At 71.9% G+C, this 57,671-nt stretch carries 46 protein-coding genes, 2 tRNA genes and 3 pseudogenes (2 of these 51 cut by a window edge); 19 read left to right on the forward strand and 32 right to left on the reverse strand.

The annotated features are described in order from the left end of the window. From AB0I41_RS12910 to AB0I41_RS12925, 4 genes are all read right to left on the reverse strand, one after another. Nucleotides 1-183, reverse strand: partial view of a hypothetical protein gene (locus AB0I41_RS12910; protein WP_357105806.1) — the 5' portion only. The gene continues 168 nt to the left of window position 1, outside the view; only the first 183 of its 351 coding nucleotides appear in the window; its start codon is at nucleotides 181-183; the stop codon falls past the left edge of the window. Beyond that, a complete protein-coding gene (locus AB0I41_RS12915; RefSeq protein WP_357105808.1) occupies nucleotides 143-364 on the reverse strand; it encodes a hypothetical protein in 222 nt (73 codons plus the stop codon). The genes AB0I41_RS12910 and AB0I41_RS12915 overlap by 41 nt, the downstream gene beginning before the upstream one ends. Beyond that, entirely contained in the window at nucleotides 361-753 is a 393-nt protein-coding gene (locus AB0I41_RS12920; RefSeq protein WP_357105811.1) for a hypothetical protein, read from the reverse strand. The genes AB0I41_RS12915 and AB0I41_RS12920 overlap by 4 nt, the downstream gene beginning before the upstream one ends. Nucleotides 754-1,184: 431 nt before the next feature. Further along, a complete protein-coding gene (locus tag AB0I41_RS12925) occupies nucleotides 1,185-1,643 on the reverse strand; it encodes an Lrp/AsnC family transcriptional regulator (RefSeq protein ID WP_357105814.1) in 459 nt (152 codons plus the stop codon). A 100-nt stretch (nucleotides 1,644-1,743) separates the two neighbouring features. On the opposite strand from AB0I41_RS12925, the gene AB0I41_RS12930 reads away from it, so the two are divergent. The 3 genes and pseudogenes from AB0I41_RS12930 to AB0I41_RS12940 all read left to right on the forward strand — a co-directional run bounded on the left by AB0I41_RS12930 (nucleotide 1,744) and on the right by AB0I41_RS12940 (nucleotide 3,376). Further along, complete coding sequence (locus AB0I41_RS12930; protein ID WP_357105816.1) at nucleotides 1,744-2,676, forward strand: SMP-30/gluconolactonase/LRE family protein; 933 nt, start codon at nucleotides 1,744-1,746, stop codon at nucleotides 2,674-2,676. A 56-nt stretch (nucleotides 2,677-2,732) separates the two neighbouring features. Beyond that, a pseudogene (locus AB0I41_RS12935) lies at nucleotides 2,733-2,894 on the forward strand (NAD(+) synthase); the annotation flags it as partial. A 266-nt stretch (nucleotides 2,895-3,160) separates the two neighbouring features. After that, nucleotides 3,161-3,376 (forward strand): hypothetical protein, encoded by a 216-nt coding sequence (locus tag AB0I41_RS12940; protein ID WP_357105956.1) that lies wholly within the window; start codon nucleotides 3,161-3,163, stop codon nucleotides 3,374-3,376. 55 nt (nucleotides 3,377-3,431) lie between these two features. On the opposite strand, the gene AB0I41_RS12945 is transcribed toward AB0I41_RS12940, so the two are convergent. Both AB0I41_RS12945 and AB0I41_RS12950 read right to left on the reverse strand, forming a co-directional pair. Further along, nucleotides 3,432-4,649 (reverse strand): ATP-binding protein, encoded by a 1,218-nt coding sequence (locus tag AB0I41_RS12945; RefSeq protein ID WP_357105819.1) that lies wholly within the window; start codon nucleotides 4,647-4,649, stop codon nucleotides 3,432-3,434. Between the two features lie 14 nt (nucleotides 4,650-4,663). Then, complete coding sequence (locus AB0I41_RS12950) at nucleotides 4,664-5,320, reverse strand: response regulator transcription factor (protein WP_357105822.1); 657 nt, start codon at nucleotides 5,318-5,320, stop codon at nucleotides 4,664-4,666. Between the two features lie 129 nt (nucleotides 5,321-5,449). Between AB0I41_RS12950 and AB0I41_RS12955 the strand changes: the two genes are divergently transcribed. The 9 genes from AB0I41_RS12955 to AB0I41_RS12995 all read left to right on the forward strand — a co-directional run bounded on the left by AB0I41_RS12955 (nucleotide 5,450) and on the right by AB0I41_RS12995 (nucleotide 15,587). Next, nucleotides 5,450-6,016, forward strand: a complete 567-nt coding sequence (locus tag AB0I41_RS12955; RefSeq protein ID WP_357105825.1) for a hypothetical protein — start codon at nucleotides 5,450-5,452, stop codon at nucleotides 6,014-6,016. A gap of 41 nt (nucleotides 6,017-6,057) precedes the next feature. Then, nucleotides 6,058-7,089: a peptidoglycan-binding protein gene (locus AB0I41_RS12960; protein WP_357105828.1), complete on the forward strand. Its 1,032-nt coding sequence runs from the start codon at nucleotides 6,058-6,060 to the stop codon at nucleotides 7,087-7,089. Between the two features lie 59 nt (nucleotides 7,090-7,148). Then, nucleotides 7,149-7,799, forward strand: coding sequence for an ABC transporter ATP-binding protein (locus AB0I41_RS12965; protein WP_357105945.1), 651 nt, complete (start codon nucleotides 7,149-7,151; stop codon nucleotides 7,797-7,799). Between the two features lie 9 nt (nucleotides 7,800-7,808). Then, nucleotides 7,809-9,002 (forward strand): ABC transporter permease, encoded by a 1,194-nt coding sequence (locus tag AB0I41_RS12970; RefSeq protein ID WP_357105948.1) that lies wholly within the window; start codon nucleotides 7,809-7,811, stop codon nucleotides 9,000-9,002. Nucleotides 9,003-9,172: 170 nt separating this feature from the next. Next, nucleotides 9,173-10,525: a hydrolase gene (locus tag AB0I41_RS12975; protein WP_357105831.1), complete on the forward strand. Its 1,353-nt coding sequence runs from the start codon at nucleotides 9,173-9,175 to the stop codon at nucleotides 10,523-10,525. 633 nt (nucleotides 10,526-11,158) lie between these two features. Beyond that, the gene (locus tag AB0I41_RS12980; RefSeq protein ID WP_357105834.1) at nucleotides 11,159-11,593 is read left to right on the forward strand and encodes a hypothetical protein; all 435 of its coding nucleotides are present in this window, start codon (nucleotides 11,159-11,161) and stop codon (nucleotides 11,591-11,593) included. 170 nt (nucleotides 11,594-11,763) lie between these two features. Next, nucleotides 11,764-12,093, forward strand: coding sequence for a hypothetical protein (locus AB0I41_RS12985; protein ID WP_357105837.1), 330 nt, complete (start codon nucleotides 11,764-11,766; stop codon nucleotides 12,091-12,093). A 780-nt stretch (nucleotides 12,094-12,873) separates the two neighbouring features. Continuing rightward, entirely contained in the window at nucleotides 12,874-14,331 is a 1,458-nt protein-coding gene (gene ltrA, locus AB0I41_RS12990) for a group II intron reverse transcriptase/maturase (RefSeq protein ID WP_357105840.1), read from the forward strand. Nucleotides 14,332-14,570: 239 nt separating this feature from the next. After that, nucleotides 14,571-15,587: a tyrosine-type recombinase/integrase gene (locus tag AB0I41_RS12995; protein ID WP_357105842.1), complete on the forward strand. Its 1,017-nt coding sequence runs from the start codon at nucleotides 14,571-14,573 to the stop codon at nucleotides 15,585-15,587. Between the two features lie 14 nt (nucleotides 15,588-15,601). On the opposite strand, the gene AB0I41_RS13000 is transcribed toward AB0I41_RS12995, so the two are convergent. From AB0I41_RS13000 to AB0I41_RS13015, 4 genes and pseudogenes are all read right to left on the reverse strand, one after another. After that, nucleotides 15,602-15,678, reverse strand: a tRNA-Ile gene (locus AB0I41_RS13000). Nucleotides 15,679-15,818: 140 nt separating this feature from the next. Beyond that, nucleotides 15,819-16,188, reverse strand: a pseudogene (locus AB0I41_RS13005) (amine oxidase); the annotation flags it as partial. A gap of 7 nt (nucleotides 16,189-16,195) precedes the next feature. Further along, nucleotides 16,196-18,319 carry an MMPL family transporter gene (locus tag AB0I41_RS13010; RefSeq protein WP_357105845.1) on the reverse strand — a complete coding sequence of 708 codons (2,124 nt, stop codon included), beginning with the start codon at nucleotides 18,317-18,319 and terminating at the stop codon, nucleotides 16,196-16,198. Between the two features lie 393 nt (nucleotides 18,320-18,712). Beyond that, nucleotides 18,713-18,785 (reverse strand) — tRNA-Asn (locus AB0I41_RS13015). Between the two features lie 285 nt (nucleotides 18,786-19,070). Here AB0I41_RS13015 and AB0I41_RS13020 point away from each other — a divergent pair. The 4 genes from AB0I41_RS13020 (at nucleotide 19,071) to AB0I41_RS13035 (ending at nucleotide 25,557) form a co-directional block, all read left to right on the forward strand. Further along, on the forward strand, nucleotides 19,071-19,454 hold the full coding sequence (locus tag AB0I41_RS13020) for a hypothetical protein (protein ID WP_357105848.1): 384 nt from the start codon (nucleotides 19,071-19,073) through the stop codon (nucleotides 19,452-19,454). A 330-nt stretch (nucleotides 19,455-19,784) separates the two neighbouring features. After that, on the forward strand, nucleotides 19,785-23,114 hold the full coding sequence (locus AB0I41_RS13025; protein ID WP_357105851.1) for a ThuA domain-containing protein: 3,330 nt from the start codon (nucleotides 19,785-19,787) through the stop codon (nucleotides 23,112-23,114). A 79-nt stretch (nucleotides 23,115-23,193) separates the two neighbouring features. After that, complete coding sequence (locus tag AB0I41_RS13030; protein WP_357105854.1) at nucleotides 23,194-24,267, forward strand: sugar phosphate isomerase/epimerase family protein; 1,074 nt, start codon at nucleotides 23,194-23,196, stop codon at nucleotides 24,265-24,267. Nucleotides 24,268-24,375: 108 nt separating this feature from the next. Further along, on the forward strand, nucleotides 24,376-25,557 hold the full coding sequence (locus AB0I41_RS13035) for an ROK family transcriptional regulator (protein WP_357105856.1): 1,182 nt from the start codon (nucleotides 24,376-24,378) through the stop codon (nucleotides 25,555-25,557). Nucleotides 25,558-25,625: 68 nt separating this feature from the next. Here the strand turns inward: AB0I41_RS13035 and AB0I41_RS13040 are convergent, their stop codons facing one another. From AB0I41_RS13040 to AB0I41_RS13145, 22 genes and pseudogenes are all read right to left on the reverse strand, one after another. Further along, nucleotides 25,626-26,633, reverse strand: coding sequence for a sugar phosphate isomerase/epimerase family protein (locus tag AB0I41_RS13040; RefSeq protein ID WP_357105859.1), 1,008 nt, complete (start codon nucleotides 26,631-26,633; stop codon nucleotides 25,626-25,628). 316 nt (nucleotides 26,634-26,949) lie between these two features. After that, nucleotides 26,950-27,930: an ATP-binding protein gene (locus AB0I41_RS13045; protein ID WP_357105862.1), complete on the reverse strand. Its 981-nt coding sequence runs from the start codon at nucleotides 27,928-27,930 to the stop codon at nucleotides 26,950-26,952. A gap of 208 nt (nucleotides 27,931-28,138) precedes the next feature. Continuing rightward, the gene (locus AB0I41_RS13050; RefSeq protein WP_357105864.1) at nucleotides 28,139-30,247 is read right to left on the reverse strand and encodes a ThuA domain-containing protein; all 2,109 of its coding nucleotides are present in this window, start codon (nucleotides 30,245-30,247) and stop codon (nucleotides 28,139-28,141) included. Between the two features lie 74 nt (nucleotides 30,248-30,321). After that, nucleotides 30,322-33,189: an RICIN domain-containing protein gene (locus AB0I41_RS13055; protein ID WP_357105866.1), complete on the reverse strand. Its 2,868-nt coding sequence runs from the start codon at nucleotides 33,187-33,189 to the stop codon at nucleotides 30,322-30,324. Between the two features lie 359 nt (nucleotides 33,190-33,548). Continuing rightward, on the reverse strand, nucleotides 33,549-34,616 hold the full coding sequence (locus AB0I41_RS13060) for a polyprenyl synthetase family protein (protein WP_357105869.1): 1,068 nt from the start codon (nucleotides 34,614-34,616) through the stop codon (nucleotides 33,549-33,551). Continuing rightward, a complete protein-coding gene (locus tag AB0I41_RS13065) occupies nucleotides 34,613-36,040 on the reverse strand; it encodes a nucleotide pyrophosphatase/phosphodiesterase family protein (protein WP_357105872.1) in 1,428 nt (475 codons plus the stop codon). The genes AB0I41_RS13060 and AB0I41_RS13065 overlap by 4 nt, the downstream gene beginning before the upstream one ends. Before the next feature lie 76 nt (nucleotides 36,041-36,116). Beyond that, nucleotides 36,117-37,325, reverse strand: coding sequence for a metabolite traffic protein EboE (gene eboE, locus AB0I41_RS13070; protein WP_357105875.1), 1,209 nt, complete (start codon nucleotides 37,323-37,325; stop codon nucleotides 36,117-36,119). Next, nucleotides 37,325-38,179, reverse strand: coding sequence for a TatD family hydrolase (locus tag AB0I41_RS13075; RefSeq protein ID WP_357105877.1), 855 nt, complete (start codon nucleotides 38,177-38,179; stop codon nucleotides 37,325-37,327). Before AB0I41_RS13075 ends, eboE begins: the two co-directional genes overlap by 1 nt. Beyond that, nucleotides 38,180-38,779, reverse strand: coding sequence for an EboA domain-containing protein (locus AB0I41_RS13080; RefSeq protein ID WP_357105880.1), 600 nt, complete (start codon nucleotides 38,777-38,779; stop codon nucleotides 38,180-38,182). Between the two features lie 35 nt (nucleotides 38,780-38,814). Beyond that, a complete protein-coding gene (locus tag AB0I41_RS13085; RefSeq protein ID WP_357105950.1) occupies nucleotides 38,815-39,657 on the reverse strand; it encodes a sugar phosphate isomerase/epimerase family protein in 843 nt (280 codons plus the stop codon). A gap of 166 nt (nucleotides 39,658-39,823) precedes the next feature. Next, a pseudogene (locus AB0I41_RS13090) lies at nucleotides 39,824-40,516 on the reverse strand (SCO3242 family prenyltransferase); the annotation flags it as partial. A gap of 21 nt (nucleotides 40,517-40,537) precedes the next feature. Next, nucleotides 40,538-41,686 (reverse strand): inositol-3-phosphate synthase, encoded by a 1,149-nt coding sequence (locus AB0I41_RS13095; protein WP_357105883.1) that lies wholly within the window; start codon nucleotides 41,684-41,686, stop codon nucleotides 40,538-40,540. 508 nt (nucleotides 41,687-42,194) lie between these two features. Then, complete coding sequence (locus AB0I41_RS13100; RefSeq protein WP_357105885.1) at nucleotides 42,195-43,403, reverse strand: Gfo/Idh/MocA family oxidoreductase; 1,209 nt, start codon at nucleotides 43,401-43,403, stop codon at nucleotides 42,195-42,197. Between the two features lie 20 nt (nucleotides 43,404-43,423). Then, a complete protein-coding gene (locus AB0I41_RS13105; RefSeq protein WP_357105887.1) occupies nucleotides 43,424-44,476 on the reverse strand; it encodes a substrate-binding domain-containing protein in 1,053 nt (350 codons plus the stop codon). A 122-nt stretch (nucleotides 44,477-44,598) separates the two neighbouring features. Continuing rightward, nucleotides 44,599-45,714 carry an ABC transporter permease gene (locus AB0I41_RS13110; RefSeq protein WP_357105890.1) on the reverse strand — a complete coding sequence of 372 codons (1,116 nt, stop codon included), beginning with the start codon at nucleotides 45,712-45,714 and terminating at the stop codon, nucleotides 44,599-44,601. Between the two features lie 112 nt (nucleotides 45,715-45,826). Next, nucleotides 45,827-47,407 carry a sugar ABC transporter ATP-binding protein gene (locus tag AB0I41_RS13115; RefSeq protein ID WP_357105892.1) on the reverse strand — a complete coding sequence of 527 codons (1,581 nt, stop codon included), beginning with the start codon at nucleotides 47,405-47,407 and terminating at the stop codon, nucleotides 45,827-45,829. After that, nucleotides 47,404-48,582 (reverse strand): ROK family protein, encoded by a 1,179-nt coding sequence (locus AB0I41_RS13120; RefSeq protein WP_357105895.1) that lies wholly within the window; start codon nucleotides 48,580-48,582, stop codon nucleotides 47,404-47,406. Before AB0I41_RS13120 ends, AB0I41_RS13115 begins: the two co-directional genes overlap by 4 nt. 207 nt (nucleotides 48,583-48,789) lie before the next feature. Continuing rightward, nucleotides 48,790-49,869, reverse strand: coding sequence for a YihY/virulence factor BrkB family protein (locus AB0I41_RS13125; protein WP_357105897.1), 1,080 nt, complete (start codon nucleotides 49,867-49,869; stop codon nucleotides 48,790-48,792). A gap of 64 nt (nucleotides 49,870-49,933) precedes the next feature. Next, on the reverse strand, nucleotides 49,934-50,743 hold the full coding sequence (locus AB0I41_RS13130) for an ABC transporter permease (RefSeq protein ID WP_357105899.1): 810 nt from the start codon (nucleotides 50,741-50,743) through the stop codon (nucleotides 49,934-49,936). Nucleotides 50,744-50,752: 9 nt separating this feature from the next. Then, nucleotides 50,753-51,547 (reverse strand): ABC transporter permease, encoded by a 795-nt coding sequence (locus tag AB0I41_RS13135; RefSeq protein ID WP_357105901.1) that lies wholly within the window; start codon nucleotides 51,545-51,547, stop codon nucleotides 50,753-50,755. Nucleotides 51,548-51,675: 128 nt separating this feature from the next. Next, on the reverse strand, nucleotides 51,676-52,212 hold the full coding sequence (locus tag AB0I41_RS13140; RefSeq protein WP_357105903.1) for a hypothetical protein: 537 nt from the start codon (nucleotides 52,210-52,212) through the stop codon (nucleotides 51,676-51,678). Nucleotides 52,213-52,277: 65 nt separating this feature from the next. Then, nucleotides 52,278-53,210 carry an ABC transporter ATP-binding protein gene (locus AB0I41_RS13145; RefSeq protein WP_357105906.1) on the reverse strand — a complete coding sequence of 311 codons (933 nt, stop codon included), beginning with the start codon at nucleotides 53,208-53,210 and terminating at the stop codon, nucleotides 52,278-52,280. Between the two features lie 438 nt (nucleotides 53,211-53,648). On the opposite strand from AB0I41_RS13145, the gene AB0I41_RS13150 reads away from it, so the two are divergent. The 3 genes from AB0I41_RS13150 to AB0I41_RS13160 form a co-directional block, all read left to right on the forward strand. Continuing rightward, nucleotides 53,649-55,796 (forward strand): TRAP transporter fused permease subunit, encoded by a 2,148-nt coding sequence (locus tag AB0I41_RS13150; RefSeq protein WP_357105952.1) that lies wholly within the window; start codon nucleotides 53,649-53,651, stop codon nucleotides 55,794-55,796. After that, on the forward strand, nucleotides 55,793-56,812 hold the full coding sequence (locus AB0I41_RS13155) for a TAXI family TRAP transporter solute-binding subunit (RefSeq protein WP_357105909.1): 1,020 nt from the start codon (nucleotides 55,793-55,795) through the stop codon (nucleotides 56,810-56,812). The genes AB0I41_RS13150 and AB0I41_RS13155 overlap by 4 nt, the downstream gene beginning before the upstream one ends. Before the next feature lie 63 nt (nucleotides 56,813-56,875). After that, nucleotides 56,876-57,671 carry the 5' portion of a nitrate- and nitrite sensing domain-containing protein gene (locus AB0I41_RS13160; protein WP_357105911.1) on the forward strand. It continues 1,649 nt past the right edge of the window, so 796 of the gene's 2,445 nt are visible here — the first part of the coding sequence; the start codon lies at nucleotides 56,876-56,878; its stop codon lies off the right edge, out of view.

Consider the following 57,671-nt stretch of genomic DNA (forward strand, 5'->3'; position numbering starts at 1 on the left):
CTTCATGGCCAACAGATGTTCCGGAGACGCCGCCGCCACCCGCAGGCCGGGGTGGTCGAAGACGCGAGGAGCTGCCTTGTCGCCACCCGGGGCCACGTAGGCGCTCGCCTGCTCGTTGAGCCACCAGTGCGGCAGGCCGAGTTCAGCCGCGACCGCACGGGCCTCGTCGAGCACGGATGCCATGGGGCTGGAACACCGCGTCGATGTCACGAGTCGCCCGTCGTGCATCGTAGGCCAGAGCCATGGCCGCCCCGCCGAAGATGTAGAGGTCCGCGACCACACCTCGCCTCGCCAACCGGTCCCCGAGCCGGCGGAAGGCGTCTTCGATCGCGGCACGGTCCAACAGCGGATCATCGAGGCTCACGCGACGTTCAACTCCTGCGCCGACACGTACACGCCACGACGCCGGAACGCCGCCGGCGCGTGCACCACCGCGTCGACCCGGGCAGCGCGGGTGTTGAAGGGGAACCAGAACCGCCGCAGCGACCGCGTCTCGACCCATGACGGCGCGCCACGCCCGTCCTTGGCAGCCAGGTGCTCGGCCAATGCCGCGAGGAATACGTCCCAGTGCTCGTCCCCGGTAGAAGTTGGTTCCTGGTCCAGCAGATCAGCGCGCTCCTCGGGCGGTTCCCAGCGGTACTCCTCCAGGAACTCCGCCACCAGCCGCCACCGTCGCGTCTCGTCGGCTCCGACGAGCAGGGCACCCAGGCGCGCCACCGTCAGTGGCTCGTACCTCGCCGCACGCTTCCTCACACCCCTGACGCTAGTACACCGGGAGGCGGGTCCATGGTCAGCCACAGCCCGCAATGAACGGCCACCCCGATCGTCGCGACACTTCGCGTCTGACTGGTTCGCACGGAAGATCAACAGGGTGGGCCGGAGGCGTCACCATGCGAACCAACCGGCGGCCCTCACCGGCGACCCGCTCCCGCTACGTCTGCCCAGGTCACAACCGTGAAGCGGGATCTGTCGCCGCAGTCGATCGGCCGGCTGCGGGGCATCATCCCGGCCGAGAGCTCCTCTATGAGGTGCTGCGCGCGGGTGGACCTGCGGAACGCCCCGCTTCGACGGAGCAGCCGATCACTCGTGTGCGACCGCTTGCCGCCCGTGTAGCGAAGCCTGGTCGGCTGCAGCCCCGCCTGGCGCCCAGCCCTCCCAGTTGTTGACAACCGTCGCATGCTGTGTCAGCTGGAACCGTTGCCGCCGAGAAACATAGGCCGTTCGAAGAAGGTCTCCAGTACGACGATGGCCTGGGTGCCGGTGACTCCGTCGACGGCAAAGACTCGTCGCAGCACGGCCTGCAGCTCCTCGGTGGTCGAGGTGCGGATCTTCACCAGCAACGACGCCGACCCGGCGATGATGTGCGCCTCCTGTATCTCGGGGATATCCGCCAGCGCGTCGCGGGTCGGCGGGTCGCCCATCCAGGCGCTTGCCTGCAGCATGACGTAGGACAGTACGCCGCGGCCGGCCGCGGCTGGATCGACGTCGACGGTAGTACGCCGGATGACACCACGCTCGCGCAGCTTGCGCACCCGCTCATGGGCCGACCCCGCCGACAGCCCGACCGCCTGGCCCAAGGACGCGTACGACTGCGTGGCGTCGACCTGCAGCTGCGCCAGCAAAGCCCGGTCGATATTGTCCATGCACGCTCCAAATGTGAAACGGATAACTCTGTGATTGACCATATCAGATTTGGCGGGAAAGATTTCTTGCCGAACGTCATCCTAACGCGAGGAGAGTTCGGTGGCTGAGACCATCCCTGCCCAGTTCCAGGTGCTCGACAAGCGCTTCCGCTCTTGCGACGGCGACTACGTCATCGAACGCCTGCACACCGGCTCACGCAAAGCGGAGGGCCCGGTGTACTTCCCAGCCGGGCGCTACCTGGTCTGGAGCGACATCCCCAACGACCAGCTCATGCGCTGGGACGAAACCACCGGCGCCGTCGGCGTCTTCCGGCACTGCTCCGGGTACGCCAACGGCAACACGATCGACCGCCAGGGCCGGCTCATCACCTGCGAACAGGGCAACCGGCGGGTCACCCGCACCGAACACGACGGCACCATCACCGTGCTCGCCGACCGCTACCAGGGCAAGCGGCTCAACAGCCCCAACGACGTCGTCGTACGTGCCGACGGCACGATCTGGTTCACCGATCCGAGCTACGGCATCGACGGCGACTACGAGGGCAACAAGGGCCACAGCGAGTTCGGTGACGCCTGCTACGTGTTCCGCCTCGACCCGGCCACCGGCGACCTGCGCGTCGTCGCCGACGACTTCTGCCGGCCCAACGGTCTCGCCTTCTCCGCCGACGAGCAGCGGCTCTACATCGCCGACACCCGCCAGGAACCCAGTCACATCCGCATCTTCGACGTCACCGCCGAAGGCGCCCTGACCGGCGGGAAGATCTTCGCCGAGTGCGACTTCGGACGCTTCGACGGCCTGCGTCTCGACGCCGACGGCCGGGTCTGGGCCGCGGCCTGGGACGGCGTGCACTGCTTCGACCCCGACGGCACCCTCATCGGCAAGCTGCTGCTGCCCGAGTCCGTCGCCAACCTCACCTTCGGCGGCCCCAAACGCAACCACCTGTTCATCACCGCCGCCACGAGCCTGTACGCGCTGCGCGTCACCGTCAACGGCGCCCGTTATCCTGAGCCGATCCAGCAGGTACGCCGGTGAGCCACGCACACCCCGCGTCGGCTGGATGGCAGCGACACATCGCCGAGGACCTGGCGGTGACAGCCGGGTTCGACCCTGCAGTAGCGGCCGACCGGCGAGCACAGATCCTCGTCGACCAGCTGATCACGACCGGCCGTCGGGCCCTGGTCCTCGGCATCAGCGGGGGCATCGATTCGGCTAGTGCCGGGCGGCTGTGCCAACTCGCCGTCGAACAAGCCCGCCACACCGGGCACCACACCACATCTGTTGCGATGCGCCTGCCGTACGGCACCCAGCCGGATGCTGGGCCGACGGCACCACCCGCGAGGCGTGGCGGCTGGTCGCCAGCCTGCTCGACCACCGTCGCTACCCCGCCAACCAGGTCATTGCCGCCGTCGGGATCATCATCCCAGTTGGGGGACGGCCTGGTCGGCGCGATCGGCGAAGCTCGGTCGGCTACGGCACGGCCCGACGCCCAGCCCTCCCGGTTGTTGACGGTCGTCGCGTGCTGCGTCAGCTCGGGGAACTGCTTCTCGAAGGCATCGCGCACCGCGTCGTCGCGTGCGGCGAGCACAGGCAGCAGTCGGGCGGTGCCCGCCACACCGCCCAACAGCTGTTGGCCTCCGCGACGACCTGCAGCAGCAGCGCCTTCGGCGCCTCGTATGGAACGGCGCGGTCCTCGACCTCGGCGGGGCGTTGGCTGATCATGACCTCGGGCTGACGAACTTCCTGCCGCGCCCGGGGTACGGGCCCTCTACCGTTCACCAGTCTGGCGGTTACGGCTGTCTGTCCGGCCACGTTGGTGTCCGCGTAGTCGGGAGGGTCACCGTGACTCTCAGTCCGCCGCCGTCACGTGGTTCGGCGTGCACGTTGCCGCCGTGGGCGCGGGCGATCGCCTGGACGATCGATAGTCCCAGGCCCGCACCGGGCGAGGTGGAGGAGAGCCGGTCGGTGTCGAGGCGGCGGAAGGGCTCGAACAGGTGCGGGACCTCGTACCGGGGTACAACCGGCCCGGTGTTGCTGACGACCAGTACCGCCGAGCCGTCCGGTCGGGTATCGCTGGCGACCTCCACCCAGCCGTCCTCGGGGATGTTGTGTCGTACTCCGTTCTCCACCAGGTTCTGCACAAGGCGTTCGAGGAGGACCGCGTTGCCGGTGGTCTCTGCCTCGCCGGGCCTCGTGTGCACGGTGACCGTGCCCGGCGGCACCTGTGCCGCCACGTGGTCCACGATGTCTGCAAGGTCCACAAGAGACCGCTCGGCCACATCGCGTTCCGAGCGGGCCAGCAGCAGCAGCCCGTCGATCAGCCGCCCGTGGCGAGTGTTGATCTCCAGTAGGGTCTCGCCGAGCTGGCGTACGTCCGGCGACGCGGCCGGGCGGTGTACGGCGACTTCGAGCAGTGCCCGGTTGAGGGTGAGCGGAGTGCGCAACTCGTGTGAGGCGTTGGCGATGAATCGCCGCTGGCCGTCGAACGCGTGGTCGAGGCGTTCAAGCATGACGTCGAAGGTGTCGGCCAGTTGTTTGATCTCGTCGTTCGGGCCGTCCAGAGCGATGCGTTCGTGCAGGCTCCGGTCGGCGGCCGGGGCGTCGGAGATTCGCCGGGCGGTCTCGGTCACCCGGTGCAGCGGCTGGAGCAGCCGACCGGCGATCAGCCAGCCGAAGGCGACGGCGGCGGTACCGACCACGGCCAGCCCGATCCCACCCTGGGTGAGCAGAGTCTGGAGCGCGTCGTCCGTGACCTGGCCGACAATCGTCTGGTTTACGGACAGCCCAGAGTCGATGTGGTCCGCGGGGGGCAGTGGCACCGTGGGTTGGCCCGTGCCGGAGATCTCCGGGTGGGCTGTGTCGAACGTTGCTCCGCCGCTGCGGAGCTGATGGGAGACGAGCACGTAGGTCACACCGAGGAGCAGCAGGCCGGCAAGCAGGAATAGCCCGCCGTAGACCAACGTGAGCCTGGCCCGGATGGTCAACCTGGCGGGCCGGAGTCGTTTCACCGAATGGAGTCGCTTCACGGGATTCGGTACCCGACTCCTGTCTCGGTCAGCACCACGGGCGGGTCGCCGAGTTTGCGCCGCAGCTTGAGGATTGTGATCCGTACCGCGTTGGTGAACGGGTCGGCGTGTTCGTCCCACGCTTTCTCCAGGAGTTGTTCAGCGGAGACCGCAGTGCCGTCGGCGCGCAGTAGCTCGGCGAGGACGGCGAACTCCTTGCGGGATAGCGGGACGTACCGGCCGTTTCGGTAGACCTCGCGGCGGTGCGGGTCGAGGCGGACACCGGCGCGTTGCAGGATCGGCGGAGCGGCCGGCCGGGTTCGTCTTCCCAGTGCCACCACGCGCGCGGCCAACTCCCGGAATGCGAACGGTTTGGGCAGGTAGTCGTCCGCGCCCAACGCCAGTCCGGCGACCCGGTCGTCGATCTCCGCGGCAGCGGTCAGCATCAACACCCGCACCGAGTTGCCGCTCTCGGCGATTGCTCGGCACACGTCGTCGCCGTGCACGACGGGTAGGTCGCGGTCGAGTACCACCACGTCGTAGTCGTGTACGTCGATCCGATCCAGGGCGGCGCGGCCATCGTGCACGACGTCCACCGCGTGCGCGTCGCCGCGCAGCCACTCGGCTGTCGCGTCGGCGAGCAGTATCTCGTCCTCGACTACCAGGATGCGCATCGCTCCATGGTTTCACCGGGTGACATTTCTACGGCGTTAACGCTTTCGTCAACGGCCGGGAAATGTCGCACCGGCTCTACTTCTGCGGTGGCGGCCGGCGACCGACCCGCGGCCGAAGAAGGAGAGATCATGCGTATCGGGAGAGGGCTGGTGCTCGGCCTGCTGCTGACACTGAGTGTGGCCGGCTGCGGCGGCGGCAACGGAGATGACGGGGTGGCGACCGCTGGTGGTCCGGGAACCAAGGCCACCAGCAGCGCCGCCGGAGCCGACGGTTCGAGCGAACAGGATCGCGCGCTGAAGTTCGGGCAGTGCATGCGGGACAACGGGGTGGCGAACTTCCCGGACCCGGAGTTCAGCGACGGCGGAGGGATGAGCATTGACGTCCCCGAGGGGACCGATCCGCAGAAGGTCGATGCGGCGATGCAGAAGTGCAAGCAGTACCTGCCCAACGGCGGTGAGCCAGCCAAGGTGGACCCGGAGCGGGCGGAGCAGAACCGGAAGCTCGCCAAGTGCATGCGGGACAACGGGGTGACGAGCTTCCCGGACCCGGGCGCGGACGGCGGCATCCAGATCAACGGCAATGACCCCGGCATGAACATGGACGACCCCAAGTTCCAGGCGGCTCAGAAGGCGTGCGCGCAGTACCAGCCCTCGGGCGGAGCACCGGGCAGCAACCAGACCGGGGGCAACGGGTGACCGGGGGCACGCGACGGCGGCGGCGAACCGCCTGGGTGGCGGTGGCGGGGGCGCTGGCCGTCGGCGCCGCAGGCGCGGCCGCTACCGGGTTCGGCTTGCCGAACGGCGAAAGCGGTGGTCAGGCTCACAGCGACTTGCCCCCGCAGACCGGGCAGGTGACCCGACAGACGCTCGCCGACACGCAGAGCGAGGACGGCGAGCTGGGCTACGGATCGGCGACGACAGTGGCCGGCCGGCTCGCCGGGACGGTGACGGGATTGCCCGCCGCAGGATCGACCCTCAAGCAGGGACAGGTGCTCTACCGAATCGACAACACACCGGTCGTGCTGCTCTACGGCAAGTTGCCGGCCTACCGGGTGCTGTCGCCGGGGACGAAGGGCGTTGACGTCAAGCAGTTCGAGCAGAGCCTGCACGCGTTGGGATACCGAGGGTTCACCGTCGATGAGACCTATTCCGCTACGACCGCGACCGCAGTGAAGAAGTGGCAGGGCGATCTCGGGCTGCCGAAGACCGGCACGGTGGAGTTGGGCCGCGTCATCTATGCGGCTGGGGCGGTGCGGGTGGACACCCTGAAGGTGGCCGTCGGTGATGCCGCTCAGCCGGGTCAGGCATTGCTCACCCACACCGGTACGTCCCGGGTGATCAGCATCGAACTGAACGTGTCTGACCAGCGACTGGCCGTCAAGGAAGCTGCGGTGAGCGTCAAGCTGCCGGACGGCAAGACCATACCCGGAAAGATCACAAAAACAGCGACCGTGATCAAGCCCGCAGAGGGACAGAACCCGGCGGCGACGAAGATCCAAGTCACCGTCACGGTCGACGACGAGAAGGCAGTCGCCGGCCTCGACCAGGCCTCGATGGTGGTTGGCTTCACCGCCTCGGAGCGTAAGGACGTGCTGACCGTGCCGGTGGCCGCGCTGCTCGCCCTGGCCGAGGGCGGGTACGGCGTGCAGGTGGTGGACGGCACGACGACCCGGATCGCGGCGGTGCAGACGGGCCTGTTCGCCAACGGCCGGGTCGAGGTGTCCGGCGACGGCCTGACCGAGGGTATGACAGTGGGGATGCCGGCATGAGCGTCAGGGCGAGCGCGGGGAGGGAGCTTGCGAACCTCGCAGTCGCGAGCGAAGCCGCCGTGGTCGAGTTGGACGAGGTGAGCAAGTCCTACCCCGGTGGGGTCACCGCGGTGCGCGGTGTCACCCTGTCCATCGAGTACGGCGAACTGGTGGCCATCGTGGGCCCGTCGGGTTCGGGAAAATCCACGATGCTGCACCTGATCGGCACCCTGGATCGACCCTCGGCCGGCGCGGTACGCATCGACGGGCACGACGTGGCGCGGCTGTCGGACCGCCAACTCTCGGCGTTGCGGGCGCGCCGGATCGGGTTCGTGTTCCAGCAGTTCCACCTCGCGCCGGGCCTGTCCGCGCTGGACAACGTCGCGGACGGGTTGCTGTACGCGGGCGTACCGATGAGAGAACGCCAGCGCCGGGCGGAAACCGCGTTGGTCCGCGTCGGCCTGGGTGACCGGCTCGACCATCGGCCGCACGAACTGTCCGGAGGTGAGCGGCAGCGGGTCGCCGTCGCCCGTGCGGTGTCCGGCGACCCGGCGCTGCTGCTGGCGGACGAACCGACCGGCAACCTGGACTCGGCTTCCGGGGAAGGAGTGATGGAACTGCTGTGGGAGTTGCACGCCGCCGGCACCACCGTCCTGGTCATCACCCATGACCGGGACATCGCGGCCAGCCTGCCCCGGCAGGTGGCCATGCGCGACGGGACGGTGGTCTGAGTGAGCACGCTGCTCTCCCCGGCCCGGTTGCGTCCCAGCGATGTGATTCGCGTCGGCGGCGCTGGTCTGCGTACCCGGCCAATGCGAGTGTTCCTGTCGGCGCTGGGCATCGCGATCGGCATCGCCGCGATGGTCGCGGTGGTGGGCATCTCCTCCTCCAGCAGGGCGGAACTCGATCGCACCCTCGCCGCGCTCGGCACCAACCTGCTCACCGTCGCGCCCGGCAACACCATGTTCGGCGAGGACGCCACGCTGCCCACCGAGTCCGTGGCGATGATCTCCCGGATCGGACCGGTCAACCAGGTCGCCGCGACCGGCAAGGTTCCCGACGCCAAGGTCTACCGCAGCGACCGGATCCCCGCTGCCGAGACCGGCGGCATCGCTGTGCGAGCCGCCCACCTCGACCTGCCCAAGACGGTCGGTGCCACTGTGGCAGAGGGCACCTGGTTCAACGCGGCCACCGAAAAGTATCCGGCCGTGGTGCTGGGGTCCTCGGCCGCCCGGCGACTGGGTATCGGGGCGGCGGGTGCGGACGTGCAGGTGTACCTGGGCAGCAAGTGGTTCACCGTCATCGGCGTCCTCGACCCGGTGCCGCTCGCGCCCGAGTTGGACTCCACGGCGCTGATCGGCTGGCCGGCTGCAGAGTCCTACCTGGGCTTCGACGGGCACCCGACGACTGTCTACACGCGAACCGCGGACGCCTCCGTAGAGGCGGTCCAAGCCGTACTCGCGGCTACCGCCAACCCACCGGCGCCCAACGAGGTACAAGTGTCCCGGCCATCCGACGCGCTGGCTGCCCGCCAGGCTACCAACCGCGCCTTCACCGGCCTACTGCTCGGCCTGGGCGCGGTGGCCCTGCTCGTCGGCGGTGTCGGGGTGGCCAACACCATGGTCATCTCCGTCCTCGAACGCCGCGCCGAGATCGGACTGCGTCGTTCCTTCGGCGCCACCCGGGGCCAGATCCGACTCCAGTTCCTGGCCGAATCTCTGCTGCTGTCAGCACTCGGCGGCGTCGGCGGAGCGGTGCTCGGCATCGCGGTGACGATCCTTTACGCCGCCACCCAGTCGTGGCCGCCCGTCGTACCCGCCTGGGCGACCGCCGCTGGTGTGGCGGCCACGCTTGTCATCGGCGCGATCGCCGGCCTGTACCCGGCCATCCGCGCCGCCCGCCTCGCTCCCACCGAAGCCCTCGCCACACCCTGACAATCCGCATCAACAGCGGGCCGCAGGACCAGTCATCAGCAAGACAAGAGCCGAGGCCGCAGTTCGCCTCGTGCGAATTCCCGTCGGCCGCACGAACCGCGCCTGACTTGCCAGCCGTACGCCGACGGCAGCGTTGCAATCACCCACATTTCACGTGACAGAAGGCAAACATGGACGATCCTCGAAATTCGGTACACCCCGTGTACGGAGCCGCCATCAATCGGCGCCGGCTGCTCGGTGGAGCGATCGCCGTCGCCGGCGGCCTGGCTGTGTCGACCCCGACCGGCTCGGTTTTCGCCGCCGGCCGGCCGAGCCGAGTGCGGCTCATTTTGCCCGCGCCGACCGGCCCAAACGACATCGGGACCGTCTCGCTCCATCTGATCGACCACGCCCGGCAGGATCCCTTCCTGCCGGCTCCGCACCCTCGAGAACTGATGGTCTCCGTGTGGTATCCGGCCCGAAAGGCCGGTCGCCGTCTGGCGCCGTGGATGCCGGCGGCCGCTCTCGCCTACTACCGGCAGGAGCTGGAGACGGTCCTCGGGTCCCCGCCGGGCCCCTCGCCCGACGTGCCTCCGCCTCCGCCTCCAGCCGTTATGACCTCGGAGGTCTCGCTCGACGGCGTCGACTTCCCGATCACGCACGCCGCCGAGGGCGCGCCGGTCGACCGGTCGGCTGGCCCGTATCCGGTGGTGTTCTTCTCCCCAGGAGCGGACCAGAACCGCGAACAGGGAACCACGCTGGTGGAGGAGCTCGCCAGCCACGGGTACGTGGTGGTCACGATCAGCCATACGTATCAGGCTGGCGAGGTGGAGTTCCCCGGGGGACGGGTGGAACGAGGCCGGCCCCAGCAGGCGCCCTACGTCGCCTTGTCGATACGCATCGCCGACACCAGGTTCGTCATCGACTCGCTCGCCACGCTCAAAGCAAGCCAAAACCCCGACGCCGAACACAGCCCGCTCCCCGGCGGTCTGGGTGCCTGCATGGATATGGCCAGGATCGGCATGTTCGGGCATTCGCTGGGAGGCGCGACCACAGCCCAGATCATGGCCCAGGACCCCAGGGTCCGCGCCGGAGTCAACCTCGACGGCAGCTTCTTCCCCGACGACATCCCCCTCGAGTCGAGCCCCGAGGAGATCGACAGGGCGCTGAAACTTCTGGCGAGCCGGATTGGCGATCGACCATTCATGATCATGGCCAGCGGCGGGTTCGGGCCGGACTACTTCGGCGATCTGACCAGCACCGTCTGGCACCACCTGCGCGGATGGCGGCGGTTCATCTCGCTCATCGACACGACCCACTTCAGCTACACCGACGACGAGCCCTTGCTCAGCCAGTTGGCGAAGGCCGGAATCATCCCAACGGCCGCCCCCTGGATCGGTGAGACCGACCCGGAGCGGACGGTCGCCGCTGAACGCGCCTACATCCGTGCGTTCTTCGACCTGTGGTTGCGCAACCGCGAGACCCATCTGCTGGACGGCCCCTCTGCCCAGTATCCAGAGGCCAGGTTCTATCCCCCAGCGTAGCCGCCGCGTCGGCGATGACCCGCAAACGAGCAGGGTCACCGCTGTGACCCACTCGCACCGCACGATCTTTGGTTGTCCTCACCATCGCTGTGGCCGTGCCCCGTAGATCACACGTCGATCACACAGCTATCCACCGACGACACGAGGAAGGCTCTGATTCGGCACGAAAGGCCGGGTCAGAGCCATGATCAACGGTGGGGCGGGCGGGACTCGAACCCGCGACCGAGGGATTATGAGATCAAGATGAGCGACCCGGCGAGCTGCGCGCTTGGGCTTCTAGCAGCGGAAACGGCTCTCGACACCTCTCACCACTCCCCCGCCGTCGGTCGACCTCTTGCGGACTAGATGCGGACTGCGCGGGTCGGCTGCGCGGAGCGACAGTTGGCACGTGGATGGCACGGGCAGCGCCATGCACATGCGCGTTGTAGCGTGCGCTGTCATGACGTTGACGCCGCTGCACGTCTTCACCCGGAGGCCCCTGTGATGCGCCGTCGACGGCTCCTGGCCGCCACGCTAGCTGTCGCACTGTGTGCCGGGTATCTAGCGGCCACCCTCGGTCATCGCCTCGATCACGGCAGCTCGTGGTGGCACGGAGCCGATGCGGAGTCCCGCACGGAAGGACCGACGACGGAGGTGCGGTTCGCATTCAATCCCGGAGGGCAGATCACGTTCGGCGCGTCCATCCGCAATCCCGGTCCGTGGCCGGTCACGATCAGCGGCATCGCGGTCGATGACGGTCCTGCCGATCAGCACGTGTTCAAGATCGCCCGCTTAGCGGCAAACCATGCCGTCGATGAGTCCACTGCCCTATTGTTCGACCCGGCTACGGCGGCACCGTTCCGGTCGATCAGGGTGGGAGCCGGCATGGAGCTACCGGTCTTCGTAACAATCACGATCCCGGACGTAGAGCAGGCTCCCGGAGCAGGACTCTTCTTCGATGACCTCGCGGTCGACTACGAAGTGCTCGGCCTGCCTCGCCACCAGCGGGTGCCGATGGGCTTCCGCTTGTTCGTCCACTCTCCAAGCGGCTACGTTCCCGCCGAAGGCCGGAAGCGGCCTGGGGATTAGAAGAAGATCGCGGGTGCCTGGTTGGCCGGGTGCACGCCTGGTCAGCCCGTCTGCCGGTGTCGGGTGATGTCGGCGTCAGCGGGCGGGCTTGGCTGTATGGATAGCTGTACACAAGCCTTCCTCCCCTCGCCGCTGGCGGGATCACTTGACGGCTGTGGGAGTCTGGCCGAGTGCTGGTTAGAGCGATTCTCGGGGCCGCCATCACCGCCGTGGGATGCGCGGGGGCGGTCGTCTTCGCCTATGCCGTGATCCTGGTCGGCATGAAAGGCCAGCGCGCCAGCGAACGGGCATGGGGGCGGGCCGCCAACCTGCCCCGAGCTGTCTTTGCTGGCTACTTCGGGGCTGCCGGTCTTGCTTTGCTGTCGACGGCGCACCTGGTCCTGTTCTTTCGCGACGAAGAGTGGTTTTGGCTGATCGCGCCTCAACAGGGAGCGGTGTTGCTGTCTCTTGCGGCGGGATGGCTCGCGATGCACAGGATGGGCAGGTCCGCGTACCAGTAGCGGCGGATCTCCTCGTCGGGCAGTCGCCAGACCGTCCAGCCTCCCCGGACGGGGACAAGGTGGAGCGCCCTACCGGACGAACGACCTTGGCCCCGTCCGGGGAGGCTGGTAGCCCTTGTGGTGGCCGTCGAGGTGATCCGCTCCCGGCAGATCTCTGAGGAGGGCCGGGGTTCGGGGCGGAGCCCCGGTGCGCCGTGAGGCGCTGCGTGACCGAGTGCGGGAGGAAGACCTGCACCGCTGGTCCCGTCGTAGCGGGGTCGGCGTAGCTGAGGACAGCCTGATCCGGGAGGTGCCGGGGAGGGTGGGAGCAGTCCTGACAACGCCGGGACGTGCCAGCACTGCCAGATGGTGCGGGTCCGGCAAGCGAGATGCAGAGGCATACGAGAGGAACCGGTGTTGACGCCCCTTAATGCCCCACCGGCTCGAACCTGGTGGATGTGGGCCGGGCGCGGCGCGTATCCGCCCTTCGTGTGAAGGGTTGGAGAACTCCCTGGCAGCCCTTGGGGGCGTCTGTCGGGAGGTCACGGGGAAGGACTACGGCGTACTCGTGGCGAGGCCGCAGGGGAATAGCCGGGTGCCTACTGATCGAACGGTCACCAGTGAACACGGGAACCGCCCGGTGACGGCTCCCGCCTGCAGCGCAATCCAGCGCTGGGGCGGGATAGGTGCACCGTCTGCTGAACGCGCCGGGTGGGGCGGAGCCGTCGTAGTAGTCCGAGTCCGGGAGAGCCGGACACATGGCGAAGGACGGCAGCGGATTCGCGAAGGGAGGAGGCTGCAATGACGGGAGACGCGCTGGTGAACATCGGCGCCACGGAAGACGACGCCGGCCGGCGGGGTCCCTGGGTACCGCGGATGCAGGCCAAGCTTCACTGTTGGGCGGTGGCCGATCCCGGCCGCCGGTTCGACGACCTGTTCAACCTCGTGCACGACCCGCGGACGTTGCATGCGGCGTTCGTGCGGGTCGCGAGCAACGCCGGGGCCAATACTGCCGGTTCCGACGGCCTGACGGCCGGGCGGATCGAGCAGGACATTGGTGTCCCGACGTTTCTGGACGACCTGCGGATGCAGCTGAAGGCGGGCACGTTCCGTCCTCAGCCGGTGCGGGAGAGGAAGATCCCGAAGCCTGGTGGCAGCGGCAAGCTGCGCAGGCTCGGGATTCCCACTATCGCTGACCGGGTCGTGCAGGCGGCGCTGAAGCTTGTCCTGGAACCGATCTTCGAGGCCGATTTCGTGCCGGTCTCGTATGGGTTCCGGCCGATGCGCCGGGCGCACGACGCTGTCGCCGAGATCCACTACTACGGTTCGCGGGGCTACCAGTGGGTCGTGGATGCGGATATCGAGGCGTGCTTTGACTCCATCTCACACACCGCGCTGATGGCGAGGGTGCGGGCACGGGTCAAAGACAAGCGTGTGCTGCGGCTGGTCACCTCGTTCCTCAAAGCCGGGGTACTCACCGAACTCGGCGAGTTCGAGGACAGCCACACCGGCACCCCGCAGGGCGGCATCCTGTCCCCGTTGCTGGCGAACATCGCCCTGAGCGTGCTCGATGAGCACCTTCACGGGCAGTGGGAGTCGGTGATGGGCACCGAGGATCGCCGGTATCGGCGGCGGCGCAAGGGGCTGGGGACCTGGCGGCTGATCCGCTACGCGGACGACTTCGTCGTCATGGTCAACGGCACCCGCGAGCACGCTGAAGCGCTGCGCGAGGAGATCGCCCAGGTGATCGCCCCGATGGGTCTACGGCTGTCGCCGGCCAAGACCCGGGTGGCGCACCTGAGCGAGGGTGTGGACTTCCTTGGGTTCCACCTCCAGTGGCGCCGCAAGCGAGGCACACACGATCGGTGGTACGTCTACACGTTCATCGCTGACCGGCCCGTCCGGCAGCTGAAGGACAAGATCCGTGCCCTGACCCCCAGGACGTCACAGCTCACGCCCAGCGTCGCGTTGATCAGGCTCAACCAGATCCTGCGCGGCTGGTCCAACTACTTCAAGCACGCGGTCGCCAAGGCAGTCTTCCGCAAACTGGAAGACTTCACCTGGCACCGGGTCATCCGGTGGCTGAAAACCCTGCACCGGTGGAGCTGGAAGGACATCCGCCGACGGCTGGCCAGACCCGACGGGACCTGGCGGCCGATCACAGCGGACGGGACAACCCTGTTCGACCTCGGCAAGGTCGCGGTCACCCGCTACCACTACCGAGGCAACAAGATCCCCAAACCCTGGGCAGCGACCTGACAACCCCGCCCGACGGCAGAATTCGTGGAGAGCCCGTTGCGGCGAGAGCCGCACGGCGGGTTCGGCGAGCGGCCTGGGGAAACGGACCAGTGGCAACACCGGCACCGCGCCCCAGGCCGACTCAACAGGTCTTCTGATCGTGTCGTACCCAAGCGTGGCCGGCCGGCCCGGCCGATGCCGGCCGGAGGTCGCCAGCAGGCCGGGGCCGGGCCGGCGCGGCCCGCTTGCGGGCCGCCTTGATGAAGACGGCACTCGCCCGCGGTGAGTGGGTCGATCCGGCTCTCGCGCGGGTCACCGTTGGCGACTGGGCCGCCCGGTGGTTCGCCAATCAGGTGCAGCTCAAGCCATCGACTCGCCAGCGGTACGCCAGCCTCCTGCGGATGCAGGTGCTCCCGGTGTGGGAACGCGTCCCGCTTTCGGCAATCACGCACGCCGACGTGGGTGAGTGGGTGCGCCGCATGACGCAGGCCGGTCTTGCGCCGTCCACCGTTCGGCAGGCCCATCGGGTGTTCTCGCTGCTGCTGGCGCTGGCGGTTAGGGATGGCCGGTTGACTCGCAACGTCGCGGCCGGTGTGCGGCTGCCACGGGTCGGACGCTCGGAGAAGGTGTTCCTGACGCACGGCCAGGTGGGCGAGCTGGCGGCGGCGGCAGAGCCGCACGGGCTGATCATCCGGGTGCTGGCCTACACCGGGCTGCGCTGGGGCGAGCTGGCCGCGCTTCGGGTGCGACGGGTGGACCTGGTGAAGCGTCGGCTGCTGGTGGCGGAGTCGGTGACGGAGGTCAACGGGCGGGCGGTGTTCGGTACGCCGAAGACGCACCAACGGCGGTCGGTGCCGCTCCCCCGGTTCCTGGTCGAGCCGATCGCCGCGCAGATCGCCGGCCGTTCCGGCGACGAGCTGGTGTTCACCTCCCCGGCCGGCGAGGTGTTGCGCAACAACAACTTCCGTCGCCGCGTCTTCGACCGGGCTGCGGAGTCGATCGGGCTCGCCGGCTTGACGCCGCACGAGCTGCGGCACACGGCGGCCAGTCTGGCGGTGGCCGAGGGCGCCAACGTCAAGGCGGTGCAGCGGATGCTCGGGCACGCCTCGGCGGCGATGACGCTGGACGTGTACGCGGACCTGTTCGAGGACGACCTGGACCAGGTGGCGGACCGCCTCGACCGGGCGGCGGGCCGTGCTGCTGCGGACTCAGTGCGGACTGAGGGCGTCGGTCCGGACCTCGACGCGGTCCGTCCGGGTCGTCGGCAGCATGGCTGACCAGGGAAAACGGCTGGTGGGGCGGGCGGGACTCGAACCCGCGACCGAGGGATTATGAGTCCCCTGCTCTAACCGGCTGAGCTACCGCCCCGATACCGCGCCGGATCGTAACCCGCTCGACGGATCACCGGCCACCACCGAACCGGCCGACACAGCCATCTGACCGGCACGATGGGCTACGCGAGGATAACAGCCAGCAGCGGCCCGGTAGGTCCCCGTACCGTGCCGGGATCAGCCCACCGCGCGCAGCTCCGCCAGCACCGCCCCCGGCGTACGCCAGCCGCTGGCCAGCGCTCCCTGGATGACGGGCTGTCCCGGTGGTCGCCGGCCACGAACAGTCCGTCGCCGAGCGCGACCGGCTTGCGCAGTCGCCCCTGCGGCGGCGGCGCGGCGGGCAGCGCGTCGGGGATCGCGACGGTGGTCAGGTGGGTCCAGTCCGCCGTGGACCGGCCGTGGAGCCGGGCCAGCTCACGCCGGACGGCCGGCTCGGGCGGGGCGGTCGGGCCGACCACCGAGGTTGGGTCGCGTAACTGTGCATGCATACCCGGGCAAGGGTGGGCAGCAGCGTGGCCGCCGCGGGCGGGTCGACGGCGACCACGACGTCCGTCTCAGCCGGCATGCCCGGCCTCCGTCGGAGTCCGGGCCGTCCGGGACAGCCGGCCGGGCCACCAGATCTTCGGCCCGATGTCGTACGACAGCGCGGGCACCAGCAGCGAGCGGACCACGATGGTGTCCAGCAGTACGCCCACCGCCACCGCCACGCCGAGTTCCACCAGCACCACCAGGGGCAGTACGGCCAGCGCGGAGAAGGTCGCGGCGAGCACGATGCCGGCGGAGGTGATCACGCCGCCGGTGACGGCGAGGCCGGCCAGCACGCCGCCCCGGGTGCCCCGCTTGACCGACTCCTCGCGGACCCGGCTCATCAGGAAGATGTTGTAGTCGATGCCGAGGGCGACCAGGAAGACGAACGCGAAGAGCGGGAAGGACGCGTCGACCCCGGGGAAGTCGAAGACGTACCTGAAGATCAGCGCGCAGAGGCCGAGGGTGGCCAGGAACGACAGCACCACGGTCGCGATGAGCAGCACCGGGGCGAGCAGGGCCCGCAGTAGCAGGGCCAGGACCACCGCGATGACCACCAGCACCACCGGGATGATCACGTTGCGGTCCCGGGTGGAGGCGTCGGAGGTGTCCACGTTGATCGCGGTGAACCCGCCGACCACGGAGTTCGAGCCGGGGACCTGGTGCACGGCCACGCGCAGGTCGCGGATGGTCCGTTCCGCGCCGTCGCTGTCCGGCGGGTCGGCGAGCGTCGCCTCCAGCTGGACCTTCCCGTCGACCACCTTGGGCGGCGCGTTCGGCTCCGGCGGGCCGGCCTGGTCGGCGGTGACCGGGCGTACGGCGGCGACGCCGGGTACGCCCTGCGCCACCCGGGCGACCTCCTGGGCGGTCTGCTGGTTGGTGAAGATGGTCGCCGGGCTGCCGGCGCCGGCCGGGTAGTGCCGGGCGATGACCTCCTGGCCGGCGACCGAGTCGGTGCGGTTGGTGAACAGGTCGGACTGGCCGAGGCTGGTGGCGCCGAGTTGGGTCAGGCCGAGGGTGAGCAGGGCCAGCACCGCGGCGGTGACCAGCCAGATCGGTCGGGCACGCCGGGCGACGAAGCCGGCGATCCGGCTCCAGATGCCGTGCTCGGCCTGCGGGTCGAACTGGCCGGCCCGGGGCCGGCGGGGCCAGAACGCCCACCGGCCGCCGAGCAGCAGCAGCGCGGGCAGGAAGGTGAGCATCACGACCAGCGTGGCGGCGATGCCCACGGCGGCGACCGGGCCGAGCGCCCGGTTGGAGTTCAGGCTGGACAGCAGCAGGCAGAGCAGGCTGACGATCACCGTGGCGCCGGAGGCGACGATCGCCGGGGCGGCGCCCCGCCAGGCGGTCTTCATCGCGTCCCAGGGATGCTCGTGCCGGTGCAGCTCCTCCCGGTAGCGGGCAATCAGCAGCAGCGCGTAGTCGGTGCCGGCACCGAAGACCAGCACGGTGAGGATGCCCTGCGCCTGCCCGTTCAGCTTGATCACATCGTGCTTCGCCAGGTGGTAGACGAACACCGACGCCACCGAGTACGACATCCCCGCCGCGAGCAGCGGAAAGAGCCAGAGCACCGGACTGCGGTAGACGATCAGCAGGATGACCAGCACCACGACCAGGGTGACCAGCAGCAACGGCCCGTCGATCGCGCTGAACACCTCGATCAGGTCGGCGAGCAGCCCGGCCGGTCCGGCGACGTCGACGGTGAGCCCGTCCCGATCGGTGCCGGCGATCCGGCGCAGTTCCTCGACCACCTGGCCGATCTCCTCGCCCGCCGAGGCCGTGATCGGTACGACCACCTGGAGCGCCTGGCCGTCCCGGCTGGGCATCGGCGGCCGCAGCGGCCCGACCACGCCCCGAACCTGAGCGAACCGGGCGGCGTCGGCGGCCGCCCGCTGCTGGTCCGCGTCGGTGATGCCGGAGCTGCGCTCGTAGAGCACCAGCGCGGGGGTGGTCGCCTGCCCCACGAAGCCGGCGGCCAGGTCCTGCGCCCGGGTCGCCTCGGCGTCGGTGGGCAGGAACGCGGCGTTGTCGTTGGTCGCGACCTCGCCCAACTTCCCGGAGTACGGCCCGGCGATCCCGCCGACCACCAGCCAGCCGAGCACCACCAGCACCGCGATGAGTGTGGCCGCGCCCCAGCCCCGTCTTCCGACCATCTCCACCCACCCTCTTGAATCGATGCACCAATCGACGCAACGGGAGTTCGGGTCGACATTGACCATCTTGCCGCCCGAGCACGCCCCGGCGAGCCGAAACCGGACCCCCACCCCGTCGCCTCCCGCCGCGCTGTGGGGGCGGCGGGTGTCGTGGCGGTGGGCGTGGGGGCGGTGGGCGTGGGCGTGGGGGCGGTGGGCGTGGGGGCGGTGGGTGATTTGGCGATGCCCCGACGACTTGGCGCGCTTTTGACCATCGGAACGCTCGTCCGGCCCCAAGCCCCGACCCGGCCGCCTGGCTCCCGGCGGGGCCGGGCGACCGCAGGGCCGGGCGGCCCGGGGGCGGTGACGAAAAACGCCCGTCGGCGGGGCCGACGGGCGTGGGTGGAGCTTGAGCTCCCCCGTTTGGACTCGAACCAAAAACCTGCCGGTTAACAGCCGGCTGCTCTGCCAATTGAGCTACGGGGGACCGCTTTGTCACCCGCTCCGGATCTCTCCGGCGCTCGGCGACGGCACAAGAGTACAGGATTCCTGGGGGGTCTGGTCCAGGGGGTTACTTCCACGGCCCCTGGTAGCGGAGCGGCGCGACACCGGCAGAATAATTCGGACAAATCGCCATCCGGGCACAACCAGGCATGAGCGCGGAGCAGGATGGGTAGTTAGCTGCCGACAGAGGACTAGGCGCGAGATGGTCGGTCCCGAACGGGTCTGCCCGGACGGGACCGGCAAAGCGTCAGGTACGGAAGGAGCCGCCATGCGCGGAAAGATCATGTTTCTTGGCGGGCTGGCTGCGGGCTTCGTCCTGGGCGCCCGCGCCGGCCGCGAGAAGTACGAGGAGCTGGTCGTGCGGGGCCGCAAGGTGCTCGACCACCCGACCGTCCAGGAGGCGGCGGGTGTCGCGCAGGCCCAGGCGACCCGGCTTTACAGCGAGGGCAAGGACAAGCTCGGCCAGTCGAAGCTCGGCGAGAAGCTGGGCACCGGCACCGGCAACGGCAGCAAGAAGCAGGAGTTGACGGCCGCCGACGACGCGTTCGCCGGAACGCCGGCCACGGTCGGGGCGAAGGCGGGCTCCGGCTCGTCGAGCACGGGTTCGACCGGCTCGACCTCCGGGTCGGCCACCACCACGCCCCGCAAGTAGCCCGGCTCGGGCACCAGCGGCAGCACCCTCTGAACGCACTGTCCGGCGGGCCGGTCGTCGAATGACGACCGGCCCACTGGCGCGTGAGGGGCGGGACACAGGCACGAGCGCGGGCAGGCCAGGGCCCTCCTCACCCGCGCCGATGCCACTTTCGGCGATTTGGAGCAAAAGTTCGCGCGGAACATCGAAAACTTCTGCCGTCAACCCCTTCTCTTTGGTCCCACTCACAAATATCGTTCCTGCGTAGAACCTGGCCAGGCTCTTGGTACTCGTAGCGACCCCCTCAGCGACCGCGCTGAGGCGGACCCGCCCCGACCAGAGCGAGGTTCGATGCGCAGACCGATCGGCCGAAGGGCCACCACCTACCTCAGTCTCCTCACCCTCGTGGGCGCGACACTCGTCGCGACCGCACCGCAGCAGCCGACCCCGGCGCTCGCCGCCCCGGCGCCCGCCAGCAACGGCATCGAATACAAGGTCCTCGTCTTCACCCGGTCCGCCGGCGGCAGCCACGCCGCCACCGCCGCCGGGGTCGCCGCGATCCAGCAGCTCGGCAAGGATCGGCGGTTCACCGTCGAGGTGACCGGCGACGCCCGCAAGTTCGACGAATCGCACCTCAAGCAGTTCCGCGCGGTGGTCTTCCTGAACACCTCCGGCGACATCCTCACCGACGGCCAGCAGGCCGCGTTCGAGCGGTACTACCGCGACGGCGGCGGCTTCGTCGGCGTCCACTCGGCCATCGAGGCCGAGCCGGGCTGGTCCTTCCTGGACAACGTCCTCGGCACCCGGGCGAAGGGCGCCGCCACGGCGGCGAGCCCGGCCAGCGTCACCGTCGCCGACCGGGTGCACCCCGCGTCGGAGCAACTTCCGGAACGGTGGGCGCACACCGACCGCTGGTACAACTTCGCCGGCAACGTCCGGGGCGTGTCGCACGTGCTGGCCACGGTGGACGAGAAGACGTACGCCGGCGGGTCGATGGGCTTCGACCACCCGGTGACCTGGTGCAAGGACTACCAGGGCGGCCGGTCCTTCTACACCGGGCTCGGCGCGACGCCGGAGAGCTTCGGCAGCACCGACCTGCGCGCCCACCTGGGCGGGGCGATCCAGTGGGCGGCCGGCGTGACCGACGGCGACTGCGGCGCGACGGTGCTGGCCAACTACCAGATGACGGTGGTCGGGGCACAACCGAACGTCAACGAGCCGATCGGCTTCGACGTGCTCCCCGACGGCCGGGTGATCCAGACCGACCGGCGCGGCGGCGTACGCCTGCACGACCCGGAGAGCAACGAGACCACCGTCCTGGCGCAGATCCCGGTCTACACCCACAGCGAGGACGGGATGTACGGCCCGGCGATCGACAACGACTTCGCCACCAACAAGTGGGTCTACCTGTACTACGCGCCACCGCTGGACACCCCCGCCGGCAGCGCGCCGACGACCAGCACCGACCCCAGGGCCTGGGACCAGTGGAAGGGCTACTTCCAGCTCTCCCGGTTCAAGTTCGTCGACGGGGAGACCCCGTCGCTGGACGTGAGCACCGAGCAGAAGATCATGCAGGTGCCGGTGGACCGGGGCGCGTGCTGCCACGTGGCCGGTGACATCGCGTTCGACTCGAAGAACAACCTGTGGCTGGTCACCGGCGACGACACCCCGGCCGGCGGCGGCGGCTCCGGCGGCTTCTCGCCGCACAACGACTCGGTCAGCGCGACCGGCGTCTACCAGGCGCCGTTCGTCGACGCCCGGCGCAGCTCGGCCGACACCAACGACCTGCGCGGCAAGATCCTGCGGATCACGGTGGGGGCGGACGGTTCGTACACCGCACCGGTGGGCAACATGTTCCCCGAGGCGCAGGACCCGGGCGACAAGACCCGGCCGGAGATCTACGCGATGGGCTTCCGGAACCCGTTCCGGATCACGCTCGACAAGAACGACGTCGCCTACATCACCGACTACTCCCCCGACTCCCGGGACCCCGGGGTGGGACGGGGCCCGGCCGGGACCGGCCGGATGATGGTGGTCGACAAGCCGGCGAACTACGGCTGGCCGATGTGCGTGCAGCCGAACCTGCCGTACATCGAGATGAACTGGACCACCAGCCCCATCTCGCCGGTGGCGCCGTTCGACTGCGCCGCGCCGAAGAACACCTCCCGCCACAACACCGGCCTGACCGACCTGCCCGCGGTGGAGAAGTCCGAGCTGTGGTACTCGTTCAACGCGCCCACCCCGTGCCCGGAGTCGTACCTGTCGACGCCGACGCAGACCTGTCCGGTGCTCTTCCCCGAGCTCGGCACCGGTGGCGTCGGCCCGCACGGCGCGGCGAAGTACGACTACGACCCGAACCTGAAGTCGGAGACGAAGTTCCCCGAGTACTACGACGGGGCGATCTTCTTCGGTGAGTTCACCCGGGACACCCTCAAGGAGATCCGGCTGGACGACAAGGGTGACATCCTGAAGATCAACAATGTGCTGAACTGCGGCCAGGCGCCCACCACGGCGACCAAGCCGTTCCTCTGCGACAACCCGATGGACATGCGCTGGGGCGCGGACGGCAACTTCTACCTGCTGACCTACGGCGACGGGTTCTTCAACATCAACCCGGACGCGGCCATGCTCAAGTTCAGCTACGTCAAGGGTCTGCGGGCGCCCACCGCCGTACTGAACGCGACCTCGACCAACGGCACCGCACCGCTGACCGTGGCCTTCTCCAGCGAGGGCTCGAAGGACCCGGACCCGGCCGACTCGATCTCGTTCGCCTGGGACTTCGACGGCAACGGCACGACCGACTCGATCGACCCGAACCCGACGTACACCTACACCACCAACGGCGTCTACACCGCCCGCCTGACGGTGACCGACTCCAGCGGCAAGACCGCGTCGGCGAACACCACCATCACTGTCGGCAACACCGCGCCGACCGTCACCGTCGTCACCCCGCTCGAGGGCGGCTTCTTCAGCTGGGGCGACGACATCCCGTTCTCGGTCACCGTCACCGACCCGGAGGACGGCCCGATCGACTGCGGCAAGGTCGAGGTGACCTTCGTCCTCGGCCACGACCAGCACGGTCACGGCGGGGCCAACCAGTACGGCTGCTCCGGGGTGCTGCCCACGGATGCCGACGACGCCTCGCACGGCGGCTACATCTACGGCGTCGTCAGCGCGTCGTACACCGACAAGGGCGCCAACGGGCAGCCGGCGCTGACCACGGTGGACCAGCAGATCATCCAGGCCAAGCGGCAGGAGGTCGAGTTCGCCACGGACGAGTCCGGCACCACCGTCGGCACCAGCGCCGACACCGGCGGCGGGCTGCAGCGCGGCAGCCTCGACCCGGGCGACTGGATCGCGATCAACAACACCGTGAACCTGAAGAACATGCAGTCGGTGACGCTGCGGACCTCCGGTGGCAGCGCGGCCACCGCCGGGCAGCCCCGGTTCGGCGTCCAGTTCCGGCTGGACTCCCCCACCGGCCCGCTGCTGAGCACGGCCACCGTCAACGCCACCAGCGGCAACAACGCCTTCACCAGCACCACCGTGCCGTTGACCGACCCGGGCGGGTCGCACAAGCTCTACCTGGTCTTCACCACCGTCCCCGGTGGCCCGGCCAGTGGCTTCGGCAACCTCAACTGGGCCGAGTTCAACGGTCAGGGCATCGGCGTCACACCTTGAGACCCGGGTGGGGCCACACCCGGTGGCCCCACCCACCCTCCGCACCACCATCACCCCAGCACCGAGAGGTAGACAGGACATGAGCGACACGCAGCACGGGATGAGCCGTCGCCGGATGCTCGGCGCCATCGCCGGCGCGGCCGGCGCGGCGGCGGTGGGCGCCGCCGGATTCGGCTCCGCCGCCTCGGCCGAGGGCAACGGCCTGCTGGTTCCGACCGGCAAGCGCGGCATCATTCTCTACAGCGTCCGGGACCGGATCAGCGCCGCCCCGGACACCAGCGGTGTCCCGTACGGCTTCGAGCGGGTGCTCGGCCGGCTCGCCGAGATCGGCTACAAGGAGGTCGAGTTCGCCGGGTACACCCAGAACACCGGGATCCTCGGCCGGCAGATCACCCCCGAGGAGATCCGCAAGATCCTGGACGACAACGGGCTGCGGGCGAACGGGTCGCACGCCTCCATCCCGGGCACGGTCACCCCGGACACCATCGCCGCCTTCGAGCGGACGCTGGACACCGCCGAGGTCCTCGGCATGACGCACATCGGCACCGGCAGCGACCCGACCGGCAGCAACTACAAGGCCGACTGGGACGCCGCCGCCGACCGGTGGAACACCTTCGGCGAGATGGCCGCCGCCCGTGGCCTCAAGCTCTACACCCACAACCACGACGCGGCGTACAACTTCCTGCTGGACAGCGGGCCGCTGGACACGCTGGGCCGGCCGACCCGCTCGTCCGGCATCCGGAAGCTGGAGTACTTCTTCGGGCTGACCAACCCGGAGTGGGTCTGGTTCGAGATGGACATCTACTGGGCCCACGTGGCGCAGCACCGGTACCGCAGCTACACCGACCCGGACGGCAACACGCAGACGAACATCTTCGACCCGCTGGCCACGGTGGCGGCCCGGACCATGCGCTTCCCGCTGTTCCACGCCAAGGACGGCGCGATCAACCCGGCCAACTCCGCCGGGTACGACATGGTGCCGCTCGGCCAGGGCGACATCGACTACGGCACCTTCTTCGCCAACATGGGCGCCAAGGGCTACCACAACCCGATGTGGGAGCAGGACAACGCGCCGGGCGGCAGCGCCGACCCGGGCCGGTCGCTGCGCTACGCCGAGGTGAGCTACCAGCACATGTCGGGTCTGCGGGGCTGACGGACCCGACCGTCGATCGTGTGGGCCGCACCCGGTGCACCGGGTGCGGCCCACTCGCGCCACGAGACGAAACACCGCCGTGGAAGACTCCGGCCGGAGGTGATGGCGATGGTTCCCGTCCGACCGGAGAACGCGTACCAGGCACGACTGCTCCGGGTGCTGCGCGACGGCCCGCGCTCGCGGGTGGAGCTGTGCGACGCGGTGGGCCTGTCCCGGTCGAAGCTGACCGCGGAGGTGGACCGACTCGTCGAGCTGGGCCTGGTCGAGAGCGCCGGCCCCGCGGCCTCGCGCGGCGGCCGACGGTCGTCGCTGCTCCGCGTCGCCGGCACCGTGCGCTTCGCCGGCCTCGTCGTCGGCCCGGACCGGCTCACCGCCGCCGTCACCGACGGCGAGCTGAACGTGCTGGCCGAGCTGCACGAGCCGACCGACGTCCGGCTCGGTCCGGAGCCGGTGGTCGCCCGGGCCGTGGAACTCGTCGGCAAGCTCCGGGCCGACCTGGGCCTGACCCACCTCAACGGGATCGGTGTCGGCCTGCCGGGGCCGGTAGCGTTCCCGCAGGGATCCCCGGTCGCCCCCGGGGCCCTGCCCGGATGGCACGGGTTTCCGGTGCGGGACACGCTCGGCGCCGAGCTGGAGTGTCCGACGCTGGTCGACAACGACGCCAACGTCATGGCGCTCGGCGAACAGCACGCCGGGATCGGCCGTGCCTTCGACGACTTCCTGTACGTCAAGCTCGGCACCGCGATCGGCTGTGGCCTGGTGCTCCGGGGCGCTCCGCACCGGGGCGCGACGAGCGGCGCCGGCGACATCGCCCACCTGGGGCTCGCCGACGACGGCCCGGGCTGTGCCTGCGGCGAGGCGGGGTGCCTGGAGGCGTACTGCGGCGACAGCGGGTTGGTCGGCGCGGCGCTCGACGCGGCCCGGTCGGGCCGCTCCCCCGCCCTGGCCGAGCGGCTGGCCGGGTCCGGCACCCTCACCATGGCGGACGTCGCCCGGGCGGCGGCCGCCGGCGACCCGGCGGTCCAGGCGGTCGCGCGGGACGCCGCCCGCCGGCTGGGCCGGGTGCTGGTCGGGCTGGTGAGCTTCGTCAACCCGGCCATCGTGATCATCGGCGGTGCCCCGGACGGCCTCGGGCACGCGCTGCTGGCCGAGATCCGGGCCGTGGTCTACCGCCGCTCGGCGCCGCTGACCACCGGCACCATGCCGATCGTCCTGTCCGACCTGGGTGAGCGGGCCGCGGTGGTGGGCGCGGCGCGGCTGATCAGCGAGCAGGTCTTCGCGTCCGACTGACCGGCGACCGGCCGGCGGCCGGGGCGGTGTCCTGCCCCGGCGACCGGCCGGCCGCGCCGTACGCGGGATCAGTCCTTGCTGTTGAACGCGGCGTCGAAGGCCGCCGCGGGGGCGTCGAAGGCGAGCCGGCGGACGAACTGCAGCGCCTCCGGCGCGCCGACCAGCCGGTCCATCCCGGCGTCCTCCCACTCGATGGAGATCGGCCCGTCGTACCCGATCGCGTTGAGCGCCCGGAAGCAGTCCTCCCACGGCACGTCGCCGTGCCCGGTGGAGACGAAGTCCCAGCCTCGGCGCAGGTCCGCCCAGGGCAGGTGGGACGAGAGCCGGCCGCGCCGCCCGTCGCCGGTGCGTACCTTGGCGTCCTTGCAGTCCACGTGGTAGATGCGGTCGGCGAACTCGAGGATGAAGTTCACCGGGTCCAGTTCCTGCCAGACGAAGTGCGACGGGTCCCAGTTGAGCCCGAACGCCGGCCGGTGGCCGATCGCCGCCAGGGCCTGCCGCGTCGTCCAGTAGTCGTAGGCGATCTCGCTGGGGTGCACCTCGTGGGCGAAGCGCACCCCGACGGAGTCGAAGACGTCGAGGATCGGGTTCCACCGGTCGGCGAAGTCCCGGTAGCCGCGCTCGATCATCTCCGGCGGCACCGGCGGGAACATCGCCAGGGTGTGCCAGATGGACGAGCCGGTGAACCCGACCACCGTCTTCACCCCGAGCTTCGCCGCCGCGCGGGCGGTGTCCTTCATCTCCTCGGCGGCGCGCCGGCGCACCCCCTCGGGCTCGCCGTCGCCCCAGATCCGGGCCGGCAGGATGCCCTGGTGCCGCTCGTCGATCGGGTGGTCGCAGACCGCCTGACCGACGAGGTGGTTGGAGATCGCGTGGACGCTGAGGTGGTGCTTGGCGAGGGTCTCCCGCTTGCGCTCGACGTACGAGTCGTCGGCGAGGGCCTTGTCGACCTCGAAGTGGTCGCCCCAGCAGGCGATCTCCAGCCCGTCGTAGCCCCACTCGGAGGCGAGCCGGCAGACCTCGTCGAACGGAAGATCGGCCCACTGGCCGGTGAAGAGCGTGATCGGTCGCGCCATCGTCGTGTCTCCCCTGTCGTGATGGGGATTCCTCAGCGTGAGCGGGGCGAGGGGCCACCGGTGCGGAAGCGGTCACGGGTCGCCGGTGGGTGCGGCACGCACCTGGGCCCGACGGGTTGCGCCTCCCGCCGGGTCACCGGCCACCTCGCGGTCGCCGCCCTCACTCTAGGACCACCGGGACCGGCTGGGAAGAGCCCGCCGGGCGGGCCCCCACACGTGACCCCGGCCCGTGCCGGCCGGCGCTCCGGCGTCGCGGGTACGGCGATCGCGGTAGGTCCTCCACCCGGCTACCGCGAACGACGCGGCGGCAGCACGCTCACTCGGCGTCCTCCTCGACGGCGGGCAGTTCGGCGCGGACCGACCAGCCCCCGTCCGGCAGCGGGCCGGCGGTGAAGGCGCCGCCGACCGCCTCGGCCCGCTCCCGCATCCCGAGCAGGCCCAGCCCGGCGCTCGGGGGCGGCGCGGGCGGGGCGGCGGCGCCGGAGTCGCGTACCTCGATCGTGACGCCGTGGGGGTCGTAACGCAGGCGGACCGCGACCGCCGCGCCCGGCGCGTGCCGGTGGGCGTTGGCGAGCGACTCCTGGATGATCCGGTACGCCGCGACGTCCACCGCGGTGGGCAGCGGGCGGGGCTGGCCGGCGACGGTCCAGCGCACCGGCTGGCCGGTGCTGAACCCCTCGACCAGGGCGTCCAGCCGGTTCAGGCTGGGGGTCGGCCCGGTGGGCCCGACGGGCTCCGCGGCGACCCTGCGCAGCGCCTCCTCCTCGCGGGTCTGCTCGGCGTGCCGGGCCCGCTCCGCCAGCACCGCCGTGTACGCCCGCCGGCTGCGCACCGCGTCGCCGAAGGCCACCGCGACGCCGAACCAGAGCAGCAGCACCTCCGCCGCCGGGTCGAGCCGGGCCAGGCCCAGCGTGGCGATCGTCGCCACGCCGACCGCGAGGGCGCCGACCGCGCCGGCCACGGCGGCGGTCCGCCGGTCGGTGCGGGTGGCGACGGTGTACGCGGCGATCGCCATCGTGAACACGAAGGGCCCCCGGGCCAGGCCGGTGAGCTGCGCGAGCACCACGGTGGCGGTGGTCAGGGCGAGCACCGGCAGCGGGTGACGGCGACGCACCGCCAGCGCCCCGCAGCCGAGCGCGACGAGCAGCACCGCGGCGAGGGTGAGCGGCGCCCGGGGCGGCCCGCCGGGCGGGTTCACCGGCAGCAGGCTGGCCACGAAGAGCGCGGCGGCCAGCAGCGCGTCGGTGACCGCCGGGTGCGTCCGCGCGACCCGGTGCCACTCCGCGAGGCGTCCCATGCGGTCAAGGTACGGCAGCCACCCGGCCCCGGACCGGGCGCGTCCGGTGGTCGCGGCGGGTGTCGCCGGCGCCCGGACGGGGCCGGCGCCGAGCCGACGTCGGCGCACCGGGGCGGGCGCGACGCCGCCGGGGCGCGGACGCACCCCGGCGGTGTCGCGCCGACCGGACCCGCCGGTCAGCGGGCCCGCCGGTCAGCGGGTCAGCGGGTCAGGGCAGGGTCCATTTCTGGTTGGCGGCGCCGGTGCAGGTCCACAGGTGCACCGGGGTGCCGTCGGCGGAGTTGTTGCCGGACACATCCAGGCACTTGCCCGACTGCGGATTTCGCACCGTCCCGTCACCCTGGGCGGACCAGTTCTGCGCACCGGTCCCGTTACACGTCCACAGCTGGATCTTCGTACCGTCCGCCGAACCACCGCCGGACACGTCCAGGCACTTGCCCAACGCCTTCACCGTCGAGTTCGGCGTCACCGTCCAGGTCTGCGCCGCGCCGCCGTTGCAGGTGTAGAGCTGGATCTGGGTGCCATCGGCGGTGGCCGCGTTCCGCACGTCCAGGCACTTGCCGGCCAGGCCCTTGATCGGCCCGGTGCCACCGGTGCCGCCACCACCCCGGACCAGGGTGAAGTCGTCGACGTCGAAGAGGCCGGTGCCGGTGCCGGTGTAGGTCAGGTACAGGGTCTGGGTGCCGGACGGCACCCCGGTCAGGGCGGTGACGACGTCGGCGTACGTCGTCCAGCTGCCGGTGTTGGGCACCGCGACCGAGCCGAGGACGGTGCCGGTGGTGGAGCCGGTGCGGACCTGGATCGTGCCGCCGGGCCCGCCGGAGACGACCCGCGCCTTGAACGACGTCACGCCGGTCAGGTCCACCCCGTTGTACGCCGACCAGTCGCCCGGGTCGATGTAGCCGAGGGTCTGCCCGCCGTTCGCCCCGGCCTTGGTGAACGGGGTGACCCCGCTGGCCGAGCTGAACGCCTCGGCCTGGATGGTGGTGTTCCCGCCCGGGGTGGAGCCCAGCTCCTTGATCCGGATGTTGCGGAACGAGGCGTCGTCGCCGGTGCCGTGGTTCTGGATGCCGATGTGGCCGGCGAGCGAGCGGGCCGGGTCGGTGTTGGTGAAGTCGTTGATCTTCACGCCGTTGAGGAAGACCTGTAGCCGCTCGCCCTCGACCAGCAGCTCGTAGGTGTTCCACTCCCCAGGCGGGTTGAGTGCCGCGTCGCGGGCGGCGATGTCGGCGGACTTGAAGGTGTAGACCGCGCCGGTGGTGCGGTCGGTCGCGTCGGTGGCGTCGATCTGCACCTCGTAGCCGTTGTTCACCGCCGACCACGGGTCGCTCGACGGCGGGAAGCCGACGAACACCCCGGAGTTGTCGTCCCCGGCCAGCTTCCAGTCCAGCTTGAGGGAGTAGTTGGTGAACTGCTTGGCGCTGTACCAGTACAGGCCCATCCCGCCGACCGAGGTCAGCGTGGCGTCGGAGTTGGTGAAGCTGCCCGGCCCGGCCTGCGACCAGCCGGTGGTGGAGCCGTTGTAGAGGGCGGTGTAGCCGGTCTCCGGCCGGCAGTCGGCCTTGGCCCGGCCGGCCGCGTAGCGGATGCCGCCGAGCAGGTGGGCCCGGAACGCCGGTTCGGCGTACGACGCCTGGGTGTGCCCGCCGCCGGTGTAGAACGCCCGCCCGCCGCTGTAGGTCTTGCACCAGGAGTGCGGGTGGTCGACGCCCATCCCGCCACCCGAGTACGACGACTCGTCCAGGGTGGCCAGCACCCGGGCGGTGGAGCGGGCGTTGGTCTGGTAGTTGTACCACTCGTCGGTGCGGGTCCAGGTCTGTGGCAGGTGCGCGCTGGCCGGGTGCGCCCGGTTCTCCACCTTGACGTTGGCCTGCTGGATGGCCGGGTGCGAGGCGAAGTACGCCCCGACCAGGTTGCCGTAGAACGACCAGCCGTACTCGGTGTCGGCGGCGGCGTGCACGCCGACGAACCCGCCGCCGGAGCCGATGTACGACTCGAAGGCGGTCTGCTGGCCGGCGTCGAGCACGTCGCCGGTGGTGTTGAGGAAGACGACCGCCTCGTACCGGGCCAGGTTGGCGGTGGTGAACGTGGCGGCGTCCTCGGTGGCGGTGACGGTGAAGCTGTTGGCCGCCCCGAGGTCCCGGATGGCCTGGGTGCCGGCGGCGATGGAGTCGTGCCGGAACCCGGCGGTCCGGGAGAAGACCAGCACGTCGTACGGGGCGTCGGCGGCGGACGCCGGGATGGCGGGAGCGGTGCAGGCGATGGCGGCGAGGACGGCGGTGGCCGCGCCGAGGACGGGACGCAGGAGTCTGCGCATGTCGCTCTCCTATCGGGTGGGCGGGGGCCCCGGGCGGGCCGGCGGGCCGACGGGGCCCCCGCGCGTGCACTCGGTTACGGCAGGGTCCATTTCTGGTTGGCGGCGCCGGTGCAGGTCCACAGGTGCACCGGGGTGCCGTCGGCGGAGTTGTTGCCGGACACATCCAGGCACTTGCCCGACTGCGGGTTCCGCACCGTCCCGTCACCCTGGGCGGACCAGTTCTGCGCACCGGTCCCGTTACACGTCCACAGCTGGATCTTCGTACCGTCCGCCGAACCACCGCCGGACACGTCCAGGCACTTGCCCAACGCCTTCACCGTCGAGTTCGGCGTCACCGTCCAGGTCTGCGCCGCGCCGCCGTTGCAGGTGTAGAGCTGGATCTGGGTGCCATCGGCGGTGGCCGCGTTCCGCACGTCCAGGCACTTGCCGGCCAGGCCCTTGATCGGCCCGGTGCGCACCGTCGCGCCCGTGGTGAAGGTGAACGAGTCGACGTCGTAGAGCGCCCCGGTGCCCGGCCCGGCGAAGGTCAGGTAGAGCGTCGTGGTGCCCGACGGCGCCCCGGAGATCGCGCCGGTGACCGTGGTGAAGGAGTCCCACGCCCCGGTGACCGGCACCGTGGCGGAGCCGAGCACCGTGCCGGTGGCCGATCCGGCCCGAACCTGGAGGGTGCCGCCCGCGCCGGCCGAGGAGACCCGGGCGCTGAACGAGGTCACGTCGCCCAGCTGGTACGGCTGGAAGGCGACCCAGTCCCCGTTGTTGATGTCGCCGACGGTCTTGCCGCCCTCGGCGGCCGCCTTGTCGAAGGTGTTGATGCCGGACGAGGTCTTGAAGTGCTCGGCCTGCCGGTGCCGGGGCTGGAGGGTGTGCTGGGTGTGCGTGGTCAGCCCGCCGGCATCGGTGTACTCGGCGTCGAAGATGGCGAAGATGTTCGCCGCGTCGTCGTGCTCGCCGTCGACCGGGATGGCGATCGAGCCGGAGCAGCCGGTCTTCGAGGTGATCTGGTGGCCGTGCTGGTCGTGGCCGAGCACGTAGGTCATCTTGACCTTGGCGCAGTCGATCGTGCCGTCCTCCGGATCGGTGACGGTGATGCTGAACGGCACCGTGTCGCCGTAGGAGAAGAGCTTGCCGTTGCCGGGGTTGTTGACGACCACCGTGGGGGCGGTGTTGCCTACGCTGATCACCACGCTGGCGCTGCCGGTGGCGTTCTGCGGGTCCCGCACCGTCAGCGTGGCGGTGTACGTCCCGTTGGCGGTGTACGTCTTCGACGGGTTGGCGGCCGTGGAGCTGGTGCCGTCGCCGAAGTTCCACGAGTACGTCAGCGCCCCTCCCTCCGGGTCCGACGAACCGGCCGAGGAGAAGTTGACGGTCAACGGGGCCGCGCCGGAGGTCCGGTCGGCGGTCGCCTTCGCCGTCGGCGCCCGGTTGCCGCCGCCGACGTGGTCGAAGCGGTAGAGCGCCGAGTTGGCGTCGCCGTTGAAGTAGCCGGTGCCGTAGTCGAGCACGTAGTAGGCGCCGTCCGGGCCGAAGGCGGAGTCCATCACCTGCTTGCCGGTCCACGGGAAGCTGTCGATGGTGCCCGGCGAGCCGTCGGCGTTGACGTGGATCGGCTTGATCCAGCCGCGGCCGAACTCGGTGGCGAAGAACTGCCCGTCGAAGGACTGCGGGAACTTCACTGTCGAGGTCGAGGAGGCGTTGTAGCGGTAGACCGGTCCACCCATCGGGGACTCGGAGCCGCCGCCGAACTCAGGCGGGCTGCCGGCGTCGCCGCCGTACCGGATCCAGGCCGGCTTCGCCGCGGGCAGCGTGGTCAGGCCGGTGTTGCGGAACGAGTTGTTGGTGGGGCCGCCGGTGCAGTTGTACTTGGCGCCACCGGTGCCGGTGGCGAAGTCCCACTCGTTGTAGGTCTCGGTGCTGGTGTTGGTGCCGGTGCAGTACGGCCAGCCGTAGTTGCCCGGCGCGGTGACCCGGTCGAACTCGACCTGGCCGGCGGGGCCCCGGGTGGCCGAGGTGGAGCCGGCGTCGGGGCCGTAGTCGCCGACGTAGACGATGCCGGTGACCTTGTCGACGCTCATCCGGAACGGGTTGCGGAAGCCCATCGCGTAGATCTCGGGCCGGGTCCTGGCGGTGCCGACGGGGAAGAGGTTGCCGGACGGGACGGCGTACGACCCGTCGGCGTTCACCTTGATCCGCAGGATCTTGCCGCGCAGGTCGTTGGTGTTGCCGGCGCTGCGCTGCGCGTCGTACCCGGGGTTGCGGTTGGTCCGCTCGTCGATGGGTGCGTAGCCGGCGGAGTCGAACGGGTTGGTGTCGTCGCCGGTGGACAGGTAGAGGTTGCCGGCGGCGTCGAAGTCGATGTCGCCGCCGACGTGGCAGCACAGTCCACGGTCGGCGGGCACGTCGAGCACGTCGACCCTGCTGCCCTGGTTGAGGGTGTAGTCGGCGTTGAGGGTGAACCGGGACAGCCGGTTGACGCCCTGCCAGGCGGAGAAGTCGCTGCCGGTGGCCGGCGCGTCGCCGGCGGGGGTGGACAGCGGCGGGGCGTAGTAGAGGTAGATGTGCCGGTTGCTGGCGAAGTTCGGGTCGACGCCGACGCCCTGCAACCCCTCCTCGTCGTGGGTGTAGACCGACAGGGTGCCGATCACGGAGGTGGTGCCGTTGGCGTCGGTGCGCCGCAGGGTGCCGTTGCGTGCGGTGTGCAGGACCGAGCGGTCCGGTAGCACGGCCAGGGACATCGGCTCGCCCGTCTCGGCGACGCCGCGGGCCAGCTCTACCTGCTGGAAGTCGGAGGCGGTGATGACGTGGGCGGCGGCCGGAGCCGGGCCGCCGAGGGCGGTCGGGCCGACCGTGAGGCCGACCGTGCCGACGGCAGCCACCAGGAGCAGGGCGGAGGCGGCGGAGGACCATCGTGGGAAGCGGTGGGTGGGTACGTCCTTCATGGACATGCTGCTGTCCCTTCCTGACGTGTGACTGCCAGGGCGGGGCGCGCGCCGTCGCGCCGGGCCAGGATGCCGGTTGCGGGGATACGGCAGGGCCGTCCGGGCGGCGCCGGGCCGGCCGTGACCACCGGCCGGGGTGGGGACCGGGGGAGGCCGGGGGATCACCAGTCGATGGGTTACCGCGCCGCCGGTTCACCTCGACGAAACAGGTTCGTGACGCCACGAACATTAAGACCTGTAAATGTATCTGTCCACACCTTCCGCCCCGCGGACGCGAACTTCTGCTCAGTTGGCTGAAAGTGTGCTGGGCGCGGGAAGGTCGCCCGGCGCGCCCGTGGTGCACACCGGCGCGCCGTCCGGCGGCATCAGCTCCGGCGGCGCACCGCCTGGTCGGCCAGCTCGGCCAGCGCCGCCAGCGCCCGCTCCGCCAGGGGCAGCCGGTCCAACGCGGCCCGGGCGGCGTCCGCGCGGACCCGGATCAGCCGCTCGATCTGCTCCCGGGCCCCGGTCGCCTCGATGATCGCGCGAAGCTCGGCCGCCCCGTCCGCGTCCAGCGCGGGATTGCCGAACAGGTCGCGCAGCCGGGCGCTCTGCGCCCGGTCGGCGGCGTCCCGGGCCAGCGCCATCATCACCGTCGGCTTGCCCTCGCGCAGATCGTCCAGGACGGACTTGCCGGTCACCGCCGGATCACCGAAGACGCCGAGCACGTCGTCGCGGAGCTGGAACGCGTCGCCGAGCGGGTCGCCGAACTCGGTGAGCGCGGCGACCAGCTCCGGCCCGGCGCCGGCCAGCGCCGCGCCGATCTGCAACGGGCGGGTGACCGTGTACCGGGCGGCCTTCATCCGGATCACGGTGAGCGCGCTGGCCACCGAGCCGTCGCCGACGCCGGAGACCAGGTCCAGGTACTCCCCCGCGATCACCTCGGTACGCATCCGGGCGAAGACCGCGTACCCCTGGCAGACCTGCGCGGTGCTCAGCCCGCACTCGTGGAACATCTGGTCCGCCCAGGCGGCGCAGAGGTCGCCGCAGAGCAGCGCGGTGTTCCGCCCGTACGCCTCGGGGTCGCCGCGCCAGGCGGACCGGGTGTGCAGGTCGGCGAAGAGCCGGTGCACCGACGGCGCGCCCCGGCGGCGGTCGCTGCCGTCGACGATGTCGTCGTGGATCAGCGCGAACGCGTGGAACAGCTCCAGCGCCGCCGCGGCGACCACGATCGGCCGGTCGTCCCCGCCCCCGGCGCCGCGCCAGCCCCAGTAGCAGAACAGCGGGCGCAGCCGCTTCCCGCCGGCCAGCACGAACCGGTGCAGGGCGGCGAAGATGCCGCGCGGCGCGCCGTCCGGCCAGTCCGGCCCCTGCCGGTCCAGGAAGGCCACCAGCTCGGCGTCGAAGCGCGCCCGCAGCCCGCTGGTGTCGGCCGGGGCGGCGGTGATGGTCACCGCCCCTCCCCGGGCCCACCGGCCGGCCCGGGGGACGCCGGCGGGGCCAGTCCGGCCAGTTCCAGCAGCAGGCCCTTCACCTCGGTGGCCGCCAGCCGGTCCCGGGCGGCGGTCGGGTCGGAGCAGAGCAGCAGCGGGGCGTCCGCCGGGTCGGCGGGGAGCCGGCCGTGCGAGCCCCGGACCGCCCGCGCCCCGGCGTCGAGGCCGACCACGCTCATCAGGTAGCGCATGCCGAGCTTCTTGCGGGCCAACGCGACCGCCGCGCGGCGCTTCGCCGCCCCCGGCGCGGCCGGGTCGAAGAACAGCTCCGCCGGGTCGTAACCCGGCTTGCGGTGGATCTCCACCAGGCGGGCGAAGTCGGGGGCGCGGGCGTCGTCGAGCCAGTAGTAGTAGGTGAACCAGGCGTCCGGCTCGGCCACCAGCACCAGGTCGCCGGCGCGCGGATGGTCCAGTCCGGCCGCCGCCTTCCCCTCGGCGTCCAGCACCTCGGCCACCCCGGGCAGGCCGGCGCAGAGTTTCGCCACCGCCGGCCCGTCGGCCGGGTCCCGGACGTAGACGTGGGCCACCTGGTGGTCGGCCACGGCGAAGGCACGCGACGTCCACGGGTCCAGGTACTCCATCCCGGCCTGGGTGTAGACCCGCAGCAGCCCCTCGGCGCGCAGCAGCCGGTTGACGTCCACCGGCCGGGAGACGTCGGTGATGCCGTACTCCGACAGCGCCACCACGGTGGCGTCGGCGGCCCGGGCGGCGTCCAGCAGCGGGCCGAGCACCGCGTCCAGCTCCGCCGCCGCGGCGGCGGCCCGGGGCGAGGACGGGCCGAAGCGCTGCAGGTCGTAGTCCAGGTGCGGGACGTAGACCAGGGTCAGGTCCGGGGCGTGGTCGGCGAGGATCCGCTCGGCGGCCCGGCAGATCCACGCCGAGGAGGGCAGCCCGGCGCCCGGCCCCCAGTAGGTGAACAGCGGAAAGGTGCCCAACGCGTCGGTGAGCGTGTCGTGCAGCTCCGGCGGGTCCGTCCAGCAGTCCGGGTCCTTGCGCCCGTCGGCGTGGTAGACCGGCCGCGGGGTCACCGTCCAGTTCACGTCCGCGCCCATCGCGTACCACCAGCAGACGTTGGCCACCGTCCAGTCGGGCTCGACCCGGCGGGCGGCCTGCCAGAGCTTCTCCCCGCCGACCAGCGCGTGGTGCTGCCGCCACAGCAGCACCTCGCCGAGGTCCCGGAAGTACCAGCCGTTGCCCACGATCCCGTGCCCGGAGGGCGGCTCCCCGGTCAACAGGGTCGCCTGCACCGAGCAGGTCACCGCCGGCAGCACCGTGCCCAGACCGGTGACGAACCCCTCCTCGGCGACCGCCCGCAACCGGGGCATGTGCGCCAGCAGCCGCGGGGTCAACCCGACCACGTCCAGTACCACCAGTCGCTTGCTCATGCCGGCACCTCGCTTCGCTCAGCACCGGCACGAGGCACCCCAGCGCTGTGTCGATGGTTCGCTCGCTGACGCTCGCTCATGGTCGTACCCCCAGGGTGGTCGGGACGGGACGGCCGGCCGGCGTCAGGCCGAGCGCGACCAGCTCGTCGCGGGTGAAGGCGAGCTCGGCGGCGATCCCCGCGGCCAACTCGGCATCGGTGCGCGGCCGCCGCGCGGCCGGCAGCACCCCCCACGTGTACGTCTCGACGTCGAGGTGGTCGCAGCCGGCGGCGGGGCCGGCGAACAGCCCGGCCAACGCGCCGCGCAGCACCGGCAGGGTCGAGGTCAGCGGTGCCTCGGGCGGGGCGTGCAGCGGCACGTGGTAATGCACCCGCCACGGCCCCGGCGGCCGCCCGGCCAACGCGCCGTCCAGGTCGTCGGCGGCGTACGCCGGGTCGGCCGGGTCGGCGGCGTGGGCGCCGGCGGCGGCCCGGGTCTGGTGCAGGAAGCGGGGCTCCACCCAGCGCGCCAGCGCGTCGGTGGAGGTCTCCGGGTGGGCGGCCTCCAGAGCGGCGGAGACCTGCACCTTGACCACCGGCAGCCCGGCGGCGGACAGCCGGGCCAGCGCCTCGGCCGGCTCCTCCCAGGCGCAGGCGAGGTGCGCCAGGTCCAGGCAGACGCCGAGCCGGTCGGTGTCCACGCCGGCCAGCGCCGTGACCGCCTGCCCGGTGCGCTCCACCACGCAGCCCGGCTCCGGTTCGAAGCCGACCCGCACCGGGCGGCCGGTGTCCCGCTCGACGGCGGCGAGCCCGGCCGCGAGGTCGTCCAGCCGACGGCGGGCGGCGTCGGCGCGGGCGGCGTCCCAGGGATGCCGCCAGGCCAGCGGCAGGGTGGAGACCGAGCCGCGGGCCGCGTCGTCGGGGAGCAGGTCGGCCAGCACCCGGGCCAGGTCGAGGGTGTAGCGCAGCCGGTCGTCGGTGGTCCAGTCCGGACGGTAGACCGCGCCCTTGACCACCGGGGCCTGGAAGGCCGCGTACGGGAAGCCGTTGAGGGTGACCACCTCCAGCCCGCGGCGGGTCAGCTCGGCCCGCAGCCGGCGGCGGGCGGCCGGATCGGCGGCCAGCTCGGCGGCGACCGGCGCGGCCAGCCACAGGCCGAGCCCGAGCAGGTCGGCGCCGAGCGCCTCGCGCACCGGCTCGGCATGGGTGTCCAGTTGGGCGAGGATGCCGGCGAGGTCCTCGGCGGGGTGCACATTGGTGCAGTAGCCGAGGTGGACGGTGCTGCCGTCGGAGTGCCGCAGGCGCATCAGTCGCCGCCGCGCAGGATCGAGTTGCCGGCGAAGGTGCCGGCGGACGGCCCGTCCAGGTCGGTCAGGTCGAGCCGGCCGGACTGCCCGTAGAACTCCACCGGGTTGCGCCAGAGCACCCGGTCGACGTCGTCGTCGCTGAACCCCGCCAGCAGCATCGCCTCGCCGGTGGCCCGGGTGAGCAGCGGGTCCGAGCGCCCCCAGTCGGCGGCGGAGTTGACCAGCACCCGTTCGGTCCCGTACGCCCGCAGCAGCTCCACCATCCGCGGCGGGGACATCTTGGTGTCCGGGTAGATGGAGAAGCCCAGCCAGCAGTCGCTGTCCCGGACCAGCTTCACGGTGACCTCGTTGAGGTGGTCGACCACCACCCGGCCGGGGTCGATGCCGGACTCGGCCACCACGGCGAGGCTGCGCTCGACGCCCCGGGCCTTGTCCCGGTGCGGGGTGTGCACCAGCGCCGGCAGGTCGTGCGCCACGGCCAGGGCGAGTTGGGCGGCGAACGCCTCGTCCTCCTGCGGGGTCATCGAGTCGTACCCGATCTCCCCGACCGCCACCACGGCGTCCTTCTCCAGGTAGCGCGGGAGCAGGTCGAGCACGGGCCGGCAGCGCGGGTCGTTGGCCTCCTTCGGGTTGAGCGCCACGGTGGCGTGGTGCCGGACGCCGAACTGCCCGGCCCGGAACGGCTCCCAGCCGATCAACGAGTCGAAGTAGTCGGCGAAGGAGGCGGCGCTGGTGCGGGGCTGCCCCAGCCAGAACGCCGGCTCCACCACCGCGCGGACCCCGGCGGCGGCCATCCGCTCGTAGTCGTCGGTGGTCCGCGACGTCATGTGGATGTGCGGGTCGAAGATACGCATTCACGCCTCCCTGATGGTGAGCCGGTCGAGCAAATCGGTGGCGTCGGCGGGCAGTTCCCGGCCGGCGGCGTGCCGCTCCGCGGCGAGCGCGGCGAGCATCGCGGCCAGTTCCCCGTCGGCGCGGCGGTCCAGGTCGGCCACGGCGGCCAGCGGCACGCCGCTGAACACGCACTTGAGCACCGCCTGCCGCCAGGACGCCGGGTCCAGGTGCCGGGCGTACGGGCCGAGTGCGGCGGCGACCAGCCGGGTGTCGTTGGTGCGGATCGCGTCCTGCAACAACGGCACCCCGGCCGTCCCGACAGGCAACAGCGGCAACGCCTTGAGCACCGCCCGCTTCTCCGCCGCGTCGCCGTCCCGGTACAACGCCCCGGCGTGCGCGGCGTGGTCGGCGGGCAGCGCGGTGAGCAGCAACGCGCGGGCGGCCTCGTCGGCGGTCCAGCCGGGCGCGCCGGCCAGTTCGCCTCGGCCACAGCGCCGGCCGGCGGCCGGGAAGAACCGCGTGATCGTCGCGGGTTCGACCGCGACGCGGCGCAGCGCCGCCGCCAGCCAGTCGGGATCGGGTACGCCCTCCAGCGCGGCCCGCAGTCGATCCGGTGTCATCCGCCTCTCCTCCCCTGATACTGCTCGGTCGGTGTCTAGGCCACCTCGGTCATCGAGTCCGGGGCGGCGGTCGGGGCGGCCGGGGTCGTCCGGGCCACCTCGGCGGCGGCGCGCAGGAAGTCGAGGGACCGGGCGGCGACGGTGGGCGCGGCGTGCGAGTGCCGGGGCAGTTCCACCGCCACCAGTCCCCGGTAGCCGGCGTCGGCGAGGGCGCGCAGCACCGGCGGGAAGTCGATCTCGCCGGTGCCGAACTCCAGGTGTTCGTGCACGCCCCGGCGCATGTCGTCGATCTGCACGTTGACCAGGTGCGCGGCGACCTCGTGGACGCACTCCGGCACCGGGCGGGGCTCCAGGCAGCGGCAGTGTCCGATGTCGAGGGTGATGCCGAACCGCTCCGGGTCACCGAGGGCGTGGCGCAGCCGCCACCAGCCGGCGATGTCCTCGACCAGCATCCCCGGCTCCGGCTCGAAGCCGAGGGTCACCCCGGCCCGGTCGGCGGCGTCGAGCACCGTCGCGCAGCCGGCGACCAGCCGGTCCCAGGCGACCGCCGGCGGTACGGCGTCGGGGCGTACGCCGGCCCAGCAGGAGACCGCCTCGGCACCGAGGTCGGCGCCGATCCGGACCGCCCGGGTCAGGAAGTCGATGCGTCGGGCCGGCTCGTCGTGCAGCAGCGTCGGCGCGTGCTTGTGCCACGGGTCGAGCAGGTACCGGGCGCCAGTCTCGACGACCACGGCGAGGCCGAGCGCGTCCAGCCGGCGGGCCACCTCGTCGACCCGGCGGGCCAGCCCGGGCGTGAACGGGTCGAGGTGGTCGTGGTCGAGGGTCAGCGCGACGCCCTGGTAGCCCAGCTCGGCGAGGACCGCGAGGGCGTCGTCCAGCCGGTGGTTGGCGAAGCCGTTGGTCCCGTAGCCGAACCGCGGCCCGCCGCCCGCCCGGTGCTCCCGGGCGACCGGATCGGCGGCCGGGCGCGGCGGCGGGGGCCGTGGATTGGCGGGTGGCGGGGGCCGGGGACCGGCGGGCGGCGGCGACCGCGACCAGGGCGGTGCCGGCGAGAGTGCGCAACGGCAGCGCGCTGTCCGCGCCGGCCACCTCGCGGCGGGAGAGCGCGGTGACCGTCCAGGTGTGCGCGGCGACGGTGAGCGCCGCCGGCAGCGCCCGGGCCGCCCGCCCGCCGGTCGCGCCGAGCAGCACGTCCAGCCCCCGGCAGGCGGCCATCACGGCCGGGCCGGCGGCGGTGTTCTTCGCCACCAGGTCGTACCCCCAGATCGTCGCGGCGAGCGGGACCGCGACGGCGGCGGCCCGCCGGCCGCCCGCGACGGCGGCCAGGCCCAGCCCGGCGGCGGTGAGGCCGGCGGCGAGACCGACCGCGGCACCGGGCGTGACCCGGCCGCTGGGAATCGGCCGCTCGGGGCGTTCGACGGCGTCCAGGCGGCGGTCGGCCCAGTCGTTGGCGGCCATCCCGGCCCAGTACAGCAGCACCGACGCGCCGGCCAGGCCGGCGGTACGCGGGCCGAGCGCCCCGGCCGCGGCGGCGCCGGCGACCACGTCCCCCGGTACGGAGAGCGCGGCCGGCGCCCGGACCAGCTCGACGAGGGCGGCAAGGTCGCTCACGCCGACACCTCCCTTCGGTCGGCGTCGGCGCGAGGCTTCCACGCACTGAACCGAACGGTTCGCTCGCTCCGCTCGCTCACGCCGACACCTCCCTTCGGTCGGCGTCGACGCGAGGCTTCCACGCACTGAACCGAACGGTTCGCTCGCTCACGCGGCATCCCCGGCGTGCAGCCGCCCGGTGAACTCGACCAGCCGCTGCCACTGCTCGCCGAGCGAGTGGGTGGGCGAGCCGAGCGGGTCCTTGAAGAAGAACGCCAGCTCGGTCAGGGGGCCGACCCGGCCGGCGGCGTGCGCGGCGGCGGTCAGCCGGGCCAGGTCAAGCACGAGCGGCGCGGCGAGCGCGGAGTCGCAGCCGTGCCAGGTGAACTCCATCCGCATGCCGGTGCCGAGGAACCCCGCGAAGGTGATCAGATCCCAGGCGGTCTTGAAGTCGCCCAGCTCCTCGACGTACTCGATCCGGGTGCCGCCCTGCGGCTGGTAGCCGAGGGTCTCGCCGAGGACCCGCTGCTTGCTGTCCACCTTCGCGGCGTTGGCGGCCGGGTCGGCGAGGGTGGCGCCGTCGCCGCCGCCGAGCAGGTTGACCCCGGACCAGGAGCGCACGGCCAGGTGGCGCATCGCGAACATCGGCGCGAGCACCGACTTGACCAGGGTTTCGCCGGTCTTGCCGTCGTGCCCGGCGTACGGCAGGCCACGCGCGACGGCCAGCTCGGCCAGCGCCGGCAGCCGCAGCCCGGTGGACGGCGTGAAGTCGACGTACGGGCAGCCCGCCTCGACGGCCGCGTACGCGTAGAGCGAGCTGGGCGGCAGCACCTCGTCGGGCCCGGCGAGCGCGGCGCGCAGGGCGGCCGGATCGGCGTGCCCGGGGTGCGGGCGGGCGGCCGGCTCGGTGGCCGCGACGTAGACCACCACCACCCGGTCCAGCCGGTGCCGCCGGCGGAACGCGGTGAGGTCGGCGACGATCGTGGCGGCCCGGTCCGCCTGGCTGCCGCCGGTGGGGGCGGGGCGCAGGTCCTCCTCCACGGCGGCCAGGTCCCCGGCGACCGCGGCGGCCAGCCGCCCGGGCAGCACCCCGGCGGCGGCCAGCGTCTCGGCCCGTTTGGTCAGCGGGGTGGTGGCCAGGTCGTGGCCGCCGAAGACCAGGTCGGCGAAGCCGGGCAGGGCCGGGCCGCGCAGTGCGGGCAGCTCGGTGACGCAGCCGGTCGGTGCGGTGAGCCCGGCCCGCAGGGCGAGACCGCCGATGATGCCGGTGGTCGCGACCGAACCGCGCGCCCCCACCAGCCAGACACCCGTACGCATGGTGCTCCTTCCGTCCGGAGGAACCGCCTAGCATCTACTTATATCAATATCAAATGTTTCGCCGGAAAGATACGTTCCGCCGGGGGCCCCGTCCGCCCGGACGTCCGGGGCGGCACCGGGCTGCGGCGACGACGTCGGCGGCGCGACGACGAGCCCGGTACCCCCGCACGGCGTGCGGACGGGGCTGGCAGGCAGGGCCGTCGGCGTCTCGGCCCTGCCTCCCCCGTATCCGACCGACGGGCGGCGGCGCGCCCCGCGACCGGACGTCTCGTGGTGGCGGCCCGGACCCGGGCCGGTGACGGCCGGGCATCCCCGGGCCGCCGGGACGGTGGTGGCGGTCCTCCGGTGCGGCCGGGGAATCCCGGTCCGGCCGCACCGGACGACCGTCGTACGCGTGCGCCACCGGCCGTGGTGGCCGGGCCGCACGCCCTCCGGTGCCGATCCCGTCCCGACCGCGGGGCGCAACCGCGGCCGGGTCCTCGCCGATCGGCGGCCGGAGGTGGCCTGGTCAGACGGCAAGCGCGGTAAGCGCGGGCTCCACCTCCGTCCACCGGGAGCCCAGCTCCGCCGACCGGGTCACCGCGTCCAGCACGAGCTGGACCTGCAACGCGTCGGTGAAGGAGGGCGTCGGATCGACGCCGGTCGCGACCGCCTCGACGAAGTCGCGCATCTGGTGGGTGAAGGAGTGCTCGTATCCGATGATGTGCCCCGGCGGCCACCAGGCCGACAGGTACGGATGCTCGCCCTCGGTCACCAGGATGCGGCTGAAGCCCTGCTCGACCGTGGGCCGGCTGGCGTCGTAGAACTCCAGCTCGTTGAGGCGTTCCAGGTCGAAGGCGACGGTCCCGAGGGAGCCGTTGATCTCCACCCGGAGGGCGTTCTTGCGGCCGGTGGCGAACCGGCTCGCCTCGTACGTGGCCAGCGCCCCGTCGTCCAGGCGGGCGACGAAGACCGCCGCGTCGTCGACGGTGACCGTGCCGGTCGCCCGGCCGTCGCCGTCGGCCTGCGCGGCCAGGCCGCTCGACCCGCCCGGCAACGGCCGTTCCCTGACGAACGTCTCGGTCACCGCGCTGACCCCGGTGATCCGCTGGCCCGTGACGTACTGGGTCAGGTCGATGATGTGCGCGCCGATGTCACCGAGCGCGCCGGAGCCCGCCCTGTCCCTCTGCAACCGCCACACCAGCGGGAACTGCGGGTCGACGATCCAGTCCTGGAGGTACGCCGCCCGCACGTGCCGCAGCACTCCGAGCCGGCCCTCGGCGACGAACTGCCGCATCAGGGCGACCGCGGGCACCCGGCGGTAGTTGAACCCGCACATGGACCGTACCCCCGCCGCCCGGGCGGTGGCCGCGACGGCGGTCATCTCCCGGGCCTCGGCCACCGTGTTGGCCAGCGGCTTCTCGCAGATGACGTGCTTGCCGGCGGCGAGCGCGGCGAGCGCGATCTGGGCGTGGCTGTCTCCCGGTGTGCAGATGTCGACCACGTCGATGTCGTCCGACGCGACCAGGTCCCGCCAGTCGGTGGTGTACGCGTCCCAGCCGAGCCGGTCGGCCGCGCTGGCGACCTTCCCGGCGTCCCGGCCGCAGATCGTCGCCATCCGGACCCGCGCCGGCAGCTCGAACACCCGGTTCACGGTGCGCCACGCCTGTGAGTGCGCGGCGCCCATGAACTCGTAGCCGACCATGCCGACCCGCAGTTCGCTGTGCTGTGTGGACAAGGTGGGTCTCCCCCCGTGTATCAGAACCCGAGCTTGAGGTAGTCGCCCGCGTTCTCCTTGGTGATCGTCTCGGAGGCGAGCACGATCTCCTTGGGCACCTGGAGTTCCACCAGGTCGGACATGCCCTTGCCCTGGCCGATCAGGCGAGCCAGGGAGATGGCCGAGGAGGCCATCGACGGGCTGTAGGTGACGGTGGCCTTGAGCACCGAGTTGTCGGCCTGGATGTCCTCCATCGCCTTTTTCGAGCCGGCGCCGCCGACCATGAAGAACTCCTTGCGGTTGGCCTGGTTGACCGCCGCGAGGACACCGATGCCCTGGTCGTCGTCGTGGTTCCAGAGCGCGTCGATCTTCGGCAGCGCCTGGAAGAGGCCGGTGGCGGCCTGCTGGCCGGAGTCGGCGGTGAACTCCGCCGGACGCCGGTTGGCCACCCTCAGCCCGTTCGCGGCGAGGGTGTCGGCGAAGCCCTTGGAGCGTTCCTGGGTCAGCTCCAGCGAGTCGATGCCGGGGATCTCGCCGATGACCGGGTTGCTCACGCCCTTGGCCTTGAGCTGCGCGACGATGTAGGTGGCCGCGGCCACCCCCATGCCGTAGTTGTCGCCCTTGATCTGCAGCCGGTAGGCGCGCGCGTCGGGGAAGGCCCGGTCCAGGTTGACCACGGGGATGCCGGCCTTCATCGCCTCCAGGCCGAAGGCGTTGAGCTCCTTGCCGTCGTGCGGCAGCAGCACGATCACGTCGGGCTTCTGCGAGATCAGCGTTGACAGCGCCGCCCGCTGGGCCGCCGCGTCCGCGCCGGCCTCGACCGACTTGAACTCCACGTCGGAGTACGCCTGGGCCTGTGCCTTGGCGTTGTTGGTGATGGCGGCGATCCAGCCGTGGTCGGCGGCCGGGGCGGAGAAGCCGATGGTCACCTTCTTGCCCGGCTCGGCGTTGCCGCCGGCCGCGGCCGCCTTGGTCTGCGCGGCGGTGGGCTCGGACTCGTTGCTGGTGCAGCCGGAGAGGAGCACGCCGGCGCCGACGGCGGCCCCGCCGAACAGCAACCGGCGGCGGGACAGGTCCCGACTGTGCTGGGTCATGACGACCTCCAAGAGTGACGGTGGTGGGGCGAGAAAAAGGGTGTGCGGATCCCGGCCACCGTCGGAAGGTGGCCGCCGAGATGCGGTGGGTCGTGGGGAGGGCGGCGCGTCGCCGCGGGCGGTCAGACGGTGGTGGCCCGGTTGCGGCTGAGGAACTGGGTGAGGCTGCGGAACTGCACCTGCTGGACGAGGACGGCGCCGACGATGATGCCGCCCTTGACCATGTTCTGGGCCTCGGTCGAGAGGCCGTTGATGGCGAAGAGGTTGGTGATGGTGGAGAAGATCAGCACCCCGAGCAGGGAGCCGACGATGGTGCCCCGGCCACCGCTGAGCAGCGTCCCGCCGATGATGGCGGCGGCGATCGCGTCCAGCTCGTACAGGTTGGCCATGGCGGCCTGGGCGGAGTTGGCCTGCGCGGTCAGCATGATCGCGGCGATCCCGCAGCAGAGGCCGGAGAGCGCGTAGAGCAGCACGGTGTGCCGGCGGACGTTGATGCCGGCCAGCCGGGCCGCCTCCGGGTTGCCGCCGACGGCGACCGTACGCCGGCCGAAGGTGGTCCGGTTGAGCAGCACCCAGCCCGCGGCCACCACGGCGGCCAGGATGTAGACCAGCAACGGGATGCCGAGTACCTGGGTGCTGGCGATGTCGTTGATGAAGATGTTGTTAGAGACCTGGGTCTGCTTGTCGGAGATCTCGGCGGCCAGGCCGCGGGCGGCGACCATCATCGCCAGCGTGGCGATGAACGGCACCAGCCGCCCGTACGAGACGAGCAGGCCGTTGACCAGCCCGACCGCCACGCCCACGGTCAGCGCGCTGAAGATCATGCCGCCGGCGCCGTAGCTCTGGGTGGCGACCGTGGTGCACCAGACCCCGGCCAGCGCGACGATCGCGCCGACCGAGAGGTCGATGCCACCGCCGATGATCACGAAGGTCATCCCGACGGTCACCACGCCGACCACCGAGGCCAGCTTGAGGATGGTCAGGGTGTTGTTCCACACCCAGTCCGGGTCGGAGTAGAGGTCGGAGCGGGTCGCGGCGCCGATGACGACCAGCACCACCAGCACCGCGATCAGGCCGAGGTTGCGCCGGGCACCCTCGCCGCCGTCCCCGTGCCACCAGGACAGCCGGCCCGGCCCGGCGGTCTCCCCGCTGGCCGCCGCCGTCCCGGCCGGGTCGACCGGCGGGGACTGCGCCGGCGGCTCCGCCCGGCTCTCCGGCGTCGCGGTCGCCTCGCTCATGCCGTCACCTCGCTCCGCTCGGCGGCGGCACGAGGCTCGGCCGCCCTGAGCTGACCGATTCGCTCACTCCGCTCGCTCATTGGCCGTCGCCTCCTCCGCTCACTGCGCTCGTTCACGCCGGCGTGCCTTCCATCAGGGACCCCGCCATGACGAGGTCGAGCACGGTGTTCTCGTCCAGTTCGCCGGCCGGCGCCTCGCGCACCATCCGGCCCTCGCGCATGACCAGCACCCGGTCGGCCAGGCCGAGCACCTCGGGCACCTCGCTGGAGACCAGCAGCACCCCGACGCCCCGCGCGGCCAGGTCGCGGATCACCCGGTAGAGCTCGGCCCGGGCGCCGACGTCCACCCCGCGGGTGGGTTCGTCGAGCAGCAGCAGCCGGGTGTCGCCGAGCAGCCAGCGCCCGACCACCACCTTCTGCTGGTTGCCGCCGGAGAGGGTGCGTACCGGCCGGCGCACGTCCCGGGGGCGCAACTGGAGGCGGTCGGCGATCCGTTCCGCCTCGCCGCGCTCCCGCCCCGCGTCGGTGAACCCGAAGCGGGCGTACCGGCTGAAGGTGGCGAGGGTGACGTTGCGGTGGATCGGCTCGCCCAGCAGCAGCGCCTGGCTCTTGCGCTCCTCGGGCGCCATCCCCATGCCGGCCCGCACCGCCGCGCCGACGCTGCCCGGGCGCAGTGGTCGGCCGTCCACGCGGACGGTGCCGGTGTCCGCGCGGCGGGCGCCGAAGATGGTCTCCAGCAGCTCGGAACGGCCGGAGCCGACCAGGCCGGCGATGCCGACGATCTCGCCGGCCCGCACGGTGAGGGAGACGTCGGCGAACTCGCCGGCACGGCCGAGCCCGTCGACCCGCAGCAGCTCCGCGCCGGCGCCGGTCCCGGCCGGCCGGTCCGGGAAGACGTACTCGATGGTGCGGCCGGTCATCTTCGCGACCAGGTCACGGGTCGGGGTGCCGCGGGCCGGCAGGTTCGCCGCGGTGGTCCGGCCGTCCTTGAGTACGGTGACCCGGTCGCCGATCTCGCGGATCTCCTCCATCCGGTGCGAGATGTAGATGACCGCGATGCCCTGCGCGGTGAGCTCCCGGATGATCCGGAACAGGTTGCCCACCTCGTCGTGGGCCAGCACCGCGCTCGGTTCGTCCATGATGATCAGTCGCGCCTCGTGGGAGAGCGCCCGGGCCATGCTGACCACCTGCTTGCCGGCGGCCGGCAGGGCACGGACCATCCGGCCGGGCGGGATCTCGCCGTGGCCGAGCCGGGCCAGGATCTCCCGGGTCCGGCGGGCCATCTGCCCGCGCCGGACGAAACCGAGCCGGCGCGGCTCGTGGCCGAGGAAGGCGTTCTCCGCCACCGAGAGGTCCTCGACCAGGTCGAGTTCCTGGTAGATGGTGGCGATCCCGGCGCGCATGGCGGCCTGCGGGTCGGCGAAGGCGGCGGGCTGGCCGCGCCACTCGACGTGCCCCGAGTCCGGTCGGTGCACCCCGGCGAGCACCTTGATCAGGGTGGACTTGCCGGCGCCGTTCTGCCCGAGCAGGCAGTGCACCTCGCCGGCCCGCACCTCCAGCTGCACCCCGTCCAGCGCCCGTACGCCGGGGAAGGTCTTCACCACGTCGGTGAGGCGCAGGACCACCTCGCCCGCGACGGTGTCGGCGGGCGGGGTGACCAGCGGGGCCGTCCCGCCGGTGGCCGTCCCGGTCATGATGCCTCCCCGAAGGTGACGTCGCTGGCCAGCACCGCGGCCCCGGCGACCCCGGCGCGCGGACCCAGCTCGGACAGGACGACCGGCAGGTTGCCGGTTGCCAGCGGCAGCGACCGGCGGTAGACCACGCTGCGGATCTCGGCGAGCAGGATGTGGCCGAGCTGGGCCAGGCCGCCGCCGATCACGATCATCGAGGGGTTGGTGAAGCTGACCAGTCCGGCCAACACCTGGCCGACCCGCCGGCCGCCGTCGCGGATCAGCTGGATGCAGGCGACGTCCCCCTCGACCGCCCCCTCGGCGACGTCGCGGGCGGTGACCTCGCCCCGGGCCGCGAGCCGTTCGGCGAGCGCCGGGGAGGTGCCGGCCCGGGCGGCGGCGACAGCCTCGCGGCCCAGGGCCGCCCCGCTGAAGACCGCCTCCAGGCAGCCGACGTTCCCGCAGGAGCAGATCGCGCCGTGCGCGTCGACCTGGATGTGGCCGATGTCGCCGGCGCAGCCGTCGGTGCCCCGGTAGACCTCGCCGCTCAGGTAGATCCCGCAGCCGATTCCGGTGCCGATCTTGACGAACAGGAAGTCGTCGATCGAGTGGGCGACCCCGCCGTGCCGTTCCCCGATGGCCATGATGTTGACGTCGTTGTCGACCACCGCCGGGCAGCCGTGCTCCCGGGTGAGCAGCTCACGCACCGGGAACCGGTCCCAGCCGGGCATGATGGGCGGCGAGACGGGCACCCCGTCGCGGAAGCTCACCGGCCCGGGGACTCCGACGCCGACGCCGTCCAGCTTCTCGTACGCCCCGTCGACCCGGGCCTTGTGCAGCAGCTCGTTGACCCGCTGCAGGATCACCTTCGGGCCGGAGCGGATGTCGGCCGGCTCGGCGTACGCGGCGACCGGCTCCAGCCGGCCGTTGACCACCTCCACGTCGATCGAGCTGGCGCCGAGGTCGACGGCGGCGAAGCGCAGCCGGGGGTCCAGCTCGACCAGGGTGGACCGGCGCCCGCCCCGGGACGCGGCCAGCCCCGCCTCGGCCACCAGGCCGAGCCCGACCAGCCGCTCCAGCTCGGCCAGCAGCCGGGGCCGGGGCATCTGGAGGCGGTCGCCCAGCTCGGCCCGGGACGCCGGTCCCGCATCGCGGAGCAGCCGCAACAGCCGTACGTGCAGGGGGTCTTCCGTCCGCACGGGATCCACCTCCGCGTCGGGTTCACATCGATGGGACGTCGATGTGTCGTGTCCGACACAGTAGGAGGCTTCCGTGGCTCCTGTCCATAGCTTCGGTCGATCTGCCGCAAACTTTTGTCCTGCGTGACAAAAGATAGAAGTGGATCAAGAAAAGACCGACCCCGCCGCGCGGGCGCGGCGGGGTCGGTCTCGTGCCCTCGTCGGGGACTATCGCTCCCCGGCGGCGTTGCGCTTCTTCTTGAGCTTGCGGTCGTCGCGCAGCTCGACGTAGGGCTCCTTTTCTGGGGAGTGGCCGGCCGAGATGGCCCGGCCGCGCTCCAGCTCCGCGTCGAACTCGGCGCCCAGCAGGATGGCGATGTTGCTCAGCCAGAGCCATACCAGGAAGATGATCACGCCGGCCAGCGCGCCGTAGGTCTTGTTGTAGGACGCGAAGTTGCTGACGTAGAGGGCGAAGAGGCCGGAGATCACCAGCCAGATCACCACGGCCAGCACGCCGCCCGGGCTCACCCAGCGGAAACCGCCGTGCCGGGCGTTCGGCGAGGCCCAGTAGAGGATCGCGAACATCAGGCTGACCAGGAGCAGCAGCACCGGCCACTTGGCGATGTTCCACACCGTCACCGCGGTCGAGCCCAGCCCGATCGCGCTGCCGACCTGCTCGGCGAGACCGCCGGTGAAGACCACGATAACCGCGCTGGCCAGCAGCATCACACCGATCACGGCGGTCACCCCGAGCCGGATCGGCAAAGTCTTCCAGATCGGCCGCCCCTCCGGCACGTCGTAGATGGTGTTCGAGGCGCGCATGAAGGCGGCGATGTAGCCGGAGGCGGACCAGAAGGCCCCGAGCAGACCGATGATCGCGGCGATGCCGGCCAGCCCGCCCGACGCTCCCGCCTGCTCGATGGCCCCCTCGATGATCCGCCGGATGTTCTCCTCCGGCACCGCCTGGTGGACGGTGTCCCTGACCCCCTTGGTGGCCCGGTCACCGAGCAGACCGAGCAGGGAGATCAGCACCAGCAGCCCGGGGAAGATGGAGAGCACCCCGTAGTAGGTCAGCGCGGCGGCCCAGTCGGTGAGGCTGTCGTCCTGGAACTCCTTGACGGTCCGCTTCAGGGCCGCCTTCCAGCCGGAACCGGGCAGCTCCCTCGGGCTGCCCGGCCCTTCGTCGGGACCGGCCGGCCGGCGGCCACGGGTGCCGTGGCCCCCCGGCTCGCCCGTACGGGGCCGGGCCGGGGTGCCCTGGTCGTCGCGGTCGCGCCCGGCCCGCGCGGACGTGTCGTCGGAGGCCATCGCCCCTCCTCGCGGTCGGCGGATGCCCCCTCGACATGCCCCGGGAAGGCCGACCGTTAACCCCTCACCTGTACAGCAGGCCCACCATCCGCCGGGACGCCACGGCCAGCCCGAGCCCGGTCAGCGCCAGCAGGTAGAGCACGTCCAGCAGCCACAGCCAACCGGACCCGCCGACACAGATGTCGCGGACCAGGTGCACCGAGCGGTAGAGCGGGGTCACCTCCACCACCGCCCGCAGCAGCGCCGGATAGTCCTCGGCCGGCACGAAGGTGCCCGAGAAGAGGAAGAGGGTGAACTGCGCCGAGCCCATCAGGTCGAAGTCCTGCCAGCTGCGCATGAAGGTGGCCAGCGCCATGCCGACCGCGCCGAAGGTGAAGCCGATCAGCACCGCCGCCGGAAACGCCAGCACGGCGCGCCCGACGGAGGTCAGGCCCATCGCCACCATCACCGCGAGGAAGGCCGCCGAGTAGGCCGAGCCGCGCACCATCGCCCACCCCAGCTCCCCGAGCGCGATCTCGAAGGGCCGGACGGGGGTGGCGATGATCCCGTCGTAGAGCTTGAGGTACTTCATCTTGCCGAAGAAGTTGAACGTGGTCTCGGCGAGCGCCCCGGTCATCGCCGAGGCGGCGAGCATCGCCGGGGCGACGAACGCGGCGTACTCCACCGTCCGGCCGCTCGGCAGGGTGAACCCGTCGATCAGCCGGCCCACCCCGACCCCGATGGAGAAGAGGTAGAGCACCGGCTCGACGAACCCGGAGAGCAGCAGCAGCCAGTAGACCGACCTGAGCGCCGCCACGTTGCGCTCGACCACCGAGGCCGACCGGCGCGACGCGCCGGAGACGTCGAGCAGCCGGGGCAGGACGAGGGTGACCACGCGAGCCTCCTAGACCACGAGCCGGCGGCGGAAGAGCCGGGCGGCCAGCAGCCAGCCGCCCAGCGCCCAGGCCGCGAGATAGAGCAGGTGGCCGGCGACCGACCACTGCGGAGCCACGCCGAGCGTCGCCGCCCGGCACAGGTCGACGGCGTGCCAGAGCGGCGTCGCGTACGCCAGCCAGGGCAGCACGCCGGGCAGCGACTCGACCGGGAAGAAGATCCCGGCGAAGAGCGTCATCGGGATGACCGCGAAGCGGAACAGCATCGCCAACCAGCTGTCGCTGTCCACCGCGGCCGCGTAGGCGAAGGTCGGCGCGGCGACCGCCAGGCCGAGCAGCGCCACCACCGGCAGGGTGGCCACCGCCCAGCCCGACCGCAGTGCCCCGAACAGCGCCGTCACCAGCAGGAACGCGGCGCTGGCGGTGAGCACCCGGAACAGCACGAAGGCCAGGTGACCGGCGAGGATGTCGGGGATCCGCAGCGGAGCCGCGGTCTGCGCCGAGTAGGTCTTGATCCACTGGAAGTTGCTGAACACCGGCCACGTCGACTCGCCGATCGCCACCTGGAGCGCGGTCGAGGCCAGCAGCCCGGGCACGATCCAGTCGAGGTAGCGCACCCCGCCGACGCCCTGGTCGACGTACGCCCCCACGCCGAGGCCGAAGCCGGCCACGGTCAGCGTCGGCAGCAGGAAGGACGAGAAGACCCCGGCCCGCCAGGTGCGGCGGTAGCCGGTCAGGTAGTGCGCCAGCACCGCCAGCGCCGGCACCCTGGGCAACGCCGGCCGGGACCCTTGCGCCACGCTCACCCGGACCTCCCGTCACCCGCCGTCTCCGCCACGGCCTTCCTACTCCCGGGGTACGACAGGCCGCGGCAACCCTACGGCCGGCCGACCCTGGTGTCGCGCCGTTTACGCGACCCGGGCACGAGGGCCGGTCAGGCGGGGCGGGCCGTCCGGAGCAGCGCGAGCGCGGCGTAGCCCCAGAACAGCAGCCCGGCACCGGTGCCGACGACCAGGCCGGCCTGGACCGACGAAGCGAGCGCGACGACCAGCCCGGCCAGCGCGACCAGGCACAGCGCGACACCGAGCGGCACCAGCAGCCGGTCGCGCAGCACCGGGGCCAGCGGCACGAAGTGGAGGCCGACCACCGCGCAGACCAGGACCGGGACGAACTCGGACCACCCGAGTCCGGCCAGGACGAGGGCGCCGAGCGCGGCCAGGGAGAACTCGACGACGACGATGACCCCGTACCGGCGGTCGGCCGCCCGGTTCCCGGGAATGACGGCCGCCGCGCGCCGGGCCTTGACCACGACGACCGCGCCGAACAGCGCGGTCAGCAACGCCAGGCCGCTGCCCACCACCAGCGCGGTGCGCAGCGGCGGGTCCGTCGCCGGCACGCTGAACCAGATCGTCGCGAACACGCCCAGGTAGAGCGCGGTCAGCCCCGCCTGCCGTCTCCATCGCGCATCCATGGTGGGCTCCTCCCCGTCGACCGCCGATGTCGTGCAGCGGCCGGGCGCCGCCCCGCCCACGGCCGTCAGTCGACCAGGGTACGGCCGGTGAGGTGCAGGAAGACGTCCTCCAGGCTGCTGCGCCGGACCAGGACGCCGGCCGGCGTCAACCCGCGCGCCTCCACCTGGCCGACGGCGGCGTCCCCGTCGGTCACGTAGAGCAGGATCCGGTCGGGCAGCACCTCGACCCGCTCCCCCAGCCCGTCGAGCTTGCCCGCGAACGCCTCCTGCGAATCGGCCGCGAAGCGCAGCTCCACCACCTCCCGGGTGGAGTGCCGCTCGATCAGCGCCCGGGGCGAGCCCTCGGCGACGATCCGCCCGCCGTCCATCACCACCAGGCGGTCGCAGAGCTGCTCGGCCTCGTCCATGTAGTGGGTGGTCAGCACCAGGGTCACGCCCTGCTGCTTGAGCCGGAACAGCCGCTCCCAGACCAGGTGCCGGGCCTGCGGGTCGAGCCCGGTGGTCGGCTCGTCGAGCAACACGATCTCCGGCTCGTTGACCAGCGCGCGGGCGATGGTCAGCCGGCGCTTCATGCCCCCGGAGAGCGGCTCGACCTTGCTGTCGGCCCGCTCGGTGAGCTGCACGAAGTCGAGCAGCTCGGCGGCGCGCGCCCGGGCCACCGCGCGCGGGACGCCGAAGTAGCGGGCGTAGGTGGTGAGGTTTTCCCGGACGGTCAGCTCGGGGTCGAGATTGTCGAGCTGGGGGCAGACGCCGAGCCGCGCCCGGATCGCGGGGCCGTCGCGCACCGGGTCCATGCCGAGGATGCGCAGCTCACCCCCACCCGGCGGGGAGATGCAGCCGATCATGCGCATGGTGGAGGACTTGCCGGCGCCGTTGGGCCCGAGGAAGCCGAACGCCTCGCCGGGGCGCACCTCGACGTCGATGCCGTCGACGGCGGTGAAGTCGCCGAACCGCTTCACCAGCCCCCGCGCCTGGATGAGTGGTTGAGCAGTGGTCACCGGCCGACCCTACCGGCGGCCTCCGACAGCCTCGACGGATTTCCGTACCGGACACAAGGGGCGCGGATTGCGCGACGGAGAGTAGTTGACACTACGGACGGTCACCGGTAAGTACCCCTCCCCCTCGGCGGCCCGCAGGGCGACCGGAGGGGCGATGCCCCCCATATTGGACAGATTGCTGTCGAACGGGCCCCGACAACCACTGACTGTCAACCGTTCCGCCCCGGTGGTTGTTAAATCCTTCTCAATTCAGCTGCCTCTGCGTAATTAAAACCGGCCCCCATTACCGACCGCAATCATATTCGGCAATGTTCCATGGTGTACGTAATTCGCGTATCGTGCCCCCTCGTGTCGTCCGTACGCTCCTCCGACAGTCCCACCCCACAGTCGCCGCGGGCCGGCTCCACCGAGGCGGGAGCCACCGTGGAGGACGCTCCGGTGCCGCTTGCGCCCGAGCAACGGACGGGTACGCCGGCCGGTCCCGACGCGCCGGACACCCGGAAACTCGCCGCGCAATTCGAGGACGAGAAACCGGGCCGCCCACTCACCGGCCCGATCGGTGTTCTGGTCACCGGCACCACGCTGGCGATCGCGCTGCTGGCACTCGTCCAGGTCTTCCAACCGCTCCCGCAGGGCAGCAAGTACTACCTGATCATTTTCCTGGCCGGCGTGCTGCCGACGGTGTTCCTGGCGTACCCGGCGGACCTCGCGTTCCCGCGCCGGCCGCGACCCGCGCCGGCCCCCGGCGCCGGAGCCGACCAGGCCGAACCGGCCCGACGGGTCGCACCGGACCGGGCCGGGCCGACCCTGCCCGACCGGGTACTGGCCGGGGTGGCCCTGGTCAGCTGCCTCTACCCGGTGCTGCCGTTCACCGTCGGGGGCGGTGGCGGCGGGTACGACGCCTTCCTCGACCGGCAGGGCCTGCTCGTCGGGCTCGACGTGGCGATGGGCACCGTGCTGCTGCTCCTGCTGCTGGAGGCGTGCCGACGCACCACCGGCTGGATCCTGCCCGCCGTCTGCCTGCTGTTCCTGGCCTACGGCTACTACGGCGGGCTGCTGCCGCAGTCCTGGCCGGTGGCGCACGCCGGGCTCGACTTCGGCCAACTGGTGGACGCGTTCTACAACTCCGACAGCGGGTTCTACGGCACCCCGCTCGACGTCGCGGCCTCGTACATCGTGCTGTTCACCATCTACGGCGCGGTGCTGGACCTCTCCGGGGCGGGGCGGTTCTTCGTGGAACTCTCCGCCGCCGCGTTCCGGCGCTCCCGGACGGCTGCCGGGCGCACCGCGGTCGCCTCCGGCTTCCTGCTCGGCACCGTCTCCGGCTCGGGCGCCGCGACGACGGTCAGCATCGGCGCGGTCACCTGGCCGGTGCTGCGCCGGGCGGGCTACCCGGCCGAGCGCGCGGGCGGGATGCTCGCCGCCGCCGGCGTCGGGGCGATCCTCTCCCCGCCGACCCTCGGCGCGGCCGCCTTCATCATCGCCGAGTACCTGGGCGTGTCGTACCTCCAGGTGCTCGGCTGGGCGACCATCCCGACGGTGCTGTACTACCTCGGCATCCTGCTCTCCGTGGAGATCGACGCCCGGCGCTCGGGGGTACGCCCGGTGGTCATCGACACCGGCTCGCCCTGGCGGCTGCTGGGCCGCTTCGGCTACCACTTCCTGTCGCTGCTGGTGATCACCGGCCTGCTCGCCCTGGGCGTCTCGGCGACGAGGGCGGTGGTGGGCGCGACCGTGCTGGCCGCCGCGCTGTCCTTCCTGGACCGTCGGCACCGGCTCACTCCGGCCCGGCTGGTCGACGCGCTCGGCACCGGCGTGCGCGGCGTGCTCGCGGTCAGCGCGGTCTGCGCCGCGGCCGGCATCATCACGGCGACCACCACCAAGACCGGGCTCGGCCCGCAGGCGGCGGCGCTGCTGGTCTCCGGCGCGCAGGTGGTCGCCTCCGACCCGGCCGTGGTGCTGGCGCTCACCGCCCTGCTGGCCGCCGTCGCGCTCAGCCTGCTCGGGCTGGCCGTGCCGGTCACCGCCTCCTTCGTCATCGGCTGGGTGATCATCGGTCCGGCCCTGCTGGACCTGGGCGTCGCCGCGCCCGCCGCGGCGATGTTCGTCTTCTACTTCGCGGTCCTGTCCGAGGTCTCGCCGCCGACCGCGCTCGCCGCGGTGGCCGCCGCCGCGGTCACCGGCGGTCGGCTGGTGCCGACCATGTGGCAGACCCTGCGGTACGCCCTGCCGGCCTACCTGATCCCGATCGCCTTCGTGATCACCCCGACCGGTCTGGGGCTGCTCGGCATCGGCGGGCCGCAGCGGATCGCCGTGGCCGCGCTGGTCTCCGCGCTCGGCGTCGCCGTGCTGGCCGTGGCGGCGGGCGGCTGGCTGCCCGGCGTCGGCCGGGCCGGCGTACCGGAGCGGATCCTCGGCGCGCTCGCCGGGCTGACGCTGCTCTGGCTCGAACCCGTACCCGTCACGGTCGGCGCCGTCCTGGCCGCCGCCGTGGTGGCGGGTGTGTTCGTACGACGCGGCGCCGCCGGCCGGACCGGCGGGCCGTCGGCAACACCACCGGTGAACCATGGGGAGGAAGAACAGTGAGACGGATCAACGTGCGGATCGCCGCGGGAGTGGGGGCGCTGACCCTCGTCGCGGCGGGCGCCGCCGGTTGCGGGGGCAAACAGGGCGGCGCGACGAAGGACGACGCCGCCAGCGAGGTCACCTGCAAGGTCACCGACAGCACCCGGGTCGGCATCGCCACCGGCAACGCCACCGGCGTGTACTACGTCGTCGGCAACGCGCTCGCCGGCCAGCTCTCCGCGTCGACCGACGGCAAGCTGACCGGCACGGCCGCCGAGACGGGCGCCTCGGTGCAGAACATCGAGCAGCTGGTCGGCGGCCAGTACGACGTCGCCTTCTCGCTCTTCGACACCGCCGTCAACGCGGTGCAGGGCAAGGGCAACTTCACCTCCCCGCAGCCGGTGGAGGCGCTGGCCCGGATCTACGACAACTACACCCAGGTGGTCGTACGGGCCGACTCGGGCATCACCTCGGTCGCCGACATGAAGGGCAAGAAGATCTCCACCGGCTCCCCCAAGTCCGGCACCGAGGTCATCGCCAACCGGCTGCTCACCGCCGCCGGGCTCGACCCGGCCAAGGACGTCCAGGCGCAGCGGCTCGACCTGACCAAGACCGTCGAGGGGGTCAAGGACGGCAGCATCGACGGCTTCTTCTGGTCCGGCGGGGTGCCCACCGGCGGGGTCACCGACCTGTTCACCACCGCCGGAGACAAGGTGAAGTTCCTCGACATCACCCCGCTGCTGCCCAAGATGACCGAGCTGAACCCCGCGTACCAGGCCGGGACGATCCGCGCCGACGTCTACCGGACGGCGGCCGACACCCCGACCATCGTGGTGCCGAACGTGCTGCTGGTCCGCAAGGACCTCAACGCGAACGTCGCCTGCGCGATCACGCGGACCGTCTTCGAGAAGAAGGACGCCCTGGCCCAGGCCAACCCGGCCGCGAAGGGCATCAGCCTGGACAACGCCCGCAAGACCGACCCCGTACCGCTGCACCGCGGCGCGGCCAAGGCCCTGCAGGACCTCGGCGCGAGCTGACCCGCGGCGCCGGGTCCGGGCCACCGCCCGGGCCCGGCGTCCCCGACCACCCCGGGAGACCCCGTGCCGCTCCCCCGCCCCGCCCGCGTACGCCGGCACAACCGGCCGACGGACCACACCGACCGGCTCTGGTCGGTCCGCACCCAACTGCTCGCGCCCATTCTGGTGGCCACCGTGGGCCTGGTGGTGCTGGGCGCCACCCAGACCGGCACCGCACTGGACGCCTCCGCCGACGCCGACCGGGCCCGGGTCCTCGCCGGCACCGCCACCGCCACCGTGCGCCTGGTGCACGAGCTGGAGCGGGAACTCGGCGAGACGGCCGCCCTGCGCCAGCGGGGCGGCTCGATCGGCCGCCCACTGGTGGACGCCCAGCGGCGGCGGGTGGACACGGCCGTCAACCGGTACCGCACCGCCAGCCGGGCGGCCCGCCGGGCCGCCCCGAACCTCGGGCGGGTGCTCGACACCGCCGACGACCAGCTCTACCAGCTCGACCCGGCCCGCCGATCGGCGCCCGAGTCGGAGGGGGCCGACCCCACCTACGTGGCGCTGGTCGAGTCGTTGCTCACCGTCGCCGACGCGCTGCCGGCACAGCTGCGCGACGCCGAGCTGGCCAACGCGGCGCGGGAGGTGGCCGCGGTCGCCAGCCAGGAACACCTGGCCTCGCTGGAACGCGACCTGCTCCGGGCGATCTTCGTTCGGGGCGCGCTGGCCCCGGGGGAACTGGTCCGGCTCGGCCAGCTGGGGGGCGCGCGGGAGCAGCGCCAGGCCGAGTTCTCCCGGATCGCCGACAGCGCGGCGGAGGCCGCGTACGCCCGGCTGGTCGCCGGCCCGGACGTCGCCACCGCCCGGCGGATGCGGG

It is taken from the genome of Micromonospora sp. NPDC050200 (assembly GCF_040656135.1).
Taxonomy (GTDB): domain Bacteria; phylum Actinomycetota; class Actinomycetes; order Mycobacteriales; family Micromonosporaceae; genus Micromonospora.

Coding starts and splice junctions, on each gene's coding strand:
- eboE (WP_357105875.1), bottom strand. CDS start 37,325: ATGCGCCTGCGGCACTCCGACGGCAGCACCGTCCACCTCGGCTACTGC.
- AB0I41_RS12950 (WP_357105822.1), bottom strand. CDS start 5,320: ATGCGCATCCTGGTAGTCGAGGACGAGATACTGCTCGCCGACGCGACA.
- AB0I41_RS13050 (WP_357105864.1), bottom strand. CDS start 30,247: ATGCGCAGACTCCTGCGTCCCGTCCTCGGCGCGGCCACCGCCGTCCTC.
- AB0I41_RS13105 (WP_357105887.1), bottom strand. CDS start 44,476: ATGACCCAGCACAGTCGGGACCTGTCCCGCCGCCGGTTGCTGTTCGGC.
- AB0I41_RS12975 (WP_357105831.1), top strand. CDS start 9,173: ATGGACGATCCTCGAAATTCGGTACACCCCGTGTACGGAGCCGCCATC.
- AB0I41_RS13065 (WP_357105872.1), bottom strand. CDS start 36,040: ATGAGCAAGCGACTGGTGGTACTGGACGTGGTCGGGTTGACCCCGCGG.
- AB0I41_RS13025 (WP_357105851.1), top strand. CDS start 19,785: ATGCGCAGACCGATCGGCCGAAGGGCCACCACCTACCTCAGTCTCCTC.
- AB0I41_RS12955 (WP_357105825.1), top strand. CDS start 5,450: ATGCGTATCGGGAGAGGGCTGGTGCTCGGCCTGCTGCTGACACTGAGT.
- AB0I41_RS13045 (WP_357105862.1), bottom strand. CDS start 27,930: ATGGGACGCCTCGCGGAGTGGCACCGGGTCGCGCGGACGCACCCGGCG.
- ltrA (WP_357105840.1), top strand. CDS start 12,874: ATGACGGGAGACGCGCTGGTGAACATCGGCGCCACGGAAGACGACGCC.
- AB0I41_RS13110 (WP_357105890.1), bottom strand. CDS start 45,714: ATGAGCGAGGCGACCGCGACGCCGGAGAGCCGGGCGGAGCCGCCGGCG.
- AB0I41_RS12995 (WP_357105842.1), top strand. CDS start 14,571: ATGAAGACGGCACTCGCCCGCGGTGAGTGGGTCGATCCGGCTCTCGCG.
- AB0I41_RS13075 (WP_357105877.1), bottom strand. CDS start 38,179: ATGCGTATCTTCGACCCGCACATCCACATGACGTCGCGGACCACCGAC.
- AB0I41_RS13125 (WP_357105897.1), bottom strand. CDS start 49,869: ATGGCCTCCGACGACACGTCCGCGCGGGCCGGGCGCGACCGCGACGAC.
- AB0I41_RS13040 (WP_357105859.1), bottom strand. CDS start 26,633: ATGGCGCGACCGATCACGCTCTTCACCGGCCAGTGGGCCGATCTTCCG.
- AB0I41_RS13115 (WP_357105892.1), bottom strand. CDS start 47,407: ATGACCGGGACGGCCACCGGCGGGACGGCCCCGCTGGTCACCCCGCCC.
- AB0I41_RS13030 (WP_357105854.1), top strand. CDS start 23,194: ATGAGCGACACGCAGCACGGGATGAGCCGTCGCCGGATGCTCGGCGCC.
- AB0I41_RS13010 (WP_357105845.1), bottom strand. CDS start 18,319: ATGGTCGGAAGACGGGGCTGGGGCGCGGCCACACTCATCGCGGTGCTG.
- AB0I41_RS13055 (WP_357105866.1), bottom strand. CDS start 33,189: ATGTCCATGAAGGACGTACCCACCCACCGCTTCCCACGATGGTCCTCC.
- AB0I41_RS13020 (WP_357105848.1), top strand. CDS start 19,071: ATGCGCGGAAAGATCATGTTTCTTGGCGGGCTGGCTGCGGGCTTCGTC.
- AB0I41_RS13035 (WP_357105856.1), top strand. CDS start 24,376: ATGGTTCCCGTCCGACCGGAGAACGCGTACCAGGCACGACTGCTCCGG.
- AB0I41_RS13080 (WP_357105880.1), bottom strand. CDS start 38,779: ATGACACCGGATCGACTGCGGGCCGCGCTGGAGGGCGTACCCGATCCC.
- AB0I41_RS13095 (WP_357105883.1), bottom strand. CDS start 41,686: ATGCGTACGGGTGTCTGGCTGGTGGGGGCGCGCGGTTCGGTCGCGACC.
- AB0I41_RS13140 (WP_357105903.1), bottom strand. CDS start 52,212: ATGGATGCGCGATGGAGACGGCAGGCGGGGCTGACCGCGCTCTACCTG.
- AB0I41_RS12925 (WP_357105814.1), bottom strand. CDS start 1,643: ATGGACAATATCGACCGGGCTTTGCTGGCGCAGCTGCAGGTCGACGCC.